Origin of the sequence: Sorangium sp. So ce145 (assembly GCF_051525985.1) — a bacterium.
Taxonomy (GTDB): Bacteria; Myxococcota_A; Polyangia; order Polyangiales; family Polyangiaceae; genus Sorangium; species Sorangium cellulosum_B.
On sequence record NZ_CP150315.1, the window covers coordinates 12,702,204 to 12,759,874 of the forward strand.

Here is a 57,671-nt window from a genome sequence, read left to right on the forward strand (position 1 = left end):
TCGGCTCGTCGCTGCGCGGATCCAAGCATCGAAGGACGAACGCTGGCATGCCATGCGACGTCGCATATCAGAGCGATTCCCTGACGTGCTACTCATGAACCGATCACTTCACCTGCCCGCCGGAGCCTGTGACGCGTGTTATTCGTTCACGGTCGATCTGCCGAACGCACCCGACCGTCGAACGCTTTGGTTTCACGTGAGCTTTCTGGCTCCGTACTATGTCGTATACAGCTATCGCATGACCGATTTTGTTAGGCCGCCTGCCGGCTTCGTGGTGCCGTATGGTATCAATTTTTCCATTCCACGAAGTGCTCTGGGGCCCGATCTCGTACTGAACCCGTATGATGAGAGGCTGCATAGCGCGACCGTCACCCGGCATGAGCTCACCTTCGATCTTGCGCCAGACGAGCGGCCTTACGCGACGTGGATCGCCCATGACATCGAGTCGACCTTCGGTTGCGAGCCCATGCCACCGGAGGTCGGTACCACTCTCGTGCCGGGCGTGGTGGTTGGCATGCGCGGTGCGACGTTGTACGATTGTCTTTTTACCATAGATAGTCAGTGGGTGGAACCGTCCCCGCCAGAGCGAGGAGCGGTTGTGACGCTTGAGCCGAGCAGCTTGACAGCTCGGTTTATTGGGGTGCTTACCGTGCTCCAGGCGCACTACCAGATCGGAATACTACTCGATTTGCCCAGGATGATTCAGCAGATGCCGGAGCCATATCGACAGTCGTTTGGGCTTTATTGGTCGGCATCTACAGACGGCTTCCTGCACAAGGACAAGATGCTGGAGGAGCTTGCGCGCATGCGCCCGCACGACGAGTCGCCGAAGACTCTCCGCGCCATGGCGGCCAAACGTGAGCTCGAAGCGCTGGTCGCTTCGTGGGACGGTGAAGGCGAGCCGCCGGCCGCCATGGTCGCTTGGGCCTCCAGCTTCCTGGCGAGCTGGCCCGTGGACTCGGTCGCCGATCTCCGCGCCGATCCTCCCATGACGTGACTGCGGCTATTGGGGAAAGCGAAGCGTCTCGTGGGCCTCGCCGCTCTCTCCCACCGTCATGCTGCCGTCGTGGTTCCAGCTGGTGCCGCCCTTGCCCGGCTGCCCGATCTCGATGGTGACGCCTTCCAGCGTGAGATGGTCCTCGTCGAGGTAGGCGACGCCGATCGAGTCGCCGCCGCGCCCGGGGCCGCCGTAGCCGCCGGGTCCTCCTTGGCCGCCCCGGCCTCCGAAACAGGCGCCGAGTTCATCGCCCAGCGTTCCGCCCGGTGCACCTCGGCCGCCTCGGCCGCCATCCTGAGGTTCCCCGCCGTCGCCGCCCTTGCCGCCATATTTCGCCGTGATCTTGGTGTCGCGCACGGTCACCCGGGCGTGAAGCGCGAGGACGCCGATGGACGGCTGACCGTTCGCTCCCCCGCGGCCTCCTCGGCCTCCGCAACCGCCGGCTCCTCCAGAGCCTCCTCCTGGGCCACCCTTTGAGGCCGCGCCGCACCGGCCGAGCCCGCCCCAGCGACCGCCGCCACCGCCGCCGCCCTGGCCCGGCGTGCCCCAGGTACCCTCGCCCCCCGTGTCGCCCTCCCATCCTGTCTCGGTGACGCGCCCGATGCCCTTGCCGGGCGCGCCCTGCGTCCCCGGAGCCCCCGAGCCCCCAGTGAATCCATCGGAGCAACTGCGGTTGTCCCGCTCCCCGAGACCGCCGCGCGAGGGCGAAGCGTAGGCGGGCTCCCCGTCGGCTCCATCCTCGGCGCTGTCGGGCAGCCCGTCCCCTCCCTTGGCGCCAACGCTCGTTAGCCCGCTCTCGCACTGGTTCACGGTCGCAGGCCCGCCGGCGACGACGGCCGCCAAGCACGCGTCCCCACCGAACATGCCATCCGGTCCGTCCGGTTGCCTGGTCGGCCACGGCTCGCCAGCACGGCCTCCATTCCCCTGGCTGGCGGAGATCTCGCTCCGCAGGATCTCCACTGCCGTGTTGGACTGAGCGAGCAAGCCGATCGGGCCCCACGAGGTGTAGTGGAGGTCGGCGAGCGTCGAGACCCCGTCCGCGGCCCCGCTGTCCTCAGGGCCCGCGGGCTCGACGATCCCCATGGGGCCGTCGAACCGATCGGCATTGAACAGGGTCCATGGGCGCAGGGGATCGCGCACCCATGTCTGGCAGTGGAAGCCCCCAAGGAGATCCACGCCGGAGGGCACCCTGAACTGACTCACGGTGAATCCCTCGTTGCAGAGGAACACGCGCCCTCGTCCGACGCGCGCGAGCTCGATGGCGCGCTCGATGGTGTACACCGGCTTCGCCTTCGTGCCGGGATTCCTGTCGTCGCCGCGACCGATGGGGCCGGCGAGGAACACGCCGCAGCCGTCGTCGAGGATGTCGGCGGCGACGTGCTCCACGCAGACCGACTCCGGGGGCGGCTCGTCCACGCACGAGGTACCTTCACAAGGCGTCACGCCAGGGTCGTTCACATCGGGCACGGTTCCGCAGCCGGTGGCCCACGGCGACAACAGAAGGACGAAGGTAGCAGCGGCGATCTTCCTCATGGGCGTCTCCTGACGTGTGCCGCCAGCACAGGGCGGCTCATTGAGGCGGCTCCTGGTCTGGCGCATCGAACGGGTACCAGAACTGTGCAGTCCCATTGTTCCCGTTGCCGAACGTGGTTTCCGTGGATGCATTGCCGCCGAGCCCCCCGGTGCCGGCTCGTCCGGGCAAGACCATTGACTTCTCCAAGATGGCCACCGAGGCGCCCACGGAAGCGATGCCGAACGAGTGGCCGCCGAGACCGCCGCCGGCGTCGCCCCCTCGACCGCCGTGGCCGCCATCGCCGCCGGCGCAACCTCGCGACGTGTCGATCAGAACCCAGTGTCCGCCGTGGCCACCGTCAGCGCCGGCCCCTCCCCACTGGCCCGTTCCGCCGACGCCGCCATTGCCGCCCTTGGCCCCGAGGACCGTGCTGGCATCGACCGTGAGGTTGCTCCCCTGCAAGGCCACGATCCCGATGCTCGCGCCGCCGTAGCCGCCCCCCTTGCCCCCCTTGCCGCCGCAGCCGCCGCTGCCGCCCGATCCGCCGGCCGCACCGCCCTGCGGCCGACCTGTCTGACACGCGTCCCTGGCGGGGTCGCGCCCCTTGCCGCCGCCACCCCCGCCGCCGCCCTGACCGACGCCGCCTGGCTTCCCGTTCTCCCCGCGGACGCCGATCCATCCGTCGACGCCCAGGAGACCAGGATCCACTGCTCCGGCAGCGCGCTCCGCAGGGGCGCCGTCTGCTCCCCGCTGCCCTTCCGTGCACGCCATGCTGGACGCACCGAGGCCACCCAGGCCGATGTTGTCCGGAGTCCCGACCGGTTCCGGCAGTCCTGACGTCCCGTCGCTACCCGTCTCGAGGCTTCCACGACCCCCCTCGCCACCCGTCGACTCGATCCCGTCGTCGCACACGGTCACGACCGGAGGGGCGCCCCGCGCGGCGTCCGCGGTGCAGGCGTCCGCGCCGTCGTTTCCCACCACGCCGGCATTCGCGCGGAAGCTCGGCGCGTCCTCGCCCGGCTCTCCGTCCTTGCCGTCGCCTGCGAGGATCACGCTCGACTTCACGATCGCCCTGGCCCCATGCTCCAGGAGCATCGCGATCGACGACTTGCCATCCCTCGCGGAGGCGTTGGCCGCCTCGACGCGCATGCCGAAGATCACCGACGTCGCATCCTCCTCCGCGCTGACCGCATCGTCGTCCCCCCCGAGGACCCGCACCGGGATCCCCACGGGCGGCGCGATGACGGTCAGCGCGTTCTGCTCGTCGAGCGGCCCTCCGTAGGACCAGTCGCCGCCGGCACACAGACGGCCGCCCCAGAGCTCGACACCCTGGGGGAGCGAGATGGCCTCCTCGAACAACCCGCCGCACGCGTACACGCGCCGGGTCGGCGCCTTGCCGTCGCGTCGAACGTGCGCGGCGAGGCCGATCGCGTGCTGCAACGTCCTCACCGGCGCGCCCTTCGTGCCGGGGCTGCTGTCGTCGCCCTGCTCGCTGACGAACACGCCGCACATATCGAGCGCCGTCGCCGTCCTCGGATCCCCATCACAAGGCGATGGCTCCGGCGGCGGAACCTCGCACCAGTAGCTGTCCGCACAGCTGTCGGAGTAGCAGCCGGTGTTCCCGGCGGCGCTCGCCAAGCCGAGCGCGATAGGCGCCAGCGAACGGAGGACCTCTCGACTGCGACCCATCGATCTAGAACGCATGACCTCGCCTCCCCCTCACCACGCTCCCTCGACGAGCACACCCGCTCGGTCGCTCGTCGTCACCGGCACGATGCGAAGGCCAGCGGCATTGGGCGCACCACCGAAAAAGGCAACCTCCGTGAAGAACGAGGCCGCCGTCGCCACGCCGAACACGGCGCTCGTCGCCAGCGACACCTTGCCGAGGGTCGCGAACAGATCCCGCTCGTTCACCTGGTCACGAATGCCGGCGCACGACGCCGGTGCATTGGCGTCCCGGCACGTATGGGACGTCCATCCCTGCGCGCGACGCGTGACGTCTCGCTCGCGCAGATCGCCATGGATGACGTGAGCGCGCAGGAGAAAGACCGCGCCGGCCGCTGCCGTCGCCGTCGTCACCACGATACCGCCTATCCGCGCCGTCCCCGGCCAGGCAGCCCACGGGCTGGGAGGCCGCGCCTGTGCGGCCGCCGGAGAGCTCGGGGCTCGCGGCGTTTCGCTCGGTGAACCCGGCGCGTCCTCTTTGGCGCTGCTCACCGACGCGCGCGGACAATGAAGCGAGATCTCGTGCTCCGCCTTCGCCACGGTGCGCAATGTCTGGAACGCATCTTCGCGGCCCGGTGCTTGGGCCCGCACCGTATGCAGGCCGGGCTCGACGAACAGCGTGTAGACGCGCGCGACGCGGCCGATGGGCTTGGTGTCGATGATCACCTCGGCGTCCGGCGGGTCGACGGAGACACGGATCTTCGCGACGTGCGGTGCTGCCTTGCGCTGCCCTTCCTCGAATCGCTTCTGCAGCGCGGCCGGCAGCGCCTCGCGCTGCTCGAGGCTCAAGGCGAGGTGTTCGGCCGCGTCGCGGTATTTGCCCAATGCGACCTCGCAGAGGCCGAGCTCCCCGGCAATCTCCGCGCGCTCACGCTCCGTGCTCGACGCCGGGTCCGCGGCGTCGAAGGCCGCCTTGTAGGCGGCGTGTGCCTCGGACCATTGCCCCGCCGCGCGCGCCCTCTGGCCACGGCGAACATGGTCCTTCACCGTCGCGTTCTCTCTCGATCTTGTCGTCGATGAGCCGCCCTGGGCGCGCGCTGCGCTCGTGAGGCATGTCGATGCCCCGAGCGCAAGGAGAATCGAGAGGAACTGTGGAGCGCAACGCATGTCACGACGGTAGTTGCGTCAACTGCTCGGCGTCAATGGCGGGTGAAATCGCCATGCGCCTGCGTTTGCCGTGAGAAATTTCAGCGCGAAACAGCAATGTTGCCATCTCGCCTGAGGGCCGAGCGCTGTGCGCGCGCGCAGGTGGCGTACCGGGGGACGTTGTCCTACCAAAATGACCCGGACCGTTCACTTTTCTGACCCCGGGAGGGCCGCTCAGACGTGCTACCGGCATGGGCAAGCCCGCGGGGACCTTCAGCAGCTTCGAGCTCTTCCGGCGCCTGGCGAGGCGCTTCGGCGTCCCGGCGCGCGATGCCGAGGACGTCGCGCAGGACGCGCTGCTGCGGGGGCTCGACGCGGAGGGACGGATCGAGGCAGGCGGGGACCCGGCGCCGTACCGCGTCGCGATCGCGGCCAACCAAGCGCGCGACCATGTTCGAAGCGCTCGCCGCCGGCGAGAGGTGCTGACGCCGTCGGGCGACCCCGAGCTCCACGACGAGCACCCCACGCCGGAAGAGCTGCTCAGGTGGCGCGAGCGGGAAGCCGTGTTGTGGGAGCTCATCGACGGTGTCGAGCCGAAGTACCGGGACATCTTGATCAAGCACGATCTCGAGGAGATCCCGCTGACCCAGATCGCCGTGGAGCTCGGCCTTCACCCTGACGCCGTGAAGACGCTGCACCGTCGAGCCCGCGAGCAGCTGGAGGAGGCGGCGCAACGCCGGAGGGCGAAGCAACGCTCCCGCGGATGGGACGAGACCCCCTGCGTCGTTCCGTTCGGGCTCACTCCACGCCGGGCATGGATTGGCTCCCTGCTCCGCTGGACTTGGAGGCTCCTGGCGCAGGGGGCGAGCGTCGTGCTCATGAGCGCCATGGTCGCTGCCGTGACCTCCTCGTCCACGCTGCAGGCGTGGGTTCGATCGGCTCTCGATGACGGTTGGCCCGCGCTGTCGGGGCAGGCCTTTGCGCCGCTCCCCGCGGAGCGCCGCGCCGGGCAGGCGGGGACGTCCTCCGCATCACCCGCAGCGCAGGCCGCTGCGCTCCCCGTGGAGCGCGGCGCCGGACAGGACGGCGCCGGTGCGACCACGACGCCTCCTCCGTCGGCAACGGCTGCTCCTCGTGCGTCGTCCTCGACGACCCACGCGAAGCAGGCGATCAGCGCGCGCGAGAGGAGCCTGATCCGCCAGGCCCGGACGGCCATCGAGGCTCACAGCCCAGAGGCGGACCTCGAGGCGCACCGGTTGCTCGAGGCCCATGCGGAGGAGTTCCCGCGCGGTCGGCTCGCCGCGGAGCGCGAAGAGATGCTCAGGCAGCTGCGCTGACGGCTCGGCTGTCCATCGACACCTAAGCCAGCGGCGGAGTCGGTGCTGTCGTCGGGCAGCACGAGGCCGAGCTCCGCCGTGCGTCGGACAGGAATGCTCACGGTTCAGGAGGGAACATGGAGGACATGCTGGGTGCGATGTGGCTCGTCTCGCCGCTCGGGCTCGCGATGATCGCGTGCGTCGCGATCGGCTTCGCGGTCACCGCGCGCGAAGCGCTGGGACGCGAGCGCGGGCTTCGCGAGGCGCGCGAGCACGCGCGTGATGACGAGGAGGCAGCCCTCACCGATGCGAGGGAGCAGGCTGCAGAGGAGCGGGACCGATACCGACGCCTGCTGGACTGTCACATCGACGCGGCGCTCGCAGAGCTGACACACGCCCGCTCACGCCCTGTCCCCTGGCCAGGAAGGGTGCTCGAGTCGTTCTGCGCGACGAGCCCTTCGTGGAGGAGAAAGCTCGCCGAGTGCACCGGGCTATCGCCGAGGGAGGTGGAGCGGCTGCTCAGGAGCGACCTTCCCATGACGCCCGGCCTGGCCCGGCAGCTGGAGGCGTTCACCGGGACGCCTGCCCGGTACTGGGAGCGCCTGTGGCGGCTGCACGACGACCATCGAGCGGATGCAGAGGAGACCGTGGTGATCCCGGTCGGCGAACCCGTCACCAGGCGCGAGAGCTCTGCGCGTCCGCCGTCGTCACCCGGGCCGACCTCGGTGCCGCCGCTTCCGCCGACGATGCCTCCTCGTGCGCTCGACGTTCCTCCGCCCGTGGTGCCGTCTCCCGAGCTTGCGACCAGGAGCCCGCGGGCGAAGCTCCCGCCGCCTCCGCTGCCGCGGCTTCGGTCGCCGCTCCCTGCCCGCGCCGCCGCAGGGGCGGAGCTCGCCCAGCGCGCCGCCACGCTGACGAGCTTTCCACTACAGCGTGACGAAGGGGCGGAGAGCACGGCCAACGGGTCCGATTGGGAGGAAGCAGAGCGCTCGCCGCTGAACACGACACTCCCCGGAGTAGGGAGCCATGGGTGAGCGCGGCCAAGCCTCGCATTCGAATAACGACGAACGTGCCGCCGCGCACGCCCGCTTGTTTTGTCCGATGCTGATGCGCACCGTCCTGCGCTGGCTGGCGTGGTTAGGGGTCCCACTCTGCCATCGTGGCGACGTCGCAGGCCAAATCTGGCTCATCGCCTGGCAGAGCTGGCCGAGCTTCGATCCGAAGCGCGGCAGGCCAGAACGCTGGTTGAATTCGATCGCCGTCCATGTCGCGTCGCACTACCACCGGTGTGCGCGGCGCCGGAAGGAGGAGCTCGTCGATCGGATCGATGTGCTCGATCCAGCGCCGGACGCCGCTGCTGTGATGGAATCGGACGAGATCAGGGCCGGCACCATCGATGCAGTGAACGAGCTCGATCCGGACCTGCGATTTGTTCTCGTGGCACACGATCTGGACGGGATCCCGATGGCCCAGGTGGCAGAAGACGCAGGACTACCTCTCTCTACGCTCTACAAGCGACGCACAAAGGCCATCGGTGCGCTCCGCGACATCATCGCGCTTCGGGGGGACCATGGCCGACGGGTCTCCGCCGGATGACGACAGGTTCCACCTCGGATGACGGCGAGCTCGCCGCTGGATGACGATGGGCTCCAGCCTCGATGACGACGGTCCCGGGCCGGATGACGATGGCTCGACGCCCGATGCCGAGGGGCAGCGGCCGGATGCCGATGGGCTCCGGGCGTATGCCGGCGGGCCCCAGTCCGGATGCCGATGTGTCCTGGTCGGATGCCGATGCCTCCCGGGCGGATGACGACGACGTCCACCTCGGATGACGATGGCCCCCTCCCGCAATGACGACGCCCTCCGCCGCGATGCCGACGGTTCCGCGCCGCGCGCCTGCGCGTCGCCCTCGCGCCTGGCGCCTCGCGCTGTCGCCATCCACGGGCGCGCCTCGGCCGGCGCTCGCAGGCGCCATGGGTCGAGAAGAGCCCCTCGACATCCCGGTTCCTGTGCACGTAGCCTGCGCTGATGGCCAAACCTATCTCTCCTCCCGAAGAGACCTATGACAACGACCCCACGCTCGAATCCCTGGCGGAGCGGCTCGGCAAGCCGGAGCCAGGCATCATCGAGGCATTGCTCGACGGCACGACCGAATCCCAGCTCGTCGAGCGAGGGCGGCAGATCGCCTCCTCGCGCGTCTTGACCGATCTGCGCCGCCTCTACGCGACGGCGCACGCGTGCTGGTCGAGCGCGTCGAAGGAGAAGCGGGAGAAGCTGCGCGGCTTCTCGCCGGAGCTGCTCGCGCTCGCGGTCGAGCAGGCGCTCGCGCTGGAGCGGCTGCTCGAGGCGCACGAGAGCGCCGGGCAGAAGAAGGACGCGGCGCGCGCCACGACGGACGCGGCGCTGCGGGAGCGGTTCTCGCGCTCGCTGCTCCTGCGCGACCAGGCCTACGAGGTCCTGCGCGGCGTCGCCGGCTCGGGCAAGGAGGCGCGCGAGCAGCTCGCGCAGGCGGTCGGCACCGCGGAAGATCCAGGCGCGCTCGCGCGCGGGCTCACCCAGCTCGCCGCGCTCGGCAAGCGCTACCTCGCCCAGAAGAAAGGTCCTCTCGCCGTGCGCGCCAAGCTGATGCGGCTCGACCAGGACTACGTCGAGCGCCTCGAAGAGACCGCGCAGGAGCTCACCCAGGCGGCGAAGACGGCGGCTGCGCGCCCCGCAGGCCAGAAAGTCACGAGCGGCGACCTCGACCGGGCCGACGGCATCAACCTGATCCTCCTCGAGCAGATCGTGCGGGTGTTCGAGCGCGCCAACGAGCAGGATCCGACCGTCCCGCGCCTCGTACCCATCGCGACGCGGCGGCTCTTCAGCCGGAGCACCAGGAAGAAGGCGGCCGAGGCGTCCGGCGGAGGAGGAGGCGCGGCCGGCAGCGGCAGCGCTGGAAGTGGCAGCACCGACGGAGCGCCGCCGGACGAGGAGGATCCGCTCGAAGGCGACGATGCGCCGGTTTGAGCCAGAAACGCCCTGATCGGAACCGAGCATGAGGGCTCAGGCTGCAACTTGGGCCCTCTTCTTATTCGTCACGCCCTCGCCGGCGCCTTGATGGACCATCGCCGCGCGACATCCTTCGCACCACGCCAGCGAACACCACTTCTCGCGGCGTCCGCCGGTGCCGCGCTGCGCGCCCAGCCGCCCGCGGGGATCGCCGCCGTCCAAATCTCGACATCCGCCTGGAATCCTCCTTGCTAAGCTCGCACGCGCGGCGAACGGAGGAACCCATGCGTCTGCGCCTTTCTCGTTCTCTTGTCGTGGCAGGGCTCTTGTCCACGGGCGTTTTCTCGTCAGCTCTCACGGCGTGTGGCCCGGGGGATCCATCCCCGGTGGCCGGGGCCCATGTCGGCGACCCTGATCAAGAGATCACGGTGACGGAGGTGCCACCGCCGGCCATCAGCGGGGGAACGCTGATCGTCGCCAGCGACGGTCGCACGGCGGTGGCGGCGGACGCCGACCGCGATCGCGTCTGGATCGTCGATCTCGAGGGCGGCGAGCCGGCGGCCGTCCTGCTGGAGCGGGGCGACGAGCCCGGGCGTCTCGTCGAGGACGCGAGCGGCCGGGTCCACGTGGCGCTCCGGCGCGCCGGCGCGGTGGTGACCCTCGATGTCGAGGCGCGGTCGGTCGTCGCGCGCAGAGACGTCTGCCGCGCGCCGCGCGGGGTCGCCTACGACGCCTCGCTCGACGCCATCCACGTCGCCTGCGCTGGCGGCGAGCTCGTGACGCTCCCGGCCTCCGGCGGCCCCGCCGTCCGGAAGCTCCGCCTCGCCCCCGACCTGCGCGACGTCGTTGTCGAGGGTGACCGGCTCCTGGTCAGCCGCTTCAGGTCCGCGGAGACGCTGGTCGTGGGCCCCGACGGCGCGGTGCTCTCGCGCCGCACGCTCCCCGTCTTCTACTCGAACGGGTTCGCCAACTCGGAGTATGCGCCGTCCGTGGCCTGGCGCATGGCGCCGCTCGCCGGCGGAGGTGCGCTGATGGTGCACCAGCGCGCGATGTCGTCGAAGGTCACCCTCAGCCCGGGCGGCTATTACCAGTCTGCCGACTGCGACGGGAACATCGTGCACGCCGCGGTCAGCAGGATCGACCCGGCGGACGTTCCTGACACATCGATCCCCTCGCTGCCCGCGGCCGCGATCCCGAATGTCTCGCTGCCTGTCGACATCGCGGTCGCGCCCGACGGCGCGCGGATGGCCATCGTGGCGGCCGGCAGACGCTCCGTCGTGAGCGCGACCGTCGACAACCTGGAGCGCGACGCCGAGATGAACGGCTGCAGCCCGGAGGTCACCGCGAACGCGCTGAGCGGGCAGCCCGTCGCCGTGGCCTTCGACGGCCAGGGCGAGATCGTCGTGCAGCTGCGGGAGCCGGCTGCCCTGGAGCTGGTCGGCCGGCGCACCATCGCGCTTCCGGGCGCGAGCGTGAAAGACACCGGCCACGAGATGTTCCACCGCCCGCCGAACGGCGTGAGCGCCGTGGCGTGCGCGTCGTGCCACCCCGAAGGGCACGAGGACGGGCGGACGTGGGACTTCGATCCCGTGGGCCTGCGGCGGACGCAGGCGCTGGGCGGCGGCATCCTGAAGACGGCGCCCCTCCACTGGAGCGGCGATCTGCAGGACCTCGCGGGCCTGATGGGGGAGGTGTTCGTCTCCCGCATGGGCGGCCAGCAGCCCGGCGCCCGGCGGCTCGACCTGATGGCCCGTTACATCGACAGCCTGCCCGCCTTCCCGGCGTCGCCGCCCGAGGACGACGCCGCCGTGGCGCGGGGCGAGGTGCTCTTCCATGACAAGCAGGTGGGCTGCGCGGAGTGCCACGGTGGCCCGATGCTCACCAACAACCGGAACGAGGACGTGGGCAAGGGCGAGCGGCTGCAGGTGCCCTCGCTCCTCGGCATCGCCGGGCGCGCTCCGTTCATGCACGACGGCTGCGCGGCGACGCTCCACGATCGCTTCGATCCGCTGTGCGGAGGTGACCGTCACGGCGACATCTCCGGCCTGACCGCCGCGCAGCTGGACGATCTGGTCGCCTACCTCGAGTCCCTCTGAGCCTCCGGCGCGCCGCGCTCCTCGCGCGGTACGACCGAGGCGTTCCTCGACATCCGGGGCCGATTGCCACGCTGCGAGCCCCCATCACCCGGCAACCAGCGGAGCGGGGAAACCGCGTGTGACGGGGCGCCCGGCGCGGGCGCGCCGCCAGCGGCTGGCGCCGCGCTCTCCGGCGGCACAGCGGTTGCTCGTCCATCGAGACAGGCGCAACCGACGCAACCGATGCAACCGACGTAACCGACATCGCGGCTCGATGGACCCGGGCCACACGCACGGTCTGTCTTTGTTGCACGTTTCCGCACGTTCCCACGTTCGCACGTTCTCGCGATTCTCACGCTCTCACGACGGGGCAAGCCGGCGTTTCCGACGGAGCTGCCGACCCGCGAGGTGGAGCAGGCGCAAGGAGGGCACCATGCCTAGAGGCGACAAATCCAGCTACACGACCAAGCAGAAGCGGCAGGCCGAGCACATCGAAGAGGGGTACGAGAAGCGCGGGGTCTCCGAGGAAGAGGCCGAGCGGCGGGCCTGGGCGACCGTCAACAAGATGACCGGCGGGGGGAAGAAGTCGGGATCGGGGGTGGGCAAGCCAGTGAACAAGGAGCCGGCGAAAAAGGGGGGCCGCAAGGGAGGCGCCGCGTCCAAGGCGCGGCCGGCCGCCGCGAGGAGCGCGGCGGCGAAGAAGGCGGCGGCGACCCGCAAGCGGAACGCCGCGGCGAGCGCCGGACGGACCACGGCGGCGAAGAAGGCGCCGGCGAGGGCGAAGAAGAGCGCCGCGTCCAGCGCTCGCTCGCGCAGCTCCTCGGCCCCGTCGACGAGCGGCCGCTCCCGCGCCGCGCAGGGCACGGCCCGCCGCGGCGGTGCGGGGGCCTCGCGCAAGACGACCTCGGGGGCGAAGACCGGAGCGCGGCGCGCCGCGAGCGGGGCCTCGCGCAAGACGACCTCGGGGGCGAAGACCGGAGCGCGGCGCGCCGCGAGCCGGTCCTGACGCCCCGGCGAGAAGAGGAGAGGGGGCGACCATGCACGAACTTCAGAGCAACGGAGCGACGAATGGCGAGGGCGGCCTGTTGGGCGACGAGTCCGGGCCGCAGGTAGAGAGCCGGAGAGGACGCGCGTTCCTCACGACCCTTGTCCGGGAGCTGTTCCAGACGGAGCGCTCGGCGATGATCCACCCGCGGATCGAGGCGGAGCGCCTCGGCGATGCGCCGCCGGCGCGCGCCATGCGGGCGGTCTCGAGCCACGCGGAGGCCACGCTGTCGGAGATCCGCCCGCTCCTCCGCGAGCGCGGGCTGCCCATCAGCGCGGGCGGCAGCATGGTGGGCGCGGCCTTCTCGGCCTTGCGCGATCACCTCGCCGATCACCTGCTCAGCACCGAGAGGTCCTACCGCGGCACGCTCCTCGGGATGCGGCACGGCGTCGACCTCGTCGAGCTGCTCCAGTACGTCGCGACCGTGGAGGGCGACACGCCCCTCGCCGCGTGGTGCGCGCGCTGGCTGTCGATGCGCAGGCCTCTGGTCGAGGCGGTCGCCGGCGAGCTCGCGTGGTTCGCGGCGCGCCCGATGCGCGCCACGCGGGCGGCGAAGGACGACGTCACCGCCCACGTCCTCCGGGGCCTCGTGAACGGCGTGGAGCTCGTGGCGCAGCGGCTCCGCCGCCTCCTCACGTTCGCCGGTTGACTCCCGCCGGCCGCGCGCGGAGACACCCCGGCGCTGGGCCGCGCGCGGCGTCGCGCGCGGCGTCGAAGCCGAGGAGGATGCGCAGTGGAGCAGGGGATTGCGACGTGGGGCACGCCGATCGAGCTCCTGGAGCGCCACGGGCCCGGCGTCTCGAGCGCGCTGTTCATCGCGGTCGTCGGGTGGACGGCCGCGGCCTGGGCCGCGCGGAGCGTGCGGTCGCTCGGCAAGAAATGGACGCAGGTCGACGCGACCCTCATCCCCCTGCTGGCCAGTGTAAGTCGACTCACCATCTTGACGGTCACCGCCATGGCCGTGCTCGAGCGCTTCGGCGTGGACACGAAGAGCCTGTTCGCCGTGCTCGGCGCCGCGGGTCTGACCGTCGGCCTCGCCCTCAAGGACACGCTGTCGGACGTGGCCGCCGGGCTGGTCTTGCTCGTGCTCCGTCCGTTCGATGTCGGCGACGCGATCGAGGTCGACGGGACCTCCGGGGTCGTCGACGCCATCGACGTGTTCCAGACCAGGCTGACGAGCTTCGATGGCGTCCCGATCACGCTGCCGAACTCCAAGGTCCGGTCCGCCAAGATCCAGAACTTCACCCGGGCGCAGCGCCGGCGCATGGACCTCACGATCGGCGTCAGCGCCACCGCCGACATCGCTCACGCAATCGCCACGTTGCGGGACGTCCTCTCGAGCGAGCCGCGCGTGCTGCCGGAGCCGGCGCCGTCGGTCGACGTCGTCGAGCTCGCGGAAGGGAAGGTCAACCTGCTCGTCCGCGCCTGGACCCTCCCCGCCGACTTCTTCCCGGCGCGGCTCGAGCTCACGCGCCACTTCAAGGAGCGGCTCGACGCCGAGGGGATCGTCGTCCCGATTCCCCAGCGCGAGCTGCATATCCCTCTTCGGGAGCCGGAGCGGCGCTCTGCCCCGTTCCTCTGAGGCGGCGCGCGCGTTCGAGCGGGCCCGGAGGCGACCCCGCCGCGCCGCTCTCGCCCCTGCCCTAGGTCAGGGCGTGCCCATCAGGAGATAATACCAGGTGCCCACCTCGATGGCGTTCGGGTGCGTCCCGCCCACCCGGGTCAGCGTGCGCGTGAAGATCTTCTTGTTGAACGCAAGGCCGTTGCTCGGCGCCTGCGTGTTCACGTACCAGGCGGCCGCCATCAGGGCCGATGTCTGGTTGTCCTTCTCGAACAGGACTCCCATCTTCACCTGGCTGTCGTCGGGGCTCGGCAACCGGTAAAGGTACCCCGTGCGGGTCCCCGGGACGGAGCGCGTCCCCTGCGTCCAGTCGCCCTGGGTCGGGTTCCGGGGGGCCGTGAACTGGTTGCTCGGGCTCACGACGTCCAGGAACGCGTCGAGCGCCGGCGCCGTGAAGCTCGGGATCACCTCGGACGTGAAGGTCAGCGTGTTCGAGAAGGTGAGCGTGCTCGCCCACCGCCAGTACTCCGTCTGCGCCTGGAAGGTGAGCTGGCCATTGGAAACACCGTTGCTCCCGAGGGCCACGATCCGGACGAGATCCGCGTTCGAGAAGATCCTGAGCCTCACGTCCGGCGGGATCTGGTCAGTCACACCGGAGCCCGGTTTGGCCTTCGCCGGGCTGCGCGTCGAGATGGAAGCGCCAGCGGCGGGCGCACCGAACGTTGAGTCTGCATCGTTGCTCATGGTTGCGCTCTCTCCTGGGATGACGATCACGACAGCATCGATCGCAGCGCGCAGGCCCTGCCCAGCCCGCGCTCCGGCGGCGGCGCGGTCGCGCGCGTGTTCACGACGCGCGACCCGCGCGGCCTCGCCCGGCGTCGACGAGAGGAAACCTGGATCCTCCCGGCCGCGGCGTCGATGACAGGCGGTCACGCGCGAGGGCCGGCGCGCTCCGTCCGCGGCCCGATGTTCAGTACCGGACCACCTCGACCGCCTCGGTGCCGAGCCGGATCTGCCGCGACGTCGTCCGGCGCTCGACGAGCGAGCCGGCGTCGAGCACGCCCGCGCGCGCGAGCTGCTGGCGGGCGCGGAAGACGTTGACGTTGAGGTGATGGAGGTCGAGCCGCAGCTTGCCGAGCAGGTCATCGACGTAGCGCCACCCGCGCTCGGCCGGGGGCAGCCCGGTCTCCCTGTCGCGCAGCCGGGAGCGCGCCAGCATGAGGAGCAGCTCGTGGTGGGCGCGTGCGGCGAGCTGGATGACCTTGTCCCCCTGCACCAGGGCGACGGCGATGTGCTCCTCGTCGTGGCTCACCTCGAAGCGCAGGACGGTGAGGCCGAGGAGCTTGGGGCTCGCCGCGCTCGACGCGGTCGTCGGCACGGCGGCGTCGAGCGCCTGCGGCGGGACGCGCAGGACCCAGGCGCCGCCGGCCTCGATGCGCTCCTGATCCACGGCCGGGCGCGTGCTCCCGTCGATCTCGATCTGCCAGACGCCGTGCTGATCCTCGAAGAGCGTCACCCGGGGGTCGGCGGCGTCCGGCAGCGCGAGCAGGCCCTCCTCCGCCGCGCGCACCTCGCCGGTGAGCTCGGCCCGCGCGCTCGTGACGGGCGCGCCGGCCTCCTCCACGATCCAGCGCTCGGCGTCGCCGCCGAACACGAGCTCCGTCCCCGCGTCGAGCGCGGCCCGCTCGGCGGACGTGAGCCGCCGGCCGCCGACGTGCGTGCCGTTCGTGCTGCCGAGGTCGCGGATCCACCAGCGCGCCCCGTCCCAGAACAGGACGGCGTGCTCGCCGGAGGCGCAGCGGTCCTGGAGGCGCACGGCGCAGTCGCGCGCCCGGCCGACCCGCGCGCGCGACGGGAGCGTCACGCGAACGCCGTGGGCTTCATGCTTCAAGACCGCCATGGATGCAGCGTAAGATGCTGCCGCCGACCACATCAACGGCGTCGAAGGCGAGGCCCCCATGAGCGATCCCGCGGCACTCCTCAGGAAGCTGGCGGGTGAGCTGCACCTGTCTCCCTCGGCATGCGCGGAGATCCAGCGGGCGCTCGCCGAGCACGCGGCGCGCAGCCTCACGGAAGAGCTGCCGGCGACCGTGGTCCGGGACGCGCCGGCGGCGCCGAGAGGCGCGCCGGGCCCCGGCGGGGAGGCGCCGGCGGCGGCGCCGGCCGGCGACGCGCCCGGGCTGACCGGGGACGCATCGGCGGCGGCCGAGCGCCGCCCGAGCGCCGCGCCTCCGGCGGTCCACGCGCCGGTCGCGGCGTGGCCCTGGGACCGTTACGACGATCTCGGGCTCATCGGCCGCGGGGGCATGGGCGAGGTGCGGCGCGTGCGCGATCGCGTGATGGGCCGCGTGCTCGCCATGAAGCTGCTGCGCGTCGAGGGGCAAGACGACGCGGACGGCCGGGCGCGCTTCCTCGACGAGGCGCGCCTCACGGCGTGCCTTCAGCACCCAGGGATCGTCCCCGTCCACGACTGCGGGATGCTCCCGAACGGCCAGCTCTGGTTCACGATGAAGGAGGTCCGCGGCCGCACGCTGAGCGCGCTGATCCGCGCGCTCCACGCCTCGGGCGAGGCGGGCCCCTCGCCCGAGGCGCTGCGCCGCGTGCTCGACGTCTTCGTCCGCGTCTGCGAGGCGGTCGCGTACGCGCACGGCCAGGGCGTCCTCCACCGCGATCTCAAGCCGGACAACGTCATGATCGGCGAGTTCGGCGAGGTCCTCGTGATGGACTGGGGCATCGCCCGCGCGACCGCGCGCGGCGCGCTGGCGGACGCGCTCCCGGACAGCGGCCACCACACGCACGTGGGCCTGGTCCTGGGGACGCCGGTCTACATGCCCCCGGAGCAGGCGCGCGGCGAGGCCGAGCAGCTCGGGCCCGCCAGCGACGTGTACGCCCTCGGGGCCGTCCTGTACGAGCTCCTCTGCGGCGAGCCCCCGTTCCGGGGGACGGCGCTGGCCGTCCTGGCGCAGGTGGTCCAGCGGCCGCCCGAGCGGCTCGCCGTCCGGTGCCCCGACCAGATCCCTCGGGATCTCATCGCGATCTGCGAGCGGGCGATGGCGCGCGATCCGCCTTCGCGTTACGCGAGCGCCGAGGTGCTCGCCGCGGAGATCCGCGGCTTCCTCGACGGCGCCCGCCGCCGCGAGCGGGCGCGCGCCCTGGTCGAGGAGTCGCGCGCGCTGGCGCCGCAGATCGAGGGCCTGCGCGCGCGCGCCCGGGCCCTCCGGGCCGAGGCGAAGGCGGTGCTCGGGCGCCTCGACTCGTTCGCGCCCGCCGCCGAGAAGGCGCAGGGGTGGGCGCTCGAGGACGAGGCGCGCGCGCTCGACCGCGCCGCCGCGCTGGACGAGGCGACGTGGCACCAGAAGCTCCGCGCCGCGCTCAACGAGGCCCCGGACTTCGACGAAGCGCACGCGGCGCTCGCCGACGCCCACCTGGCCGATCTGCGGGCCGCCGAGGAGGCCCGCGACGCCGAGGCCGCGGCGCGCGCCGAGGCGTTCCTCAGGGCGCACGCGCGCGAGCGGCACGCGGTCTTGCTCCGCGGCACCGGGGCCCTCTCGCTGCGGACCGATCCCGAGGGGGCGCAGGTCTGGCTGCTCCGCTATGTCGAGCAGGGGCGCCGGCTTCGCGCCGAGCCCCAGGGCCTCCTCGGTCACACGCCGCTCTGCGAGGTCCCCCTCGCGCGCGGCAGCTACCTGCTCTCGATCCGCGCGCCCGGGTACCGCGAGGCGTCGTACCCCGTGAAGATCGGCCGCGGCGAGCACTGGGACGGCGTGCGTCCGGGCGGCGCGGAGCCGTTCGTCGTGCCCCTCCTGCCCTCGGAGGCGCTCGGCGAAGAGGACGTCTACGTGCCGGCGGGCTTCTTCTCGGCCGGCGGAGACCCGCAGGCCGGCGACGGCTTGCCGGCGTCCCGGATCTGGGTCGACGGCTTCGTGGTGCGGCGGCACCCGGTGACGCAGGCCGAGTACCTCGCCTTCCTGAACGATCTGCTCGCGCGCGGGCGCGAGGCGGAGGCCGCGGCGGCGTGCCCGCGCGCGGCCCGCGCGATCGCCGGCGACGTGGACATCCCGCTGTTCGCGCGCGACGGGGACGGGCGCTTCGCGCTCGGCCCGCAGGCGCGCGCGGAGCAGGCGCGGCACCCGGTCGCCTCGGTGGACTGGCGCAGCGCCGTCGCCTACGCGTCCTGGTTGGAGGCGCGCACCGGCGCGCCGTGGCGCCTCGTCGGCGAGCTCGAGCGCGAGAAGGCCGCGCGCGGCGTCGACGGGCGCTTCTTCCCCTGGGGAGACGAGCCCGAGCCGACGTGGGCTTGCATGGTGGGCGGCCGCCCCGGCCCCGCGAGCCCGGCGCCGGTGGACGACCATCCGACGGACGAGGGCCCCCACGGCGCCCGGGGCCTCGCGGGCAACGTCCGCGACTGGTGCGCCGAGCTGTGGATGCCCGACGGCCCCACGGTGGTCGACCGCATCGCGCGCCTAAAGCCAGCGGACGCGGCGGCTCCGGGGCTCCGCTCGATCCGCGGGGGCGCGTGGAGCTCCGGGCCCCCCGCGGTGTGCCGCGCGGCAGGTCGCTTCGCCGCGCGCCCGGAGGATCGCTTCAGCGCCGTGGGCTTCCGTCTCGCCCGGCCGGTCGTCGCTGGCGGGTAGCCGGCGGTCGCCGGCGCGCAGGGGGATGCGGTCGTGCGCGGCGACCGGCCGTGTTTGGCTGCTGAGCCCGCATTGCAGCGCTGGCGCCGGGGCACGGCCTGGTATCAGACGGCGATAGACGGCGACAGACGGCGGATGTCGTGTTTGCACTCGAGCGCTAAGGTCGTGGGGCACCCTGTGTCCACGAGGTCCATGGAGAACACGGATTCGCGTCAAGAAACAGCGGAGCTCTCCGAAGCGGCCTCGCCCGCGGCGGCAGAGCCCGCTGCGGCGCCCCTGCAGCGCGGCGAGGCGGAGGCCGCGCGGCTCGATCAGGAGCGCCCTGCGCCGCACGATTCCTCCGCGGACCGCGCGCTGGTCGACGCCTTCTTCCAGGCCACGACCGCGGGGCTGGCGGTGATCGACCGCGATCTCCGCGTGGTGCGGCTCAACCAGGCGCTGGCGGACATCAACGGGATCCCCCTCGAGGGGCACCTCGGCAGGACGATCCCCGAGCTTCTCCCGGAGATGAGCGACGCGATCGTCGCCAATCTCCGGCGCGTCCTGGAGACGGGCGAGGCGTTCACCGCCGAGGTGACGGGGACGACGCGGGCGTCGGAGCGACCGCGCTCCTGGCTGGTCAATTACGCGCCTGTGCGGGCGAACGGCGGGCCCGTCATGGGCGTGGGGACGATCGTCCTCGACATCACCGAGCGCAAGCAGACGGAGGACAGGCTCCAGGAAGAAGGGGAGACGCTCGAGCTGCTCAATCGCGCTGGCAAGCAGCTCGCCGCCGAGCTGGATCTGGAGAAGCTCGTGCAGGCGGTGACCGACGCGGCCACCCGCCTGAGCGGCGCCCAGTTCGGCGCGTTCTTTTACAATGTCACGAACGCCGAGGGGAAGAGCTACATGCTCTACACCATCTCTGGCGTGCCCCGAGAGCGCTTCTCCGGGTTCGCGATGCCGCGCAACACGGACGTGTTCGCGCCGACCTTCAACGGAGAGGGCGTGGTGCGGCTCGATGATGTCACGAAGGACCCGCGCTACGGGAACAACGCCCCTTACCGCGGGATGCCGAAGGGCCACTTGCCTGTCGTCAGCTACCTTGCCGTGCCGGTGGTCTCCCGTTCGGGGCATGTCATCGGCGGGCTGTTCTTCGGGCACTCCGAGCGGGGTGTCTTCACCGAGCGGGCGGAGAAGCTGGTGGTCGGCCTCGCGGCTCAGGCCGCCATCGCGATGGATAACGCGCACCTGTTCCGGAAGGCGCAGCAGCTCATCCAGGCGCTCGAGCGGAGCAACAACGAGCTCGACCGCTTCGCCTACGTGGCGAGCCACGACCTGAAGGCGCCGCTCCGCGCCATCGCGAACCTCTCGCAGTGGATCGAGGACGATCTCGTGGACAAGGCGACGCCGGAGACGCGCCGGTACATGGATCTCCTCCGCTCGCGCGTGGTCCGGCTGGAGGCGCTCATCGACGGGATCCTGCGCTACTCGCGCGCTGGACGCCTCCGCGACAAGCCCGAGATCGTGGATGTCCAGAAGCTCCTCGAGGACGTCGTCGCCCTGCTCACGGTCCCTGCGGGCGCGTCGATCGAGGTCGCGATCGGCATGCCGACGCTCCTCGCCGAGCGGATCCCGCTGGAGCAGGTGTTCCTGAACCTGATCGGCAATGCGCTGAAGTATGCCGAGCGCCCCGACGCGCGCGTCGATGTGCGGGGGCGGGCGCTGGGCGATCTCTGGGAGTTCTCGGTGAAGGACAACGGGCCCGGGATCGACCCGCGATACCACGGGAAGGTATGGGAGATCTTCCAGACCCTGAATGCGCGCGACAACATCGAGGGGACGGGCATCGGGCTCGCGATCGTCCAGAAGATCGTGCTCAGCAAGGGGGGGCGCGCGTGGGTCGAGTCCGAGCAGGGCGCCGGCGCCACGTTCTTCTTCACCTGGCCTCGGATGGAGACGGACGGCGGGCTCGGCATGCGCTGAGGAGCGGGGGCTCTGGCGTGGGCGCGCGGCCCGAGGCGAGCGTGGCAATCCGCCACGCTCCGCGCCGCCTGACGGAGCCGGAGCGTCGCGGCCGCTCGCCGCGGGGCGGTGGCGCGCGATCTGCTTTCTCGCTGTCGGGTGGGCATGGGCCCTTGCCCCATGCCGGGAGAGCGACGGTGAAGCATCGATCCATGGCGGTCCTCCTGAACTGCTCCTCGCGGTCGAACCGCGCGGCGGCGCAGCGCGCGCGGCTCGGGGAGCTCCTGAAAGAGAGCGGCCTCGCCGCGGAGGTGCTGTGCGCCGAGAAGGGACAGCAGCTCGGGGAGCTCGCCCGCCGTGTGGCGCGGGGGCCTTGCGACCTCGTCGTGGCCGGCGGCGGCGACGGGACGGTGAACACCGTCGCTGCCGCGATCGCCGGCACGGACAAGACGATGGGCGTCCTTCCGCTCGGCACGGTGAACCATTTCGCGAAGCACCTCGGCGTTCCGCTGGCGCTCGAGGGCGCCGTGCGCACGCTCGTCGAGGGGCGGCGCGTCCGGGTCGATGTCGGCGAGGTCAACGGCCGGGTCTTCGTGAACAACTCGACGCTGGGGATCTATCCGGGCATCGTGCGCGCCCGCGAGGCGCTCCGGAAGCGGCGTGGGCTCAACAAGTGGATAGCCCTGGCGCTCTCGACCGTCTCCGGGATCCGGCGGCACGAGCGCGTCCGTCTCCGGCTCGTCCTGGATGGGCAGGAGGTCGAGCTGGAGACGCCGTTCGTGTTCGTCGCGAACAACGATTTCAAGCTTGGCGACATGGACATCGGCCGCCAGCGCCCGCCGTGCTCGGGTGAGCTCGGCGTCTGCGTGGCGCACGCGGAGAGCCGCCTCTCCACGCTCAAGCTCATCGCCAGCGCCGTCGTCGGGCGCATTCATCAATCGAACGATTTCAGTATCCTGCGAACGACGGAGCTCCGGGTGGAGGCGCCCCACCGCCGCCTCCACGTGGCCGCGGACGGTGAGGTCCTCAGGATGGCGCCGCCGCTGTGTTATCGCGTGCGGCCTGCAGCGCTGCGCGTCATCGTGCCGCTGTCGTCCGAGCTCCGCTCGGGCTCGCGGCGGCAGGAGGACCCATTTCGCCCGGTCGCGGCGCTGGAGGGGTGAGGCGCCGTGCGCACGCTCGTGCACCTGTCGGATCTGCACTTCGGCCGCGTCGACAAGGCCATCCTCCGCCCGCTGATCGACAGGATAGGGGGGCTCGATCCGCACGTGGTCGTGATCTCCGGCGATCTGACCCAGCGGGCGCGCGACGCCGAATTCGCCGAGGCGCGCGCCTTCCTCGACGCGCTGCCCTCGCCGCGGATCGTGGTGCCTGGCAACCACGATGTCCCGCTCTACAACCTGTTCGACCGGTTCTTCCGCCCGCTCGACAGGTACCGGAGCCACATCACGGACGACCTCTCGCCGTTCCACCTCGACGCGGAGATCGCCGTCCTGGGCATCAACACCGCGCGCTCGCTGACCATCAAGGACGGGCGCATCAACGCGCGGCAGGTCGAGGGGATCAAGGCGAGGATGTGCGATCTAGGGCCCGAGATCACGAAGATCGTGGTCACGCACCACCCGTTCGATCTGCCGGAGAACTCGCCGCATGCGATCGTCGGGCGCGCGAGGCAGGCGATGGCGGCGATCGCGGGCTGCGGCGTCGACGTCATCCTGTCCGGCCACCTGCACATGAGCCACACGGGGCACTCCGCGGAGCGCTTCGACGCGGGCGGCCACTCCTCGCTGATCGTCCAGGCCGGGACCGCGACCTCCACGCGCGGCCGGGGCGAGCAGAACGCCTTCAATGTGATCCGCGTCGATGGAAGGAAGATCCATATCGAGCGGTATTTCTGGCAGCCGGAAGACGGACTCTTCGGGATCGCGAGCACCGAGCATTTCGAGGAGACGTCGCGCGGCTGGGTGCGGGCGGCGTAGGCAAAAGAGAGTCTTCTCCGTGCGCCTTTGCGCGCGGCGGCCACGCCGCTCGCTTGACCTACCTGGCGCGGGCCGGGCGCTACTGGGGGCAGTCCGGGATCAAGAAGACGCTCCTTGTGCTCCCGAAGGGCTATCGCACCGGCAAGCCGATCCCTGTCGTGATGGGCATGCAGCGCGACGCCACGCGGCTGCGCGCGCTCGGCGCCGAGGTCTTCCACAAGCCCTACGCCGAGCAGCAACAGCACTCCTTCTCGCCGGACTTCGACACCGCGCTCCCGATCTGGATTCGCTACATCCTCGGCACGGGCCCGAGGCCCCGGTAGCCCGCGACCCGCCAGGTGCGTCCCGTTCGCGGTCGCGCACGAGAACTACGCGCGCTGCGATCCGACAGACACGTTGTGCGTGGTGCCGACTCGATCCGTGCGCTCACGATGCGAAATGGGCGATCTCTGGAGAATGCGCGCCGTCTCGTTCTTCGCGAGATGGGTGGAAATGAGCTTTCCAAGCTGATCGGGGCCGCCGTTCGTGCTGGGTGCGGGTTGCAGTGCGAGCGCGGGAGCGCTGCACGATCGATTGACAGCGCCCGGACCGCCAGCAAGATTCCTCTCGGACGGATGAACATCGGGAACGGTCGAGAACGCGTGATGGCGTCGCGCGCGCCGGCCGAGCGTTTGGTGGTCTGAGGGGAGGTCAAATCATGAGAACGCTCACGGTGGCCCGGCTGGTCATCTCCGCGCTCTTGCCGGCGGCCTGCGCGCAACCGACCGAGAACGGCGCGCGCGAGGAGAGCGGGGAGGAGCGGTCAGCGATCGTCGGCGCCGACGCCCGGGCGGACAACACGCGCACGGCGGTGGTGTCCCTCGACGGAGGCTGCAGCGGCACCATCGTTCGCCGGAGCGCCGATGGCGACAAGGTCTACGTGCTCACCGCCGCGCACTGCTGCTTGTCCCCTCCCAAGAAGGTTCTGATCGGCCCCGACTTCTTGGAGCCGTCGAGGACGCTTGATGTCGATGATGATTCGGCCAGGCTTCACCCCTGTTACAACGTGTTCAACCACGACTATGATGTCTGTGTCGTGACTGCCAGCGGCGCGGGCGATCTCGATGTCACGCCGATCCCACTTGCGTCGGCGCCGGATGATGTGACGGTCGGAAGCGCAGTGACCGTCGTGGGGTACGGCGGCACCCCGGCGCAGAACTCCATTCGCCGGAGGGTCGAAGCGCGCGTGAGCGAGGTCGAGCCGCTCACGATCGTGATCGATCAGACGAACGCACAAGGCGGCGTGTGCTACGGCGACAGCGGCGGTCCAGCGCTGATCCAGCAGAATGGCGTCGAGGTCGTGGCGGGCGTGAGCTCATTCGTCGCCAGATCCAATTTTTGCGACGCCTCGGGTGCGCTCGCGCGCGTGGCCTTTGCTGGCGTCCGCAACGAGTTCCTGGAGAAGGTGCTCGCGGGCGAGGCATCCACGCTCGAGCACCGCCTGATCATGCGCGGCGGCGTTACTCCCGGCCAGGTCCGCGATACGTACATCGCGAGCGACCAGCCCGATCAGAGCTTTGGCGAGCGCGTCGATCTCCTCGTGGGGACGCCGCGTGGCACCGATGCGGTCCGCCGCGCCCTGCTCCGCTTCGATCTCTCCTCGGTCCCCCGGCGGGCGACGCTCCTCACGGCTCGCGTCGGGCTGGGGGTGGCGAGCACGAGCGGGCCGGGAGCGATCTCCGTGCACCGCGTGCTGAGGGACTGGGACGAGAGCGAATCCTGGGCTTCCTTCGCAGGGGATTGGTTTGATCCCATTCCGGTCGCCGTCACCGGCAACGTGAAGGCCATTGTAAAGGAGGGTGGCCTCCTCTCGTTCGACGTGACCAGGCTCGTCCTGGATTGGCTTCGCGGCAAGACGGAGAATTACGGCATCCTGCTCCGCTCGGACGACCGCGAGCAGATCCGGCTCTTCGCCAGCGATCTCCCATCGAGTCTGCGACCGTGGATGCGACTCTGTTATCTGCCGAAGGCGCCTTGATCCCGCGTCGTCTGAGCTCGTCCCAGGCTCCGCGCCCGCGGCAGACGCCCGGAGAGGGGTTCTCCGCGCGGAGAACACCCTCTCCGGGCGCCGGGCGACCCGGCAAGCCCTCACGCCCACCGTGGCCGCCCGGATCCTGTCACTCCATCACGCCAGCCTGCCGAGCTCCCGGAACCGCCCGCGCAGGTCGTTGTAGAGCCCCCGGTACACCGCGTGGATCTCCCGGTACCGCGCCGAGCGCGCCGCGTCCGGCGCGACCCGGGACACGACATGGACGAACGCGTCCGCCGCCTCCTCGACCGACGAGAACAGCCCCGCGCCCGCCGCGCCGAGCAGCGCCGCGCCGTAGGCCGGGCCCTCGGTCGACGTCGTGATCGCCACCGGCGCCTCGAAGACGTCGGCCATCAGCTGGCGCCAGAACGGGCTCCGCGCGCCGCCGCCGGTCAGGCGGATCTCGTCGATCGAGACCGCCGCCGCGCCGTTCGTCTGCCCCACGCCGCGCATCAGATCCAGCGAGTCCGCGAGCCCGAACGTGATGCCCTCCAGCACCGCGCGCGAGAGATCGGCCTTCGTCGTGCGGGCGCTCAGCCCCACGAACGCGCCGCGCGCCGCCGCGTCGTTGTGCGGCGTGCGCTCGCCCATCAGGTACGGCAGGAAGACGACGCCGCCCGCGCCCGGGCGCGCCGTCGACGCCGTGTCCGAGATGATCTCGTACGGATCGACCTTGCGGAGCTCGGCCGCCATGCGCTCCCCGTCGCCGAGGACGTCGCGGTACCAGCGGAGCGCGCCGCCGGCGGCGAGCATCACCCCCATCAGGTAGAAGCGGCCCGGGACCGCGTGGCAGAAGCTGTGGAGCCGCATCTCGGGCTCCACGATCCACGAGTCGGTGTGCGCCAGGATCACGCCGCTCGTGCCGACCGACGCCATCGCCCGGCCGGGGCGCACGATGCCGAGCCCCACCGCGCCCGCCGCGTTGTCCGCGGCGCCCCGCACGACGGGGATGCCCGCCGGCAGCCCCGTCGCGGCCGCGACCTCGGCCGTCAGCTGGCCGAGCGGCGCGTTCGACGGCGCAGACCGCGGGAACACCGCGCGCGGGACGCCGACCGCCGAGAGGAGCTCGGCGCTGAACGAGCGATCCCCGGGCGAGAACGCCAGCGTGCCGCTCGCGTCGCTGTCGTCCGTCCCGAGCTCGCCCGTCAGCTTCAAGCCCACGAAATCCTTCGGCATGAGCACCGCGCGGACGCGGGCGAACGCCTCGGGCTCGTTCGCCCGCAGCCAGAGCAGCTTCGGCAGCGTGAACCCCTCGAGCGCGCGGTTGCCGACAAGGCGCGCCAGCCCCGCGTCGCCGACCTTCGGGTTCGCGCGGATGGCCTCACACTCGGCCGTGGTGCGCGTGTCGCACCACAGGATCGCAGGCCGGATGACCGCCTGCGCCTCGTCCAGCAAGACCGCCGAGTGCATCTGCCCCGTCAGCCCGATCGCGCGCACGTCGTCGCGGCGCGGGCCGAGGGCGCGGGCGAGCTCGCCGAGGGCGCTCAGCGCCGCCGCGGCGAAGTCCTCGGGATCCTGCTCGGCCCACCCCGCGTGCGGCGTGGAGAGCGGGTATTCGCGGTGCGCCGACGCGACCGCCGCGCCGCGCTCCGTTTCGACTGCGATGGCCTTGAGGCCGCTGGTCCCGACGTCGATTCCGATCACGATGGCCATGGAAAGCGTCCTTTTTGCAGTTTCGTCTACTTCGGTGATCTTCGTAACGACTCTTAACTAATCGAGAAAATCGTAAGCTTTGTAAGCGCGCAGGCCGCGCGGCTAGAACACGACCTGGAGCTTCATGGGCGCGGTGCCCCTCTTCATCATCTCGAGGCCGCGCGGGAGCTCCTCGACCGGCATCGCCTCGGAGAGGAGCTTCCTCACGTCGATCGCGCCCCGCTCCATCAGCTTGAATGCCCGGTCGTACGTCCGCCTGATCGCGAAGCTGCCGATGATCTCGAGATCGCGCCGGTAGATCTCGAACGGCGAGATCTCGACCTTGTCCTGCGGCCCACACACGCCGAACACGAGGTACCGGCCGCCGTTCTTGACGTACTGGACCGAGTCGCCGAGCACCCGGGCGATGCCCGTCGCGTCGATGACGACGTCGAAGCCGTAGGGCGCGATCTTCTTGAGCTTCGCCTGGAGCGCGTTGTCGGCGAGCACCACCTCGGTCGCGCCGTGCTGGCGGGCGAGGTCGAGCTTCGACTCGACGACGTCGACGACGGTGACCGCGGCGGCGCCGTTCGCGAGGCTCGCCTGGAGGTGGAGCTGGCCGATCGGGCCGGCGCCGAGGACGAGGACCTCCGAGCCGATCTCGATGCGCGCGCGATCCTGCCCGAAGACGACGCACGCGAGCGGCTCGCAGAAGGCGGCCTCGCTGAACGAGACGCGCTCGAAGCGATAACAGTTCTTCGCGGGGACCCGGACGAGCTCGGCGAAGCCGCCGTCGCGCGTCACGCCCACCGCGTTCCACTTCAGGCAGTGGTTCTGCCGGTTGATCATGCAGAAGTGGCACTCTTCGCAGGTCACCGTCGGGTCGACCATCACCCGATCGCCGGGCCGGAGGCCCTCGACCTCGTCGCCCACCGCCGCCACCTCGCCGGCGAGCTCGTGCCCGGGGATCAGCGGGAAGGTCGGGAAGAAATCGCCCTCCCAGATGTGCACGTCGGTGCCGCAGATGCCGCACGCCTTCGCGCGGACGAGGACGTCGCGCGGGCCGATCTGCGGCGGAGCGACGTCGTGGCGAACGGCGATCTTCTTCACGGCTTCGAGCACGGCAGCCTTCATGCGAGACCCTCCTTGGGAAGGTCGCATAAGCGGGCCAGCGCCGCGCGTCGAGGGTCGAGGGCCGCCGGCCGCGCCCGCGCCGCCTCGCGGCGCCGGGGACCACCCCGCGCGGCGTCGCACGACGTCGCGCAGGGCGGCCTGACGCGGGATGTCAGGACTTCGTGGCCGGCTTGGACGGGGAGATCGTGCGCCAGAGGAACGCGTAGACGTCCATCAGATCGCGCGGGGCGAGGCCGCGCTCGCGCAGGCGCCGCTCGAGCTCGCGCGCCAGCGCTTGCATCCGGGCATACCCCTCGGCGCTCGGCGCGCGATCGTAGGCGAGATCGAAGCCGAGCACGGCGGCCTGCTTCTCGTAGAAGGAGGGCTTCACGAAGACGTGCTCGCCCGGGTAGACGAGCGCGCCGAGGATCGTGACGAGCGGCCACGTGACGACCTTGGCCGCGGCGAGCACGCCGGCCAGCCGGTCGAAGCGCGCGGCGTAGTCGCCCGCGCCATAGAGGAGATCCACGACCGCCTCGGCGTAGGCGCGGTGGTGCTCGGCCGGCATCTTGTTGAAGGGGATGAGATCGCCGAGGGGGTGCAGGAGGCCCGTCGCGGCCTTGTGGACCTTGGTGATCCGCTCCATGAAATCGTTCAGGTTGCCCGCCGCGAGCAGCGCCTCGAGCTCGCCCTTGGCGAGGAGCGCGCGCGCGGTCTCGATGGCGCCCTGCTTGAAGGCCTTGCTCTTCTTCTTCCCCCCGCTCGCCGGGCCCTCGGCCCCCTCGCCCCCGGCGGCGCCTCGTTCCTCGGCGATGAACTGCGGACCCCCGAACCCACCCTCGAACTGCGACTCGAAGCTCGCGACCTGCTCGTCGAAGCTCGTGACCGGCGGCGCGACGACGCGGGCGCGCTGCTTCTTGGCGGCGGCCGACGGCCGGTCACGGAGACCGCGGATCCTGGCCTCGAGCGCGCTCGCCTCGTCGTCGCCGAGCTGCACCGGCTCGAGCTTCGACCAGAAAGCCTTGGCGATGGAGTGATTGAGGCCATCCTCGAAATCGTAGAAGCGCTTTTCGTCGCGCTCCTCGACGAGGTATCCGAGTCCCCATTGGGGACACCCCGGGTGCTTGACGATGATCGGGGCCGAGGGTTCCGTTGAACGAGAGGTCGCCATAGGCGGCGCAGCCTACTCGATCTTGGGACGACCGCATCCGCCCCGGAGCCCCTTCTGGACCCGTGTTCAGGTGCGCCGCGCGGGCCCATGCGGGCAGGCCGGCGCTTCGGGTCTCAGTTGACGTCGCGCGCCGCCGAGGCGAGCGCGAGCTGCTGGAGCGCGAGCGCCTCGGTCACGCGGCGCACCCGCGCGACGACGTCGAGGGTCTCCAGCACCGCCTGCCGCTCCCGCGCGTCGAGGATGAGGTGGTGGGCGCAGAGATCCGCGACGAGCGACGTGGCCGCGTCGCGCGGCAGCCGGAACTCGAAATTGCTGTCCCTATCGCGGACGAGCGCCGCGAACGAGGCCGCGGTGGAGATGAGCGCGGCGTGATCCTGGGCCGGGACCTCCCCGGGCTCGTCCTCGAGGACCGTCGCCGCGGCCGTGCGGTACGGCGGCACGAACGGGCGCTCCGCCAGGCGGACCCGGGCGCGGCCCCGCAGCATGATGTTGTAGCGGCCCCCGGGCAGCTCGGCGTGATCGATGATCTCGCCGGCGCCGGCCACCTGCGCGATGGCCGGGTGGCCGTGCGCGTCGAGCGCGCGGGGGTCCGTGATGAGGACGACGGAGAGGATGCGGTGCGTCCCGAGGGCGTCGCGCACGAGCGCCCGGTAGCGCGGCTCGAAGATGTGGAGCGGCAGCAGGGCGCCGGGGAAGAGCACCGTCTGCGGCAGCGGGAACAGCGGCAGCTCGGGCAATGCCGCACTGAGGTCGCCCGGGCGCGGAGGCGTCGTGTCCACGGGCCGCAGGGTAGCACGCGGGGGGGTTGGGTGTGGCGGCGCCACGCACATCCACATCGGGCTCGGCAGTCCGCCGTCCCCTTCGCGTCGCGCGTTCCGCGGAGGCGAGCGCGGCGCGCCGTCAGCCGAACATCTCGATGGCCGAGCCGGTGACGGCGTCGGGGGCGTCGAGCGCGGCGTACACGAGGAGCCGCGCCACCTCGTCGGCGCTCATCTGCGGGGGGAACCCGCTCCCGACGAGCATGTCGGTGTCGACCGAGCCGGGGAGCACGGCGACGGACTGGAGCCCCGTCCCGCGCAGCTCCTCGGCCAGGCTCTTCGAGAGGCCGATGAGGCCCCACTTGGACGCGGCGTACGAGGCGTTGCCCGGGCACGCGAGGGTCGAGGAGATGCTGCCGACGTGGACGAGGCGGCCGCGCCCCTGCTTCAGCATGGCCGGGAGGAACGCGCGCGAGATGAGGAAGGGGCCGCGGAGGTTGACCGCGATCACCTCGTCCCAGGCGGCGGGCGCGGTCTCGTGGACCTTCGCGCCGCGGCTCACGATGCCGGCGTTGTTCACGACGACGCGGGGCGCGCCGAGCCACGCCACCACCTCGGCGGAGGCGCGCGCCACCTGCTCCTCGGAGGCGACGTCGCAGGGGACCGGGAGCGCGGCGACGTCGAGGCGGCGGACCTCGTCGGTGACCTCGTCGAGGCGCGGGCTCGGCGGGCCGAGCAGCGCGATGGAGAGGCCGCGGCGCGCGAGCGCGAGCGCCGTCGCCCGGCCGATCCCGCGGCTCGGCCCGGTGACGACCGCGACGTCGGTCACGCCCTCCCCCCGGAGAGCGCGGCGAGGGCGAGATCGCGCTCGGGGCCTGGCTCGGCGAGCTCGCCGGCGGCGGCGACGGTCTCGATGAGTGCGCCCGCCTTGCGCTCGCCGCGGGCGATGAGGCACGTGTGCGTCAGCGTGAGCTTGCACAGCGCGCCGCGCGCGCCGAGCTCGCGGACCAGGAGCTCGACGAGCTGCCCGCCGATGCGCTCCTGCAGCGTCAGCCGCCGCGCGAGCGCGTCGAGGACGTGCGCGAGCGTCCCGATGCCGGCGACCCGCGCGCCCGGCAGGTAGACGATGATGCCCGTGCCGTGCCCCGGCAGCAGGTGGTGCGGGCACATCGTGGTCACGGCGAGGTCGCGGGCGACGACGAGGCCGCGCTCGAAGGGGCCTGTCTCCATGGCGCCCTCGCGGAGCACCGCGGCCGCGTCGATGGCCTCGCCCTCGATCAGGTCGTCGGCCCACGCGTCGGCGACCCGCTCGCCCGTGCCCGCGAGGTCCCCCTCGACGTCGCGCCCGAGGGCGCGGAGGAACTCCTCGATGGCCCACGCCGCTCTCTTCCGATCGATCACTGGGGGCCTCGTCAGTTGAGCAGCTGCCGGCGCCTCTCGGCGGTGATCGGCTTGCGCCCGGCGTAGCCGGCCTCGAGCCCGTGGTAGTGCTCCACGGCCGGCTCGCCGTAGCGCCAGCAGAGCCAGACGAGGGCGCCGTCGAGGCGCCCGTAGAAGTCGCAGAGGCCGATCCGCTGGTCCTTCACGACGACCCCGAGCTCCTCGATCTCCTGCCACCCGGACTCGTACGCGGCGATCTTCTCCGAGAGCTCGCGCTCCCGGGCCCGCGCCAGCTCGCTGCCGTTGCGCGCCATCTCGATGAGCTGATCGGGCGTCGCGGCCGGGCTCTGCACGGCCTGCACGAGCTCCTGCCAGCAGCGCTCGACGTCGCTCGCCAGGGCGAGCTGCCGGCCGATCATCGACGAGAGCCGCGGGACGAGCGCGTTCGCCTCTTCGATCGTCCAGATGCGGGAGGTGCTCACGGGACCTCACCTGAAGGGCGTCGCGACGACCCGGTCATGCAGGGCCGGTAAGCGGAGGAGAGTGCGGTGTCAAGGGCTTCTACGGAAGGAGCCGCCGCGCGCGCAGCATGCGGCGGGCGCGCGCTCGGTCGGGCGTGCGGGCGTGCGGCCGGTGCAGGCGCGCCCTCGCGAACGACAGCCAGCGTGGCCGCGATCACCTGCGTCGCGCCCTTCCTCTCCACTCGGCAATGTGTTGCGCGCGGCGTTCTGCAAGCGATAAGCTCGCGCGGCGATCCTGTCGGATTGCGAGGCCGCCGCATGCGACTCCGGACGATGTCGGGCATCAAGCTGTCGAATTGGCTCCTTGGCGGCTGGAGCGGGCTCGTCCTCCTCTACCTGTATCTGCCGATCCTGCTCCTCGTCGCCTACTCGTTCAACGACTCGCGGATGAGCGTGGTGTGGGAGGGGTTCACCTTCAAATGGTATCGGCAGCTCTTCGATGAGCTCGTCGCCCACCTGGGCGACGAGCGGCGGTCGCCGCTCATCGAGTCGCTGAGCAACAGCGTGATCATCGCCGCGATCACGACGGCGTTCTCGGTCGCCCTCGGCACGGCGGGCGCCTTCCTGCTCTACCGGTACAGGTTCCCCGCGCTCCGGTCGATCACGACGCTGATCTTCATTCCGATGATCATCCCGGAGATCATCATGGGGATCAGCCTGCTCATCTTCTTCAAGACGGTGGAGCTCGATCTCGGCTTCACGACGGTCATCATCTCGCACGTCACCTTCTGTTTCCCGTTCGTGCTGATCGCCGTCCAGGCGCGGCTCGCGGGGCTCGATCCGTCGCTCGAGGAGGCCGCCCTGGACCTCGGGGCGACGCCGCTCAAGGCGTTCTTCCTGATCATGGTGCCTTACCTTCTGCCCGCGATCATCTCCGGTGCGCTGATGTCGTTCACGCTGTCGATGGACGAGCTCATCGTCACCTACTTCACCCGCGGGCCCAAGTCCGAGACCTTGCCGATCAAGGTGTTCGGCATGGCGAAGGTCGGTCTGAACCCGATGCTGAACACGATCTCGACGGTGTTCATCGCAGCGACTGCGATGCTCGTCGTGGTCGCCGAGTCGCTGAAGGGCACCGCGAGGCGGCTCCCCGACGAGGGCTGAAGGGGAGCGGCGCGCGGCGCGAACGCGGGGGCCTGCGCCGGCGCAGGCGAGACAAGGAAAGGCCAATGAAACGCATCTCAGCGCTCTTGATACTGATGTTCGTCCCGCTCCTCTGCCTCCTCGGCTGCGGGAAGAAGGAGAGCCCGGCGCCGCAGCAGGCGGCCGCCTCGGGGAGCGCCCCGGCGCCCGAGCCGAAGCCCGGCGACGAGCTCAACCTCTTCGGGTGGTCCGAGTACGTCCCGCAGGAGGTCCTGGACGGTTTCACGAAGGAGACGGGGATCAAGGTCAACTACGAGACCTTCGCCTCGAACGAGGAGATGCTGTCGAAGCTCCTCGCGGGGAGCACCCGGTACGACCTCATCCAGCCGTCGGAGTACGCGGTAGAGGCGCTCATCCGGCAGAAGAAGCTGCAGCTGCTCGATCAAGCGCGCATCCCGAACCTGAAGAACATCGCGCCCGCGTTCAGGAACCAGCCGCACGACCCGGAGCTCAAGTACTCGGTCCCGTGGATGGGCACCGTCGTGGGCATCGTCGTCAACACCCAGAAGGTGAAGGAGCCCGTGAAGGGCTTCAAGGACGTGTTCCAGCCGAAGTACAAGGGGCGCATCGTGGCCCTGAACGACAACCGGGAGATGGTCTCCTGGGTCATGGTGACGATGGGGATGAACCCCAACGACGTCACGCCCGAGAACCTCGCGAAGGTCAAGCCGACCCTGGCGGAGTGGATCAAGCTCGTGAAGGTGTTCGACTCCGACAGCCCGAAGACGGCGCTGCTCAACGGCGACGTCGACATCGGCGTCGTCTGGAGCGGGGAGGCGGCCCTGCTCTACCAGGAGGACAAGGACAAGTTCCAGTTCGTCCTGCCGCAGGAGGGGACGCACAAGGCGATCGACAGCCTGGTGATCCCCGACAGCGCCCAGAACAAGATCGGCGCGGAGATGTTCATGAACTACATCCTCCGCCCCGAGGTCAGCAAGATCATCTCGGACAAGTTCCCCTACACGAACCCGAACGCGGAGGCGCGCAAGCTGCTCACGCCGGAGCAGCTCGCGAACCCGGCGAGCTACCCGCCGCTCGCGGGGATGGAGACGTTCCACGACATCGGCAAGGTGGCCGCGGACGTGGACAAGCTGGTGACCGACCTCAAGGCGTCGCAGTGAGCGGCGGGGCGTCATGAACACGGCCACCGGGCAGGTCGTCGAGCTCCAGGGCGCCCGGCGGAGGCCGGGCGTCCGCGGGTGGCTGCTGCTCGCCCCGCTCCTGCTCTGGCTCTTCGCCTTCGTCGTGGCGCCCACCGCGATCATGCTCGTCTACAGCTTCTGCGAGCGGGACGAGCTCGGGCAGGTGGTCTTCGAGCTCTCGCTGTCGAGCTACGCCCGGGTCTTCGACCCGACCTACCTCAAGATCCTGTTGAGCTCGATCAAGTACGCCGCCATCACCACGGTGATCTGCCTCGTCGCGGGCTATCCGGTGGCGTACTTCATCGGGCGGGCGAGGGAGGGCGTCCGGAACCGGCTGCTCATGCTGGTGATGGTGCCGTTCTGGACGAGCTTCCTCATCCGGACCTATGCGTGGATGTCGATCCTCAAGTCGGAGGGACTCCTCAACGGGCTCCTCCTCTACCTGCGGATCATCTCGACCCCCCTCGACATCATGTACACGCCGACGGCGGTGGTCATCGGCCTCGTCTACTCGTATTTGCCGTTCATGATCCTGCCCATCTACGGGAGCGTCGAGAAGCTCGACAACGCCCTGATCGAGGCGGCGTTCGATCTCGGCGCGGGGCCCGTGTCCGCGTTCTCGCACGTCATCGTCCCGCTCACCCGCCCGGGCATCCTCGCGGGCGTCCTGCTCGTGTTCATCCCGGCGCTCGGGATGTTCGCGATCACGGATCTCATGGGGGGATCGCGCGTGCCGATGATCGGCAACGTCATCCAGAACCAGTTCGGTCAGGCGCGCGACTGGCCCTTCGGCGCCGCGCTCGGCATGGCGCTCCTGCTCCTGTTCTCGCTCTTCTTCCTGCTCGGCCTGCGCAAGGAGCCGGAGGCCTGATGCGGCGCCGTCGCGCGGGGTGGCCCAGCGCCGCTCGTCTCCGCCTCGTTCGCCTCTTCCGCCTCCCCCGCGCGCTCTGCCGGCCCTCCGAGGTGAATCGATGGATGTGATGGTCGAGCTCCGCGCGGTCACCAAGCGATTCGGCGCCTTCCACGCCGTGAGCGAGGTCGACCTCCAGATCAGGGCGGGCGAGTTCATCACCCTCCTCGGCCCCTCGGGGTGCGGCAAGACGACGCTGCTCCGGATGATCTCGGGCTTCGAGACGCCGTCGAGCGGCGCCGTCTTGCTGGAGGGGAAGGACGTCACGCACGAGCCGCCGTACCGCCGGGACGTGAACCAGGTGTTCCAGAGCTACGCGCTGTTCCCTCACATGACGGTGCAGGAGAACATCGGCTTCGGGCTGCGGATGAAGAAGGTGCCCCGGGCGGAGATCGACGAGCGGGTCCGGGCCGCGGTCGCGATGGTGTCGCTCGGGGGCATGGAGCAGCGCAAGCCGTCGCAGCTGTCCGGCGGGCAGCGACAGCGGGTCGCGCTCGCGCGGGCCATCGTGTGCCGCCCGAAGGTCCTGCTGCTCGACGAGCCCCTCTCGGCGCTGGACGCGAAGCTCCGGCACGCCATGCAGGTGGAGCTCAAGGAGCTGCAGAAGAAGCTGGGGATCACCTTCGTGTTCGTGACCCACGACCAGGAAGAGGCGCTCACCATGAGCGACCGCATCGCCGTGATCAACAAGGGCCGGATCGAGCAGCTCGGCGACGCATCGCAGATCTACCACCGCCCCAAGACGACGTTCGTCGCGAGCTTCATCGGCCAGGCCAACATCCTCCGCGCGACCGTCCTCTCGCGGAGCGGCGAGCGGGCGCGGGTCCAGCTCGACGGGGGGCTCGAGCTCCTCGTCAACGCCGAGCACCTGGCGGGCGGGACCGGGAGCACCCTTGTCTCCATCCGGCCGGAGAAGATCGCGCTCCGCAAGGAGCCGCAGGGGGCGCCGGAGAACCGCTTCGAGGCGCGCGTCGAGGACGAGCTGTTCAAGGGCGCCACCGACCAGCTGCGCCTCCGGACCGACGCCGGCCTCGTGCTCACGGCGGTGGTCGCCAACGAGAGCTCCGGCCAGGCGGCGCTTCACGTCGGAGACCGGGTGTTCTGCCACCTCCACCCCGACGACATCGTGATCGTCCACGAGGGGTGATCCTCGCCGGTCGGCCGTCGCGCCCGTGTGGCGCCGGGGCGTCGTGAACCGCCGTTCTCAGCCGGACGCGGCCGCGTGGAAGTCGGCCTCGAACAAGGCGTACTCTGCGGGGCATGCTGCTTGCCAATCGGCCTCGCATGCCCCGACGGTCGCTTGCGGTCGCTCTTTCTTCATCGGTCCTTCTCTCGCTCTCCGGCGACGCCCTCGCCACGGGGGCGTGGCTGCCCGGCGCCGGACAGGCGTCGGTCGAGCAGCGCGTCGCCGTCGCGGCCGGGCCGGAGCGCACGACGCTCTGGACGAGCCTGCGGTTCCAGGGCGCGAGCGGGCCGGTGGCCCTCGTCGTTCCGGTGCCGCCGCTCGCCGCGCTCGACACGAGCTCGGACGCGTGGTTCGAGGCGCTCGAGGCGGCGACGGCGCCCCGGGTGCTCCCGCCCCAGGGCGTCGACCCGTACTGCCCGGGGGAGGCGGGCGCGCCGAGCCCCTTCGAGACGGTCGGGCGGCTCGCCCACGAGGCCACGCTCGAGCCGGTCGAGGTGACGGTGCTCGAGGACGCCGACGCCGTCGCGCGCTGGGCGGCGTCGGCCGGTCTCGCGCTGTCCTCCGAGGCGGCCGCGCAGCTCGGGGGTCTGCGAGGGATGCGGTTCGTGGCGGCCCGCTTCGACGCTCCCGGCGGCGCGGCGGTCACGAGGACGCTGCGCATCGCCACGGGCGGCGGCGAGCCGATCTTGCCGCTGTCGCTGGCCGGGGCGGGCGCAGGCGACGTGCAGGTGACGGCGTGGCTGCTCGGCGACGGCCGGGGCGCGCTCTCGGGCGCGGCGCCGGTGACGCTCCCGCCGGCCTCGCTGAGCTGGGACGCGAGCGCGCAGCGCAGCGATTATGCGGAGCTCCGCGCCGGGGCCCTCGGCGAGGCGGGGCTCCACGGGTGGCTCGTCGAGGGCGCGGGCCACGAGGCGCTGAGCCGCCGCATCTCCCTCGGCAGCGACAGCGTGGACAGCGTGATCGAGGCCTATTTTGCGCGCGCGAGCGCGTACGGCGACATCGGCGATGCGCCGGGCACGTGCGCCGCGGTCGCCGCGGCCGCGCTGGAGTCGAGCCTCAAGGTCGCCGCGAGCTGCCCGCGCGCCGCGCACGGCGTGGTCGACGGCGCGCTGGACTGCGCGGAGTCGCCCCGGAGGGACGAGACCGATCCCGACCTCCTGCGCTGCGGTCCGGCCGCCGACGACCTCGCGGTGGGGCTCTCCGGGCTCGCGCCGTCGTCCGTGTGGCTGACCCGCGTCTCGCTCCGGCTCGCGGCCGGGCAGCCCGGCGCGGACTGGCCGCTGACCTTCGGGGAGGGCTCCGCGATCTCGCCGGTCGTGAGGGCCGGGCGTGTCCTCGTGGACGAGTGCTCCGGCGAGGCCGGCGCGGGCGGCTCGTCGGGCGTGGGCGGGCCCGACGGCCTGGGCGGCGGGCCGGGCAGCGGCGGATTTGGCCCGGCCAGCGGCTCGTCCGGCGCCGGGAACCCGCCGCCGGACGATGACGACACCTACGACGAGCCGGCCGCCGACGTGGGCTGCGGCTGCTCCGGCACCGCCGATACGGTCGTCGTGGATGACACCGATCCGCAGGACGTCGAGGACGACGAGTACTACGCGGAGGACGACGGCTGCAGCGGGGACACGAGCGAGCCGGCGCCCGAGGACGAGTACTACGCGGAGGACGACGGCTGCAGCGGGGACACGAGCGAGTCCGAGGACGAGTACTACGCGGAGGAGGACGACGGCTGCAGCGGGGACACGAGCGAGTCCGAGGACGAGTACTACGCGGAGGAGGACGACGGCTGCAGCGGGGATACCGACGACTCCGCCGAGTCGGAGGACTGCTCGATGGCGGGCGAGCGGAAGTCGAGCGCCCGGAAGAAGCGCGGGCCGAAGCTGTCGGTGATGGCGCTCGGGATGTTTGCGCTGATCGCGCCCCTCCGCCGCGCGAGCCGGCCGCGGAAGGGCGGCGGGCGCGGCGGGCGGTAGGCCGCGCGGCGGCGCTCCGGGAGGGGGGGCGCACCGGGGGGCGGTTCCCGTGGCATACTCCCGGACGAGGTCATGACGTGAACGCGCCCGCCCGCCGGCTCTCCTTCACCTACGCCGAGTACCTCGAGCAGGAGCGGGCGAGCCCGACGAAGCACGAGTTCCTCGGCGGCGAGATCTTCGACATGGCCGGCGGCACGCCGGAGCACGCGCGGCTCGCGGCGCGGGTGACGGTGGCGCTCGGCGCGCAGCTCGGCCGGCGCCCCTGCGAGGTGTTCTCGTCCGACCTCCGCGTGCGCGTGCGCGCCACGGGCCTCGCCACCTACCCCGACGTGAGCGTCGTCTGCGGCCCGATCGCGCGCGATCCCGAGGACAAGGACGCCGTGGTCAACCCGCTGGTGCTGGTCGAGGTGCTGTCGGACTCCTCGGAGGCCTACGATCGGGGAGAGAAATTCGCGCACTACCGCCGGATCCCCTCGCTGAGGGAGTACGTCCTGGTCTCCCAGGCGCACCGGAGGATCGAGGTCTTCCGGCGCAACGAGGACGGCACGTGGACGCTCTACGAGGCCGGGCCCGGCGAGCGCGCGCGGCTCGCGTCGATCGACGCCCTGCTCGATGTGGACGAGGTGTACCGGGGCGCGCTCGAGGCCTCCGCGGCGGTCTGAGCGGCCGTCGTTCCACGGAGAGCCGATGCGCGACGTCCGGATGCGGGGTTTTCGCGAGCACACGGCGGTCGAGCGCGCGCTCGAGGTCCTGGAGCGGCGGATCCAGCGGCTCGCCGACGAGCTGGTCCCGATCGCCGAGGCGGTCGGGCGGGTGGCGGTGGAGCCCGTGCGCGCGCGGATCAGCGTGCCGCACTTCGTCCGCGCGGCGATGGACGGTTACGCGCTGCTCGGCGAGGCGACCGCCGGCGCGGCTGCGCTCGCGCCGGTGGAGCTCGCGCTCGTGGGCGCGTCGTTCCCCGGGCGCCCGCACGCGGGCGCGATCCGCCGGGGCGAGGCCGTGCGCATCACGACCGGCGCGCCGGTGCCGGAGGGGGCGGACGCGGTGCTCATGGCGGAGCGCGCGGAGGAGGGCGCGGGCCGCGACGGGGCGGCGGTCGTGCGGGCGCGCGAGCCGGTGCCGTCCGGCAAGCACGTCGCGGCGATCGGCGAGGACGTGCTGGAGGGCGCGGAGGTCGTGCCGGCGGGGCGCCGGCTGCGCCCGCAGGACGTCGGCGTGCTCGCCTCGACCGGGGTCGCCGAGGTGCGCGTGGTGCGCAGGCCGTCGGTGCGGATCCTGATCACGGGCGACGAGCTCTTGCCGCCGGGGAGCGCGCCGAGCGGTGCGTGCATCGTCGACACGAACAGCCTGGTGCTCTCGGCGCTCGCGCGCCGTGACGGCGCGGAGGACGTCGCCGTCGCGTACGTCCCCGACCGGCGCGAGGCGGTGCGCAGCGCCCTCGAGGCCGCGGGCGGGGACGTGGTGCTTGTCTCCGGCGGGTCGTCGGTCGGCTCGGAGGACCATGCGCCGCTCGTGCTCGCGGAGCTGGGTGAGGTGGTGGTCCACGGCGTCGCGATGCGCCCCGCGAAGCCCGCCGGGTTCGGCTTCTTGCCCGGGGGGCGGGCGGTGTTCCTGCTGCCGGGCAACCCGGTGTCGTGCCTCTGCGCCTACGAGTTCTTCGCCGGCCCGTCGATCCGCGCCCTCGGCGGCCTGCCGCGCGCGTGGCCGCACCGGCGGCGGCGGTGCGTGGTGGCGAGCGAGATCGTCTCTCAGCCCGGGCGCGTCGATTACGTGAGGGTGCGTGTCGAGGGAGATCGGGTGTTTCCGATCGCGACGAGCGGCGCGTCCATCCTGTCGTCGACGACGCGCGCGGACGGCGTGGTCATCGTGCAGGCCGAGGAAGCGGTGATCGGCGAGGGCGCCGAGGTCGAGGTGCTGCTCTACGACGCGTGAGGCGGGGGAGGGGCGCCGCGCTTGAAGCACGTTTCGGGGGCATCCGGTGGCGCCGCGGCACGCGTGGTAAGGTGTGCCGCATGCAGATCGCTTCTCGGATCGTCGTCACGTTGATCGGAGTCCTTCACATCTACATCCTCATCCTGGAGATGTTCTTGTGGCGCTCGGAACGAGCGTACAAAGCGTTCGGTACAACCCCCGAGGTCGCCGCGATCACCGCGCCGCTGGCGGCCAACCAGGGGCTCTACAACGGATTCCTCGCCGCGGGCCTGCTCTGGGGCGTCATCCATCCGAACAGGGCCTTTGCATGGCAAATCCAGACCTTCTTCCTCCTCTGCGTGGCCGTCGCCGGTGTCTACGGCGCCGCGACGGCAAAGCGATCCATCCTGTTCGTGCAGACCGTCCCGTCGGCCATCGGCCTCACCTTGGTCCTGCTCGCAAACCAGGCGGGTGGCTGAAGCGAAGCGGCTCGGTCGGCGGCGTCCGCGCGGCGGCGCGCCGCGGGACCCAACCTGGGACGCGGCGCGTCCGTTTCAAATTTCCGCGGTCCCGGACCGTGAAACCGCTTCGCTTCCAAAGGACGGGTCGGCGCTCGAGGCGCACCGAAGGACGAACTCCGCCGATGATGAAAGAATCCATCGACAGCGGTCTTCTCCGCGCGCCATCCCGGGCCGAATCCTGGATGCCAGGCACCCAAGATGCGATAGGGTAGGCCTCGGCGCTGAGCGCTTTGCGGGCGACGTTCGTCCTGTCGGCATCGCACGGCCGGCCCCCCCAATTCCGCTCTTGTGTTCTGATCGCGACCGGGCGCGACGAGGTAATGACCATGACCCAGATGAACCGCACACTCCGAGGCACTGCCAGATTCCTGCTCCTCCCATTGCTCGCCATGCTCGCTGCGTCGGGTTGTGGCGAGTCCTCTTCGCCCGGCGCGACCGGTGATACCGACAACACCGGAGGGACCGGTCCGGGGACCGGAGGCGGCGCCGCGAGCAGCACGACCGCGGGGACCGGAGGCGGCGCCGCGAGCAGCACGACCGCGGGGACCGGGGGCGACGCCGCGAGCAGCACGACCGCGGGGACCGGGGGCGGCGCCACGAGCAGCACGACCGCGGGGACCGGATCGGACAGCAGCGGGGCAGGCACCGGCGGCGCGCCGAACTCACGTCCGACGTTTCACATCTTCATGCTCATGGGCCAGTCGAACATGGCTGGCGTCGCGGCCAAGCAGGCCAGTGACCAGAACTCCGACCAGCGGCTCAAGGTCCTCGGCGGGTGCAACCAGCCGGCCGGACAGTGGAACTTGGCCAATCCGCCGCTCAGCGATTGCCCTGGTGAATCGCGAATTAACCTGTCGACGTCGGTCGACCCAGGCATCTGGTTCGGCAAGACCCTGCTCGGAAAGCTGCGTGAGGGGGATACGATCGGGTTGATCGGTACTGCTGAGAGCGGTGAGTCGATCAACACGTTCATCTCAGGTGGCTCACATCACCAGACGATCTTGAACAAGATCGCCAAGGCGAAGACGGCCGAGAATGCGCGCTTCGCGGGCATCATCTTCCACCAGGGTGAGACCGACACCGGCCAGAGCTCATGGCCCGGCAAGGTCGTTCAGCTCTATAACGAGATGAAGGCAGCCTGGGGTGTCGACTACGACGTTCCCTTCATCCTCGGGGAGCTGCCTGCGGGCGGATGTTGCAGCGTGCATAACAACCTCGTGCACCAGGCGGCCGACATGCTGCCTGATGGATACTGGATCTCCCAGGAGGGGACCAAGGTCATGGATCAGTACCACTTCGATCATGCGTCCGTCGTCCTCATGGGCACGCGTTATGGTGAGAAGATGATCGAAGCCTTGAAGTGGTAACCTGAGGCCTCCTCTCCTCCCGCCGGAGCGGGCGCGGGCCGCCGCCGGCCTGGGGCGCCGCGCCTCCCGGGCGTCAGAACCCGCCCTCCAGGCCGAAGTTCGGGACGGTGACAGGCCCGAACGTCGTCGGCTTGCACGACGAGAACGCATCGCACCTCCCCGGCAAGGTCTCCTTCGATAACGTGGTGTTGAGCACGTCGAGGACGACCGCCAGCCAGCCCGACTTCCCGATCGACCAGCGCTTCTCCAGGCGGACATCCAGGCGGAAGAACGGCGGCAGCCGCTCCCACCGCGCCGCTCCGCCGGCGAGAGATCCGGAGCCTCCGGGGACGCCGCTGATCGGCGGGAGCGTCGCGCCGTCGATCCTCTGGGGGAGCCCGGAGTAGAACACGACGCGCCCGCCAGCCCTGTATCCGCGACCGAGGTCGTAGGTCAGCGCGACGTTCGCCACGTGGGTCCTGTCGAACGAGCTCACTTGCCGGCTTCGGCCGATGCTGCGCGTGGAGCGCGACAGCGTGTACGACGCGAACCCGCCGACGCGCCGCGTGAGCCGCCGGTGGGCCGACAGCTCCACGCCGGTCGCGGCGCCGAGCGCGCGGAGCGTGAAGGCGTCCTCGGCCGACTCGAGGCCCAGCGCGCCGAGCGCGTCGGTCATGTTGAAGAACGCGTTGTGGAACACCGAGACCGTGGCCGTGATGTCCTCCGGCAGCGCGAGCTCGACGCCGGCGCTCGACTGGAAGCTCCGCTGGAGGCCGTCCTGGAGGCGCGGGCGGACGCCGGGGATCGGGACGACGAAGCTCGGCAGCTGGGAGGCGACGCCGTGCGCCTGCACGAACGTCACCCCGCGCCCGAGCGAGAGCCGCGCCGAGAGCCGCGGATCGACGGCGAGCGCGACCGTGCCGTCCGAGTGGTAGAGATCGAGCCGGAGCCCGGGGGTGATGCGCAGGCGCGGGGTGATCGCGATGTCGGACTCGATGTAGCCGCCCACCGTGAGGTCGACGCGGCTGCGGCCAAAGAGGAAATCGTCGGCGGGGGAGTCGTCGTCATCGTCCGGCGCGACGCCGCCCGGAGGGGCGTCGGCGCCGATCCCGAGATCGAGCTCGTTGTCGTCGACCACGGCGTCGATGCCGGCGCGGATCATCGTCTCGTCGCGCAGCCGGTGAGCGAGCGAGAGGCGCGCGCCGAGGCTCCGCGTCAGCGCTTTCTGGCCGTCCTCGATCCCCGTCTCGTCGTGGCCGAGCGTCAGCGCGCCGCGCAGCGCGCTGCCCTGGCCATAGGCCTGGTCGTACCGGAGATCGAGCCGGTGAAATGTCGTGTCGAAGAGGGTCGTCTCCTCGCCGTCTTCCTCGCTCGCGAGGAAGTCGTGGGCGCCGAACGCGAAGAGGCTCACCCGGCCTTCCGGGGCGACCTCGTAGGACAGCCGGGCCTGGTAATCCCAGTAATCGAGCGCGACCTCGGGGGCGGCGAGCGAGAGGAGCAACGCCGTGTACGAGTAGCGGCCGCCCAGGAGCGCGGCCCCTCGGTTTCCGGCGAAGGGGCCCTCGACGAGCCCGCCCACGTCGACGAGCCGCAGCATGCCCTCACCGTGCCAGTACGGGAGCGGCGGCGTCGTCTCGCCCGCGACGATGCCGCCGGCGTACCGACCGTGACGCGCGGGGTAGCCGCCAGGGTAGAGGTCGACGCGATCGACGATGCCGGGATGGACCACGGAGGGCCCGAGCCCGAGGTGATAGAGGTAGGGGACGCGGATGCCGTCGAGGAAATAGCCGACGTTGCCCGGCGGTGAGCCGCGAACGTAGAAGAACGGCAGCCCCGAGACGATGGGGGTCACCCCGGGGAGCACCTCGAGGGCGCGGAAGGGGTCGCCGAACGCGCCGGGGATGATCCTGACCTCGCCGCGGCTCAAGCTGGAGACGCCGGGCGCCGGCTGCTCGCCGCGCACGGTGACCTCGATCGCACGCGGCGCGCTCGGCGCCGGCCCGGCTGCCGTGGCCGGGCGCTCCGGCGCGGGCGCGGAGGCGCCGGGCGGCGCGGCTGCGGAGGCGTCGGGCGGCGCGGGCGACGCGGCTTCGGTGAAGCGGACCTCGACGCGGATCCTGGCGGCGACCGGCGCGCCGCTCCTGGTGGCCGGCGCAAAGCGGAACGACGTTGCGGCGGCCACGGCGGCCGATGCGAACGGCTCCACGCCATCCTCGGCGACCGCGGAGCGGACGGTCCCGTCCGCGTTGACCGTGAGGACGAGGCGGACCGTCGCGTCACCATGCGCCCCAGCTGGGTAGTCGGCGCTGAGCGGCGTGAGCGGCGCTGGTGGGACGAGCGCCGCCGGCGGCGCATCGGGAGGCGGCGCCGCCGGCGGCGCATCGGGGGGCGGCGCCGCCGGCGGCGCATCGGGGGGCGGCGCCGCGGGCGGCGCATCGCCGGACGGCTTCGCCGGCGGCGCATCGCCGGACGGCTCCGCAGGCGGCTTTGCATGGGGCAGCGGCGTGTCGGGCGCGGCGGCGGCGAGGCACGGCGCGAGCGCGCTCGCGAGCAGCGCCGCGGCTGCCGTGGATCGCCGGAGGGAGCGCATCGCTGCGCCGCGGAGGGGCGGCTCGGCGACGACCAGCGCGGAGCGCTGCGCCGAAGAGCGTGGCGACCAAGGGATCGAAACGATGGAATTTTTCATGTGAGCGGCGCTCGTGCCGGCGTCCTGACGGGCTTCCCGGGGAACCGGTCGATCGGATCGCTCTCGTAGGATCGAGCTTCCCGGAGGTCGACCGCCAGCTCCAGCCATGATCTACGCCGAACGACCGCTCACTTCCCCCTCACCGGCTCGAACACCACGCCGAGCTGCCAGGTCTCCCTGGGGAGCGCCCCCTTCGGACCGCTCTGGTCGGCGGGCGATGACAGCGCAATGCGATTGCTGGAGAGCTATCTGCCGCGAATCCTTCAACGATCACCGCTTGCCTCGCTTGGTACCGCCGCGGCACGGCGAGTATCCTCGCGCAAACGCATGACCCTCCGACGTATCTTCTCCATCCTGCCCGTCCTTGCGCCGGTCGTCTGGCTGACGAGCTGCGGCGATGGCGAGCGCCCCTCGACGCCCGCGTCGTCGACCTCGTCAGGCTCAGGCGGCGCGGACCCGGGCGGCGGCGGCGCGGTCGCGACGACCTCCGAGGCCACCGGCGCGGGGGGCGGCACGACGACCAGCGGCGCGACGGTCGGCAGCACGACCGTCAGCAGCACGACGACCGGCGGCGGAGGGGCGGAGCCCGTCGCGCCGGGGATCGTCAAGCTCGGCGAGGGAAAGCTCGCGGAGTCGGGGCTCACCGTGGTGTCCTACGGCGGCTACCTGAACGGCGAGTCGTTCCAGCAGGACGGGATCGTGTCGTTCGGCGGCTTCCAGTACACCGCCTTCTGGAACACCAACCGCAACGTCGTCCTCGCGCGGCGGCGGCTGCCGGTGAGCGCCGGCGGAGCGGCTGGCGCCTGGGAGAAGTTCGACTTCAAGGATTATCGGCTGAGCGCCGACGACGCCCACAACACGATCTCTCTCGGGATCGCGCCAGGCGACGGCACGCTGCACCTCGCGTTCGATCACCACGGCAGCAACCTGCACTACCGCCGCTCGGTCACGGGTCTCCTGACGGACCCGGAAGGCGCGGCCTGGGCCGCCTCGAGCTTCGGCGCCGTCTCGAGCGCGCTCGTCGGATCGACCCGCGTGTCCCTCGTGACGTACCCGCGGTTCGTCACCGAGCCCGGCGGGGACAGGATGCTCCTGAGCGCCCGGATCGGCGAGAGCGGCAGCGGCGACGAGCACCTGTGGGAGTACGACGCCACGACGCACGCCTGGACCGCGCTCGGCGAGTACATCGAGGGCACCGACGCCAGCATGAACGCCTACCTGCACGGCCTGTCGTACACGCGCGGCGGCTCGCGCCTGCACGCGGCGTGGTGCTGGCGGGACACGCCCGACGCGACGACCAACCACGATCTCCTGTACGTCTACAGCGACGATCACGGGCGCACCTGGAAGAACAACGCAGGCGCGACGGTCGCGACGACCGGCGCCTCCTTCGTCTCGCTGCGCACGGAGGGCCTGTCCGTGTGGCCCATCGGCCAGAACCGAGGGCTCATCAACCAGGAACACATGACGGTCGACGCGAGCGGCCGCGTCCATGTGCTGCTCTCGCACCTCCCCGACGCCGAGACCGACAATTCGAACTTCACCAGCGCCCGGACGCGCAGCGAGTTCTTCCATTATCTCCGCGACACCGACGGGACCTGGGCGCGCCACGGCATCGGCTTGAAGGTGGTCCAGAACTTCCGGGGCAAGCTCGCGATCTCCTCCACCGAGAACGTCTATGCGATCCTCCCCGATCTCCGCATCGCCGGCGCCTCCCCGAGCGACGGTTACGCGACCTGGACGCTCCTCGACGCCGCCGACTCGGGCCGGTTCTTCTCCGATCCTCTGATCGACGCGGCCCGACTCGAGACCTCGGACGAGCTCACCGTGTACTACCCACAGCGGAGCTCCGTGGACATCTGGGGCCTGGAGTACGCGCTCCGCTGAGCCGCGCGAAGGCGCTCCTCGGTCCCCGAGCGCGCCCTTCACGGCCCCGTTTCCCAGGGCGAGCGCGCGAGCTCGCTCGCCGCGCCGTCCCCGTTGGCCGCCAGATCTCCCCTGATCGACGGATCTTCCGGTTGTTCCACCGGGCGACGCGCGTGACGCTCGCGGGGCGCGCTCCGCGTCCGTATCGGACGAGCCGCGACCGGCGCTGAGCGGTCCAGTCAGAGCGGCAGTCCGTGCTCCATGGGGACGCGCGTCGCGCTCGCTCTCGCGCAGGCACGCTCGGTGCTCGCCCTGAGGCGCGGTCTCGCCGGTGGCGAGGGCGCGCACTGCCGCGAACGCCGCGGCGGCAAGGGACACTCGCGCAGCGAGCCCCGGCGCGCTCCGGCCAGGAGGAGCGTTACTCATGAACCCGGACGCGTTCGTCAAGCGCCGATTCGCATTCATCCTGGGAGGAATGGTCGCGGTCTCCGCGTATTTTCAGGCCTCCGGGGTATCTCAGCTCATCGCTCACCAGATCACGCGGGACGGCGAGGCCTCCGCCCCCCTCGTCACAGATCCTGTCGAGGCGCCGCTCTCCGAGGAGGATCCCCCGCCGAGCGCGGCGCCGATCCTGGAGCGCAATCCGTTCGACTCGACGACAGGGCCGCTCGTACCCCCGCCGAGCGCCGCGCCCGCCGCCCCGGCGGATCTCTCGCAGCTCGACCCCTACCTCGCTCCACCCTGCGATACGGGCCGCGTCGTGCTGATCGCCATGTCCGAGGACCCCGAATGGTCGTTCGCCGCCGTCGAGAGCGACGGCGGACACACGGCGCTCGGGCGGCGAGGCGGAGAGATCGGCGGCCGCAAGGTCGAGGACATCGCCTGGGATCGGGTGTGGATGACCTCGACCTCGGGGGGCGCGCGCTGCCAGATGCAGCTCGGCAAGAAGGGCGGAGAGGGCGGCAAGAAGGAGCCCGAGCCGCAGGCGGCAGCGCCGGCTCCGTCCCGCGCGACGTACCGCCCGAGCAGCAGGAGCGATGTCCCGCCCGAGATCGCCTCGCGGATGCAGCGGGTGAGCGACACGGAGATCGACATCGACCGCTCGGCGGCCGAGAAGATCTTCGCGCAGCCCGAGCTCGTGACGCAGACCTCGGCGGCGATACCGGAGATGCGGGACAACAAGGTGATCGGGCTGAAGATGATGGTCAAGCCAGGCTCGGTGCTCGAGTCGTTCGGGGTGCAGAGCGGCGATATCGTGAAATCGATCAACGGCATCGACCTGACGGACCCACAGAAGGCCATGCTGGCCTACTCGCGCATGCGCTCCGACAAGAGCCTTTCCGTCGTCGTCGAGCGCGACGGCCGCCCGACGAGGCTCAGGGTCAACATCCGCTGAGACGAGGAGGCGGGCCCGACCGGCAGCCGCCCTCGCGCAGGTGTGACGCCGGGCGCCCCCGGCCTTGTCGCACCTGCGGGCGGCGGCCGGGCGGCGGCGGCCGGGCGGCGGCCGACGCGGAGGTCGGACTCCGGCGCACGGGCGACCCCTGCCGAACAATCTACGATCGCCGCTGTCTCTCCGGCTGGAGCGCCCGGCGGCGGCCGGCGCGGTCGCTCCGGAGCGGAGCGACAGAACAGATGCGGCGCTCACCCGTCAGACCGAGCACCCGCTCTGTCCGCGGGAGGGGAAAGACCATGAACGAACTCGGAATCGTGTGGGTGAAGCGAGCGCTCCTCGGCGGCGCGCTCGTGCTGGGGCTCTCGGGGGCGGGGATCGCGTGCAATGCCCAGAAAGCCTCCGAGGCGTCGGCGCCTCCGGAGGCGTCCCCGGCCTCGATGCCGCTGGGGAACGCCGCCGAGGCGAAGCGCGAGACCCTGGCGGAGGCCGCCGAGCCCCTGAAGGCGGCGCGTGAGCTCGCCGCCCCCACGCGCGACATGGCGGGCGGGAAGGGGCGCGCGGGCGCCGGCGGCCTTTTGGCCCCCGCCCCGGCGGCCACCGCGGCGCCGGGCGAGGGCGCGGCCCGCGCCGCGGCGCCCGAGGCCGCGGGCCTCGACCCGAACGGCCGCTTCGCCACCACGTACCGCCCCGGCGGCGGCCACCTCGCCGCGTTCGAGTCCGCGGTCGCGCGCGGCATCGTCCCTCCCGACGGGCGCGAGCTCGTCAGCGACGTCGGCGCCCGCTACGCCCCGTCGATCGACGTCCCGAAGGGCTCGGCGCTCGCCCTGCGCACGGACCTCGAGCGCACGCGGGTCCCGCCCGGCGGCGGCCCGGTGCACGTGCGCGTCGCGCTCCGCTCGACGGCGCAGGCGCCCGCGGCGCGGCCGCACCTGTCGGTGCACCTCGTGCTCGACGTGAGCGGATCCATGCAGGGCGAGCCCATGGCGCGGGCGCGCGACGCGGCCCGGGCGCTCGTCGACAGGCTCGACGCGAACGACGACTTCTCCCTCGTCACCTTCTCGAGCGGCGCCGACGTCAGGATCGACGATGGGCCCGTCGGGCCGCGGCGGGCGGCGATCAAGGCCACGATCGACGGCATCCGCGAGGGCGGCGGCACCAACATCGGCCAGGGCCTCGCGCTCGGCTACGCGCAGGCCGCCCGGCCGGGCATCCCCGAGGGCGCGGTGAAGGTCGTGCTGCTGCTCTCCGACGGGCGCGCGAACGCCGGGATCACGAGCTCGGAGCGGCTCTCGCGGCTCGCGCTGGACGCCTTCCAGGGCGGCGTCCAGACGAGCACGTTCGGGCTCGGCGCCGACTACGACGGCGCGCTGATGAGCGCCATCGCGAGCGACGGCGCGGGCGGGTACTACTACCTGCGCGATCCGGATCAGATCGCCCCGGCCCTCGCGACGGAGCTCGACAGGCGGCTCGATCCGGTCGCGACCGCGGTCGAGCTGCGGGTGCGGCTGAAGCCGGACGTGAAGCTGCTCCAGGTCTACGGGTCGCGCCGGCTGAACGACGTGGAGGCGGCGCGCGTGCGGACGATCGAGGTCGCGGCGGACGCGCAGTCCGCGAAGCGCGACGGCATCGAGCGGGACCGGCAGGACGACGCCGAGGGCGGGATGCGGTTCTTCATCCCGGCGTTCTCGCGCGACGACAGCCACGCGATGCTCTTCAAGCTGGGCCTCCCGGCGGGCGCCGACACGCGGGCCATCGCGGCGATCGAGCTCAAGTACAAGGACCGCGTCGCCAAGAAGAACGTCGTGGACGAGGCGCCGCTCCGGGTCGCGTACGCGACCGGCGACGCGGACAGCGCGGCGAGCGTCGACCCGTCGGTCGCCCGCACGATCCAGGGCTTCGCCGCCGGCGAGACGCTGGCCGAGGCCGCCCGCCAGATCGCGCTCGGCGATCGCGCCCGCGCCGCCGCGCTGCTCTCCGAGCGGGAGGGGATCCTGCATGCCGCGGCCGAGGCGCTCGGGGAGCCGCTCTTCCTGAAGGACGCGGCCCGCCTCGCGCGCCTCCGCGGCCACGCGGGGGCCGCGGGCGGCCTGGGGGATCCGCTCGTGCTGGCGATGCTGCTCGAGACGGCCTCGCGGACACACCTTCACTGAGGGCGGGGCTCGGGGCACGATGGCGCAGCGGCGATCCACCGGCGGGGCCGAGGGGCGGACATGACCCAGACATTCACACTCCGGCGCGATGTGGCGGCGCAGCACGTCGACGTCGCGCCGGGCGGCGAGATCGTCCTCCGCGGCAAGCTGGTCTGCTCGACCGACGCCTCGGTCATCGACGCGGCGACGACGACCTGGCCCGCGGGCGCGCCGGGCGGCGCGTCGGTCGACAGCGGCGGGCTCGTCGACCTCGAGCAGGGCGGCTTTCACATGACGAGCCGCGACCCCGCGACCCACGAGGTCCACGCCATCGCGACCGGGGATCCGGCCCCCGCGTGCGCGCTCGCGGGCGTGGAAGCCCCGTGCCTCCCGCTCCGGCTCCTGCCGCTCGCGCGCTCGCGGCTCCAGACGGCGCAGGAGCTGGGCAGCTGCCTTCACGGGGGCATCACGGTCGAGGTGCCGGACGCCGTGCTCCCGCCCGTCGCGCCCGCGGCCGTTCCTTACGTGCAGGGCGCGGCCGTGCTGCTCGGCGCCTCCGTGCTCGCGTCGATCGGGTGGGTCGTGCAGCGCCGGCGCGCCCGATCGCCGTTCGGCCGCCTGCTCGATCTTGCGAAGCGCACCCGGGCCAAGCTGAGGGCCGCTGACCCGGTCGTGGCCGCGCCGCTCGTGCCGGCCGTGGAGGCCGCGCTGGGCGCGCTGAAGCGGCGGCGTGTGGACGCCGCCTCGACGGAGGGCAAGCGGGTCGCGGAGGTGCTGCGGCGGGTGGAGCTGCGCCTCGACGCGTCGGCCGTGGAGGCGCGCGCCGGCAGGGAGCAGCAGGCGGCGGACGAGCTCGTCCGCGAGATCGAGAGCGCGCTCGAGGCGGTCGACGAGGTGGACGGCGCGCGGCGCGGGGGGGCCTGAGGTCGACCAGCCCCCGCCGGAGGTCTGCGCGACGCGGCTGTCGCGCGGCGTCCACCTCGCCTCCATCCGCGCGATGTACCGGCGGCTGGCCGCCTCCGGCGAGAGCGGCGAGCGGCGCGCCCAGCGTGCGCCGATAAAGCACGCCAGGCCGACGCTCACCGCCACGGCCCCCAACCCGATCTGGACGTGGGACATCACCGCGCTGCGCGGGCCGCTGCCTGGGGTCTTCTACGGCCTGTACGTCGTCCTCGACCTGCTCAGTCGCACGACCGTTGGCTGGAGCCGGAACGCGTCTCTCTGCGCGATCCACTCATAGGATTCTCGTCCGGCCCGTCTCAATCCTGTTGGCATTTTCCGCCCCCTCTGTGCCAACGTTGGGTGAGAAACACGAGCAATGAAACCGCACAAAATGGCGTTGTGTCGCGGTCGCTCCCTGGCGTATAAATCTAGTCGAAGGACCACATGATCTTCCAGAGAGAGCATGGGTGTCCGGGCAAGGTTTCGGACTCTGCGAATGGTACTGCGTGATCCTGTGTGATCAACTGCGAATGTCGTTGTCTCCCCTGGTCTCGATGCGCGACAGAGAGTCCCTGACAGGCGAGTCGCTTCGTGTGCATCTTCGGGAAACATTGGAAACACCTATGAAAAATTCAAAGCAGAATCAGTTCTCTCGTTGGTTCATACTGGCGTTCGCGTCAGTCGCGCTGGCAGCCTGTGGCGGTGATGACGATGCCACAGGGCCCTCGAGCAGCTCATCGTCTTCTAGCAGCTCTTCCTCCTCCAGCTCCAGCTCTAGCTCGTCTTCGAGCACCTCCAGCTCTAGCTCTTCCTCCTCCAGCTCCAGCTCCAGCTCATCTTCGAGCACCTCCAGCTCGTCTTCGAGCAGCTCCAGCTCGTCTGGTGGCGATCTCGCATTGGTGGTCGCCATCAACTCCGGTAGTAATTCGAGCGCAACGGTTGACGGCGTGGAGTACCAGGCGGACAAATACTCTAGCGGTGGTACGACCAACAGCACGCAAGACGCTGTAGTTGGTGGGCAGCTCTATCAAACAGAGCGGTATGGCTCATTCAAGTATGAAATCCCGGTTACCGCCAATGGCAACTATACCGTGAAGTTGCATTTTGCGGAGATTGATAAGAACAGCGCTGGTTCGCGCAGCTTTGACGTTGCGATCGAAGGCAACACCGTTGTCAGTGATCTGGATATTTATGCCGAAGTTGGTCATGACGTGGGCCACACGGAGACCTTCGCGGATATCGCGGTGAATGACGGCAGCGTCACGATCGAGCTGATCAAGGGTGTGGATAACCCCACCATCGCGGGGTTCGCTATTTTCTCCAATGATGGAGAGCTGGATACAACAACGGTCACGCCCCTCCCCGATTTCTCCAAGTACTCGGCCTACACTCAGAGGTACACGGAGAAGACTGTGATCAATTCGAATCACGCGACGGGTCACGTCGGTGATTTCTTCTTCACCCACTGGAAGGATGGCGGCTCGACATCGTTGACCGTGGACCCGAACGGCGAGTTCAGCGTGACCTGGCAGGGCGGTGGCTATAACTATGTCGGTGGTCCAGGGTGGCATTACGGAGATGAGAAGAGGGTGATCGGCTACCGCCTCAATAACGACAGCGGCGCGAGCTATATCGCCTTGTACGGCTGGGGGTACGACAAGACCATGCCCACCTCGAACGCGGCGCACCTGGTGGAGTATTACATCCTGCAACGATGGAGTTATGACCCCAGCCAGGGCGCCACCGCTGGCAAGACCTTCACGAGCGATGGGGTTCAGTATTCCACGTACCGCTCGACGCGGAACCAGCAGCCCTCCATCAATGGTCGCTCCACGTTCTACCAGTACTGGAGCAAGCCTGCTCAGCCGCAGGCCCTCGGGCAGGACCACAAGATCATCTTCGCCGATCACGTGAAGGCATGGGCCGACAACGGCTGGATCGTCCCGAACATGAACAACCTGGATGCGAGCGACGATCCCACCTATCAGGTCCTGGCCGTCGAGGTGTTCAACCCCGGTAGCAATGGAACTGCAGCTGGTCGCGTCTGGAACGCGACGCCCTGATCCAAAGATGATGTGGCGCTCCTGAGCGTTTCGTGGGTGTACGGCGCGAGCGCCCGTCGAATGCCTCGATGGCGCCGTGCTCGACGCCATCGAGGCGCTCCGCTTCGCTCCGACCCGCTTCGCGGGCGCCCTTTCGGACGGCCTCGACGGCGTCTGCGCGCGGCGCCAAGGTGTTCACGCTCCCGTTAGATGATGGGTGGGGGCCGCTTCTCGCTCACGCAGGATGATGGCTCGCTCACGCGCACGATGGCCATCGCCCCCATCCGGTGCCCGGAGCCTCCGCAGGAGGCTCCGTCCGCCCATCGCCCGCGCGACGTGGCCGCCGGGGCACGCAGGGTGCGTCAAGGGCGGCGCAGCCGCCGAGCCCTGCGAGGGCACCCTTGACGCGTCCCAGCACCCCCGCACGCTCAGGACGCGATGAGCCGACCACCACGCCCGTGACCGGGGCCCGCTCACCGTCGCGATGATCATCCGCCAGCCCGAGCGAGGAAGCATCAAGAGGAAGCATCAACCAGCTTGATTCTCAACGGGTACGAGCGGAATGGACACGCTCCGGCAGCGCCGGTATGACTGGACCATGAGAGCCGCCCGACGGGAAAGGTACGGTTCAGCGGAAGTCATCCGGCTCGAAGACGTGGCAGTGCCCACGCCGGCCGATGACGAGATCCTGGTGCGGGTCCACGCAGCCACGGTGAGCCGCACCGACTGTGCGTTGCTCGCGGCCTCCCCGTTCATCATGCGGTTCATGACTGGCCTTCGCAGGCCCAGGAACAAGGCGCTCGGCACCGACTTCGCGGGACGGGTGGAAGCGCTCGGCTCGCGCGTACGCAGCTTTGCGGTCGGCGACGAGGTCTGGGGAATGAACGATCTGGGGGTCGGGTCTCATGCGGAGTACCTCGTCGTTTCCGCAGAGGACTCGGTCGCGCGCATGCCCGCCGGCCTGAGCTTCGAGGAGGCTGCAGCCTGCATCGAGGGCGCCTGGTATGCTTACAGCATCACCCAGCGAGCGGGCCTCGAGAAGGATCGGCGGGTGCTGATCAACGGGGCTACCGGGGCGATCGGATCCGCGCTTCTGCAGATCTGCGTCCACCTGGGCGCCACCGTGACCGCGGTGGGGAACACCAGGAACCTGGAGCTGTTGAGGTCGCTCGGGGCCAGCAGGGTCATCAACTACGAGCAATCGGACTTTACCCGGGACGACGAGGTCTATGACCACGTATTCGACGCGGTCGGAAAGAGCACGTTCGGCGCCTGCAAGCGCTTGTTGACGCCCAGGGGCGTGTATGTTTCCTCGGAACCCGGACCTGGCTGGCAGAATCCATTCCTGGCGCTCGCCACGCCCGTGCTCGGCGGACAGCGGGTCGTGTTCCCGATACCCGTCGATCGGAAGGCGTTCCTGGAGGTGCTGGGCCGGCTCGTCGCCGAGCGCCATTTCCGGCCCGTCATCGACCGTACCGTTACCCTCGATGCGGTCCAGGAGGCCTATGCCTACGTCGCGTCCGGGCAGAAGACGGGCAACGTGGTGCTGAAGCTCACGGAGTGAGGGGTTTGTTCTACCCCCATGCAACCCAACAGGGCGCAGGAGCCGACGGGCGCTGGACGCCGCGGCGCTCTACAATCGTTGGGCGGACGGAGTGACACGCGATGAGCGCCATCTCGGGTGGGTGCTGGCGGGCCGGGAGCAAAAGCGCGGGCGGCCTGTCTGCCCACGATGAGCAGGCCGCGTTCAGCGGATCGGGCCGGCGACCCTCGGCGGCGAGGCGGGGGCCGCGTCCGCGGCGGGCTCGAGCGGCGCGCAGCCGTCGGCGGCGAAGGGGCCGATCGCCGGCTCGCCCTTGACGAACGCCGAGACGCGGCGCATCCGCTCGGCGAAGGCCGCCTCGGTCTCCGCCCGCCGCGGGTCGGCCGCGAGCGGGACGGTCCCGAGGCCCTCGCTGCGCACCGGGCAGATCTCGGCGAGGGGCGGCGCGCCTCGCCGCAGGCGCAGGCGCGCGATCATCGCGAGCTCGGCCGCGGGGCCGGTCCTCTTCACCTTCATGATGAAGTTGCCGAGGCTGTAGAAGATGGGCCGGCCGCGGCGGAGCTCGATGCCCTGGAGCACGTGCGGGTGGTGGCCGAGGAAGGCGTCGGCGCCCGCGTCGATGGCGGCGCCGGCGAGCGCGCGCGCCTGGGGCAGCGGGGTGTCCAGGTACTCGGTGCCGCCGTGGTAGCTCACGACGACCGCGTCCACGCCGGGCTGCTTGCGCGCGGCGCGCACCGCGGCGGCGAGCCCGTCCCGCTCCGCGCCCGCGACGAACTCCCGCGCCGGGTGCTGCCAGAGCGAGCCCTGGTTCCAGATGCCGGTCACGGCGAGCAGCGCCACGCGGAAGCCGCGGCGCTCGATGATGGCCGGCGCGTACGCCTCGAGCCGCGTCCGGCCGGCGCCCACGTAGGCGACGCCCGCGCGCTCGAGGTGGCCGAGCGTCTCGAGGAACGCGCCCTTGCCGTAGTCCCACATGTGGTTGTTCGCGAGCGACACGACGCCGATGCCGGCGCGCGCGAGCGCGTCCGCGCCGGCCGGCGGGCCCGTGAACACGAGCGGCTGGCGCGGGTGCTGGGTCTCTCCGCCCTGGTCGCTGAGCTGGTTCTCGAGGTTGACGAAGCGCACGTCGGCGGACGCGAACAGCGCCGCGACGGAGGCGAACGGATCGTACGCCGGATCGCGGAGCAGCTCCTGGCCGAGCGCCTTGCCGAGGCAGACGTCGCCGCCGGCGAGGAGCGTGATCGTGTCAGCCGGCGCGGCGGTGGCGTCAGCCGGCGCGGCGGTGGCGGCCGGCGCGGCGGTCGACGCGACGGTGGCGGCCGGCGCGGCGGTGGCGTCAGCCGGCGCGGCGGTGGCGGCCGGCGCGGCGGTGGCGGCCGGCGCGGCGGTGGCGGCCGGCGCGGCGCGGGCTTCCCGGGTCGCTTCCGCGACGTCGCGGGGCGCGGCCGGCACGACGGCGGGCGGAGGCGCGAGCCCGGAGCCCACGTTGGCGGGCCGCTCGCAGCCGATCTGCGCGGCCGCTGCGCACATCGCGAGGAAGAAAGGGGCAGGGCGCATCTCGAGCGGCGTCTCGGCGCGCATTATCCACGGGCCCGCGGCCGCGCCCAAGTATCCGGTGGTACGCCCGCCGACGTTCGTGCCACCATCGCCGCGCGTTGAGCAGGCCCAGAAGAGCCGCGGCGTCGATCGGCGGCCGCGCTCTCTCGACGGACGTCCGGCCCGCTCCAGCGCGATCTACTCGGGATTGGACGCGCGCTCGTGCGCGGGTTGCTTGGAAGGCCTTATCTCCATGGTGAATCGAAGACGTGAGACTCCCTCGGGCTCGACGCTGCTCTCTTCGCGCGGCGCGACGCCGTCGAGCACGCGCATCGTGCCGGGCCCCGCGCCGCGCGACGAGGCGCGCGACGAGGAGCGCAAGGACGGCTGGGGCTTTGCCGACACCCGGTTCGTCGTCAAGCCGAGCGGCAGCGTCGTGCTGACCGGCACGCGGTACAGCATCAGCAACGTCGAGCTGCCGTCGCTGCTCCCGTGGATGTCGGCCACGCTCGCCGCGCCGCTCTCCTACGAGAACCGCAACGAGCCGCACTACCCGCCCCGGATCCCCGACGCCAAGGTCGCGAGCGAGCTGCTCGCCGCGCTCCGCGGCTTCCTTTCGGACGATCAGATCTCGCAGGATCCGCTCGTGCGCCTCCGCCGCGGCCACGGCCACACCGGCGCCGAGATCTGGGCGATCCGCTACGAGCGCCTCGAGCGCGTCCCGGATCTCGTGGTGTTCCCCGCGTCGCACGACGACGTCGTGCGCCTCACCGAGGTCGCCAAGCAACACGGCGCGTGCCTCGTCCCGTTCGGCGGCGGCACCAACGTCACGGACGCCCTGCGCCTGTCGATCCACGAGGAGCGGACCGTGATCGCGGTCGACATGCGGCGCATGAACAGGATCCTCTGGCTCGATCCCGTGAACCGCATGGCCTGCATCGAAGCGGGCGCGACCGGGCGGCACATCGTCGCGGAGCTCGAGAAGCACGGGCTCACCATGGGGCACGAGCCCGACAGCCTCGAGTTCTCGACCCTCGGGGGGTGGATCGCGACGAACGCGAGCGGGATGAAGAAGAACCGGTATGGCAACATCGAGGATCTCGTCCTCGACATGCAGGTCGTGACCGCGCGCGGCGTGGTCGAGCGGCCGCACGTGGCCCCGCGCGAGAGCGTCGGCGCCAACCCGAAGAACTGCATGTTCGGCAGCGAGGGCAACTATGGAATCGTCACCAGCGCTGTCGTCAAGCTGTTCCCCCTGCCCGAGGTCCAGCGCTACGGCAGCGTCATCTTCCCCGACCTCGCGCGCGGGCTCGCGTTCCTCTACGACCTGCAGGCCGCCGGCGCGCTGCCCGCGAGCGTGCGCGTCATGGACAACACGCAGTTCCATTTCGGTCAGGCGCTCAAGCCGAAGAAGTCCGGGCTGCTCGCCCGGGTGAAGAGCCAGGCGGAGAAGCTCGTGGTGACCCGGATCAAGGGCTTCGATCCGCACCAGCTCGCCGTCGCCACCCTCGTGTTCGAGGGGACGAAAGAGGAAGTCGACTTCCAGGAGAAGACGCTCTACCGCATCGCGGCGCAGCACGGCGGGATGAAGGCGGGCGCGGCGAACGGCGAGCGTGGCTATCAGCTCACCTTCGGCATCGCGTACATCCGCGATCTCACGTTCGAGCACTGGGCGATCGCGGAGAGCTTCGAGACGAGCGTCCCGTGGAGCCGGGCGCTCGAGCTCTACGACCGGGTGCGCCAGCGCATCCTGCGCGAGCACGAGCAGCGGCGCCTGCCTGGCAAGCCGTTCTTCACGGGGCGTATCACCCAGGTCTACCCCACGGGCGTCTGTATCTATTTCTATCTCGGCTTCTACGCGAAGGGCGTCGACGACCCCGTGCGCCATTACGCCGAGAT

General features: G+C 71.1%; 46 protein-coding genes and 1 pseudogene (2 of these 47 cut by a window edge). 32 read left to right on the forward strand and 15 right to left on the reverse strand.

Annotated elements, in window-relative coordinates:
• Positions 1-997 carry the 3' portion of a hypothetical protein gene (locus WMF34_RS47335; protein ID WP_437991947.1) on the forward strand. It extends 125 nt beyond the left edge of the window, so only the last 997 of its 1,122 coding nucleotides appear in the window; its start codon lies beyond the left edge, outside the window; its stop codon occupies positions 995-997.
• Positions 998-1,003: 6 nt separating this feature from the next.
• On the opposite strand, the gene WMF34_RS47340 is transcribed toward WMF34_RS47335, so the two are convergent.
• From WMF34_RS47340 to WMF34_RS47350, 3 genes are read right to left on the reverse strand one after another with little or no spacing between them, the layout of a single operon-like run.
• The gene (locus WMF34_RS47340) at positions 1,004-2,530 is read right to left on the reverse strand and encodes a hypothetical protein (protein WP_437991948.1); all 1,527 of its coding nucleotides are present in this window, start codon (positions 2,528-2,530) and stop codon (positions 1,004-1,006) included.
• Between the two features lie 37 nt (positions 2,531-2,567).
• Entirely contained in the window at positions 2,568-4,199 is a 1,632-nt protein-coding gene (locus WMF34_RS47345; RefSeq protein ID WP_437991949.1) for a hypothetical protein, read from the reverse strand.
• 30 nt (positions 4,200-4,229) lie between these two features.
• Positions 4,230-5,222, reverse strand: a complete 993-nt coding sequence (locus tag WMF34_RS47350) for a hypothetical protein (protein WP_437991950.1) — start codon at positions 5,220-5,222, stop codon at positions 4,230-4,232.
• Positions 5,223-5,572: 350 nt separating this feature from the next.
• Here WMF34_RS47350 and WMF34_RS47355 point away from each other — a divergent pair, with 350 nt between their 5' ends.
• The 8 genes and pseudogenes from WMF34_RS47355 (at position 5,573) to WMF34_RS47390 (ending at position 14,327) form a co-directional block, all read left to right on the forward strand.
• Positions 5,573-6,658 carry an RNA polymerase sigma factor gene (locus tag WMF34_RS47355; RefSeq protein ID WP_437991951.1) on the forward strand — a complete coding sequence of 362 codons (1,086 nt, stop codon included), beginning with the start codon at positions 5,573-5,575 and terminating at the stop codon, positions 6,656-6,658.
• 116 nt (positions 6,659-6,774) lie between these two features.
• A complete protein-coding gene (locus tag WMF34_RS47360) occupies positions 6,775-7,671 on the forward strand; it encodes a helix-turn-helix transcriptional regulator (RefSeq protein WP_437991952.1) in 897 nt (298 codons plus the stop codon).
• Positions 7,664-8,233, forward strand: a complete 570-nt coding sequence (locus WMF34_RS47365) for an RNA polymerase sigma factor (RefSeq protein ID WP_437991953.1) — start codon at positions 7,664-7,666, stop codon at positions 8,231-8,233. The genes WMF34_RS47360 and WMF34_RS47365 overlap by 8 nt, the downstream gene beginning before the upstream one ends.
• Before the next feature lie 432 nt (positions 8,234-8,665).
• Positions 8,666-9,643, forward strand: coding sequence for a hypothetical protein (locus WMF34_RS47370; RefSeq protein WP_437991954.1), 978 nt, complete (start codon positions 8,666-8,668; stop codon positions 9,641-9,643).
• A 410-nt stretch (positions 9,644-10,053) separates the two neighbouring features.
• The gene (locus tag WMF34_RS47375; protein WP_437991955.1) at positions 10,054-11,721 is read left to right on the forward strand and encodes a cytochrome-c peroxidase; all 1,668 of its coding nucleotides are present in this window, start codon (positions 10,054-10,056) and stop codon (positions 11,719-11,721) included.
• A 412-nt stretch (positions 11,722-12,133) separates the two neighbouring features.
• Positions 12,134-12,436, forward strand: a pseudogene (locus tag WMF34_RS47380) (hypothetical protein); the annotation flags it as partial.
• A gap of 301 nt (positions 12,437-12,737) precedes the next feature.
• Positions 12,738-13,394 carry a hypothetical protein gene (locus WMF34_RS47385; protein WP_012241894.1) on the forward strand — a complete coding sequence of 219 codons (657 nt, stop codon included), beginning with the start codon at positions 12,738-12,740 and terminating at the stop codon, positions 13,392-13,394.
• An 84-nt stretch (positions 13,395-13,478) separates the two neighbouring features.
• Positions 13,479-14,327 (forward strand): mechanosensitive ion channel family protein, encoded by an 849-nt coding sequence (locus tag WMF34_RS47390; RefSeq protein ID WP_437991956.1) that lies wholly within the window; start codon positions 13,479-13,481, stop codon positions 14,325-14,327.
• Between the two features lie 66 nt (positions 14,328-14,393).
• On the opposite strand, the gene WMF34_RS47395 is transcribed toward WMF34_RS47390, so the two are convergent.
• Positions 14,394-14,957, reverse strand: coding sequence for a hypothetical protein (locus WMF34_RS47395; protein WP_437991957.1), 564 nt, complete (start codon positions 14,955-14,957; stop codon positions 14,394-14,396).
• Between the two features lie 319 nt (positions 14,958-15,276).
• Positions 15,277-16,206, reverse strand: a complete 930-nt coding sequence (locus tag WMF34_RS47400; protein ID WP_437991958.1) for an FHA domain-containing protein — start codon at positions 16,204-16,206, stop codon at positions 15,277-15,279.
• Positions 16,207-16,264: 58 nt separating this feature from the next.
• On the opposite strand from WMF34_RS47400, the gene WMF34_RS47405 reads away from it, so the two are divergent.
• The 6 genes from WMF34_RS47405 (at position 16,265) to WMF34_RS47430 (ending at position 24,880) form a co-directional block, all read left to right on the forward strand.
• A complete protein-coding gene (locus tag WMF34_RS47405; RefSeq protein ID WP_437991959.1) occupies positions 16,265-18,940 on the forward strand; it encodes a protein kinase domain-containing protein in 2,676 nt (891 codons plus the stop codon).
• Between the two features lie 192 nt (positions 18,941-19,132).
• Positions 19,133-20,905, forward strand: coding sequence for a sensor histidine kinase (locus tag WMF34_RS47410; protein ID WP_437991960.1), 1,773 nt, complete (start codon positions 19,133-19,135; stop codon positions 20,903-20,905).
• 191 nt (positions 20,906-21,096) lie between these two features.
• Entirely contained in the window at positions 21,097-22,047 is a 951-nt protein-coding gene (locus WMF34_RS47415; protein ID WP_437991961.1) for a diacylglycerol/lipid kinase family protein, read from the forward strand.
• Positions 22,048-22,053: 6 nt separating this feature from the next.
• Positions 22,054-22,863 (forward strand): metallophosphoesterase family protein, encoded by an 810-nt coding sequence (locus tag WMF34_RS47420; RefSeq protein ID WP_437991962.1) that lies wholly within the window; start codon positions 22,054-22,056, stop codon positions 22,861-22,863.
• 53 nt (positions 22,864-22,916) lie between these two features.
• On the forward strand, positions 22,917-23,186 hold the full coding sequence (locus WMF34_RS47425; RefSeq protein WP_437991963.1) for a hypothetical protein: 270 nt from the start codon (positions 22,917-22,919) through the stop codon (positions 23,184-23,186).
• A gap of 374 nt (positions 23,187-23,560) precedes the next feature.
• Positions 23,561-24,880 carry a DNRLRE domain-containing protein gene (locus WMF34_RS47430; RefSeq protein WP_437991964.1) on the forward strand — a complete coding sequence of 440 codons (1,320 nt, stop codon included), beginning with the start codon at positions 23,561-23,563 and terminating at the stop codon, positions 24,878-24,880.
• Between the two features lie 147 nt (positions 24,881-25,027).
• Here the strand turns inward: WMF34_RS47430 and xylB are convergent, their stop codons facing one another.
• From xylB to WMF34_RS47465, 7 genes are all read right to left on the reverse strand, one after another.
• A complete protein-coding gene (gene xylB / locus WMF34_RS47435; protein WP_012241904.1) occupies positions 25,028-26,584 on the reverse strand; it encodes a xylulokinase in 1,557 nt (518 codons plus the stop codon).
• Between the two features lie 102 nt (positions 26,585-26,686).
• Positions 26,687-27,697: a zinc-dependent alcohol dehydrogenase family protein gene (locus WMF34_RS47440; protein ID WP_012241905.1), complete on the reverse strand. Its 1,011-nt coding sequence runs from the start codon at positions 27,695-27,697 to the stop codon at positions 26,687-26,689.
• A gap of 151 nt (positions 27,698-27,848) precedes the next feature.
• Positions 27,849-28,847: a hypothetical protein gene (locus WMF34_RS47445; RefSeq protein WP_437991965.1), complete on the reverse strand. Its 999-nt coding sequence runs from the start codon at positions 28,845-28,847 to the stop codon at positions 27,849-27,851.
• A 113-nt stretch (positions 28,848-28,960) separates the two neighbouring features.
• Positions 28,961-29,626, reverse strand: coding sequence for an LON peptidase substrate-binding domain-containing protein (locus WMF34_RS47450; protein ID WP_437991966.1), 666 nt, complete (start codon positions 29,624-29,626; stop codon positions 28,961-28,963).
• A 121-nt stretch (positions 29,627-29,747) separates the two neighbouring features.
• Positions 29,748-30,434, reverse strand: a complete 687-nt coding sequence (locus tag WMF34_RS47455) for an SDR family NAD(P)-dependent oxidoreductase (protein ID WP_012241908.1) — start codon at positions 30,432-30,434, stop codon at positions 29,748-29,750.
• Positions 30,431-31,006: a GTP cyclohydrolase I gene (gene folE, locus WMF34_RS47460; protein ID WP_012241909.1), complete on the reverse strand. Its 576-nt coding sequence runs from the start codon at positions 31,004-31,006 to the stop codon at positions 30,431-30,433. Before folE ends, WMF34_RS47455 begins: the two co-directional genes overlap by 4 nt.
• 11 nt (positions 31,007-31,017) lie before the next feature.
• Entirely contained in the window at positions 31,018-31,467 is a 450-nt protein-coding gene (locus WMF34_RS47465) for a DUF2203 domain-containing protein (RefSeq protein ID WP_012241910.1), read from the reverse strand.
• 297 nt (positions 31,468-31,764) lie between these two features.
• Between WMF34_RS47465 and WMF34_RS47470 the strand changes: the two genes are divergently transcribed.
• The 9 genes from WMF34_RS47470 to WMF34_RS47510 all read left to right on the forward strand — a co-directional run bounded on the left by WMF34_RS47470 (position 31,765) and on the right by WMF34_RS47510 (position 41,653).
• The gene (locus WMF34_RS47470; RefSeq protein WP_012241911.1) at positions 31,765-32,610 is read left to right on the forward strand and encodes an ABC transporter permease; all 846 of its coding nucleotides are present in this window, start codon (positions 31,765-31,767) and stop codon (positions 32,608-32,610) included.
• A 65-nt stretch (positions 32,611-32,675) separates the two neighbouring features.
• Positions 32,676-33,770 carry a polyamine ABC transporter substrate-binding protein gene (locus WMF34_RS47475; RefSeq protein ID WP_437991967.1) on the forward strand — a complete coding sequence of 365 codons (1,095 nt, stop codon included), beginning with the start codon at positions 32,676-32,678 and terminating at the stop codon, positions 33,768-33,770.
• Between the two features lie 13 nt (positions 33,771-33,783).
• Positions 33,784-34,662, forward strand: coding sequence for an ABC transporter permease (locus WMF34_RS47480; protein ID WP_012241913.1), 879 nt, complete (start codon positions 33,784-33,786; stop codon positions 34,660-34,662).
• 100 nt (positions 34,663-34,762) lie between these two features.
• The gene (locus tag WMF34_RS47485) at positions 34,763-35,848 is read left to right on the forward strand and encodes an ABC transporter ATP-binding protein (protein WP_012241914.1); all 1,086 of its coding nucleotides are present in this window, start codon (positions 34,763-34,765) and stop codon (positions 35,846-35,848) included.
• Between the two features lie 137 nt (positions 35,849-35,985).
• On the forward strand, positions 35,986-37,854 hold the full coding sequence (locus tag WMF34_RS47490) for a DUF2330 domain-containing protein (RefSeq protein ID WP_044967527.1): 1,869 nt from the start codon (positions 35,986-35,988) through the stop codon (positions 37,852-37,854).
• Between the two features lie 77 nt (positions 37,855-37,931).
• Positions 37,932-38,516 (forward strand): Uma2 family endonuclease, encoded by a 585-nt coding sequence (locus WMF34_RS47495; protein ID WP_012241916.1) that lies wholly within the window; start codon positions 37,932-37,934, stop codon positions 38,514-38,516.
• A gap of 25 nt (positions 38,517-38,541) precedes the next feature.
• Positions 38,542-39,786 carry a molybdopterin molybdotransferase MoeA gene (locus WMF34_RS47500; protein WP_437991968.1) on the forward strand — a complete coding sequence of 415 codons (1,245 nt, stop codon included), beginning with the start codon at positions 38,542-38,544 and terminating at the stop codon, positions 39,784-39,786.
• 80 nt (positions 39,787-39,866) lie between these two features.
• Positions 39,867-40,244, forward strand: a complete 378-nt coding sequence (locus WMF34_RS47505) for a DUF1304 domain-containing protein (protein WP_437991969.1) — start codon at positions 39,867-39,869, stop codon at positions 40,242-40,244.
• Positions 40,245-40,612: 368 nt separating this feature from the next.
• Complete coding sequence (locus WMF34_RS47510) at positions 40,613-41,653, forward strand: sialate O-acetylesterase (protein ID WP_012241919.1); 1,041 nt, start codon at positions 40,613-40,615, stop codon at positions 41,651-41,653.
• A 73-nt stretch (positions 41,654-41,726) separates the two neighbouring features.
• Here WMF34_RS47510 and WMF34_RS47515 read toward each other — a convergent pair whose 3' ends face one another.
• Positions 41,727-44,222 carry a TonB-dependent receptor domain-containing protein gene (locus WMF34_RS47515; RefSeq protein ID WP_437991970.1) on the reverse strand — a complete coding sequence of 832 codons (2,496 nt, stop codon included), beginning with the start codon at positions 44,220-44,222 and terminating at the stop codon, positions 41,727-41,729.
• Positions 44,223-44,645: 423 nt separating this feature from the next.
• Between WMF34_RS47515 and WMF34_RS47520 the strand changes: the two genes are divergently transcribed.
• The 5 genes from WMF34_RS47520 (at position 44,646) to WMF34_RS47540 (ending at position 50,949) form a co-directional block, all read left to right on the forward strand.
• On the forward strand, positions 44,646-46,205 hold the full coding sequence (locus WMF34_RS47520) for a BNR repeat-containing protein (RefSeq protein ID WP_437991971.1): 1,560 nt from the start codon (positions 44,646-44,648) through the stop codon (positions 46,203-46,205).
• Between the two features lie 403 nt (positions 46,206-46,608).
• Positions 46,609-47,580 (forward strand): type II secretion system protein GspC, encoded by a 972-nt coding sequence (gene gspC, locus WMF34_RS47525; protein WP_437991972.1) that lies wholly within the window; start codon positions 46,609-46,611, stop codon positions 47,578-47,580.
• A gap of 296 nt (positions 47,581-47,876) precedes the next feature.
• Positions 47,877-49,730: a vWA domain-containing protein gene (locus tag WMF34_RS47530; RefSeq protein WP_437991973.1), complete on the forward strand. Its 1,854-nt coding sequence runs from the start codon at positions 47,877-47,879 to the stop codon at positions 49,728-49,730.
• Positions 49,731-49,790: 60 nt separating this feature from the next.
• A complete protein-coding gene (locus WMF34_RS47535) occupies positions 49,791-50,633 on the forward strand; it encodes a hypothetical protein (protein ID WP_437991974.1) in 843 nt (280 codons plus the stop codon).
• Between the two features lie 73 nt (positions 50,634-50,706).
• On the forward strand, positions 50,707-50,949 hold the full coding sequence (locus WMF34_RS47540) for a hypothetical protein (protein WP_437991975.1): 243 nt from the start codon (positions 50,707-50,709) through the stop codon (positions 50,947-50,949).
• A gap of 345 nt (positions 50,950-51,294) precedes the next feature.
• Here WMF34_RS47540 and WMF34_RS47545 read toward each other — a convergent pair whose 3' ends face one another.
• Positions 51,295-51,561 carry a hypothetical protein gene (locus WMF34_RS47545; protein WP_044967532.1) on the reverse strand — a complete coding sequence of 89 codons (267 nt, stop codon included), beginning with the start codon at positions 51,559-51,561 and terminating at the stop codon, positions 51,295-51,297.
• Between WMF34_RS47545 and WMF34_RS47550 the strand changes: the two genes are divergently transcribed.
• Together WMF34_RS47550 and WMF34_RS47555 are read left to right on the forward strand one after the other, a co-directional pair.
• Positions 51,551-52,714: a glycoside hydrolase family 11 protein gene (locus WMF34_RS47550; RefSeq protein ID WP_437991976.1), complete on the forward strand. Its 1,164-nt coding sequence runs from the start codon at positions 51,551-51,553 to the stop codon at positions 52,712-52,714. The genes WMF34_RS47545 and WMF34_RS47550 overlap by 11 nt on opposite strands.
• 577 nt (positions 52,715-53,291) lie before the next feature.
• On the forward strand, positions 53,292-54,257 hold the full coding sequence (locus tag WMF34_RS47555; RefSeq protein ID WP_437994716.1) for an NAD(P)-dependent alcohol dehydrogenase: 966 nt from the start codon (positions 53,292-53,294) through the stop codon (positions 54,255-54,257).
• 183 nt (positions 54,258-54,440) lie between these two features.
• Here WMF34_RS47555 and WMF34_RS47560 read toward each other — a convergent pair whose 3' ends face one another.
• Positions 54,441-55,793 carry a CapA family protein gene (locus tag WMF34_RS47560; RefSeq protein WP_437991977.1) on the reverse strand — a complete coding sequence of 451 codons (1,353 nt, stop codon included), beginning with the start codon at positions 55,791-55,793 and terminating at the stop codon, positions 54,441-54,443.
• A gap of 232 nt (positions 55,794-56,025) precedes the next feature.
• Between WMF34_RS47560 and WMF34_RS47565 the strand changes: the two genes are divergently transcribed.
• Positions 56,026-57,671: the 5' portion of an FAD-binding oxidoreductase gene (locus WMF34_RS47565; RefSeq protein ID WP_437991978.1), read on the forward strand. Its footprint extends 241 nt past the window's final position; only the first 1,646 of its 1,887 coding nucleotides appear in the window; its start codon is at positions 56,026-56,028; the stop codon falls past the right edge of the window.

Excerpts from the sequence above, each read along its gene's own strand:
- WMF34_RS47340 (WP_437991948.1), bottom strand. The coding sequence starts at position 2,530 with ATGAGGAAGATCGCCGCTGCTACCTTCGTCCTTCTGTTGTCGCCGTGG.
- WMF34_RS47345 (WP_437991949.1), bottom strand. The coding sequence starts at position 4,199 with ATGGGTCGCAGTCGAGAGGTCCTCCGTTCGCTGGCGCCTATCGCGCTC.
- WMF34_RS47355 (WP_437991951.1), top strand. The coding sequence starts at position 5,573 with ATGGGCAAGCCCGCGGGGACCTTCAGCAGCTTCGAGCTCTTCCGGCGC.
- WMF34_RS47360 (WP_437991952.1), top strand. The coding sequence starts at position 6,775 with ATGGAGGACATGCTGGGTGCGATGTGGCTCGTCTCGCCGCTCGGGCTC.
- WMF34_RS47365 (WP_437991953.1), top strand. The coding sequence starts at position 7,664 with ATGGGTGAGCGCGGCCAAGCCTCGCATTCGAATAACGACGAACGTGCC.
- WMF34_RS47370 (WP_437991954.1), top strand. The coding sequence starts at position 8,666 with ATGGCCAAACCTATCTCTCCTCCCGAAGAGACCTATGACAACGACCCC.
- WMF34_RS47385 (WP_012241894.1), top strand. The coding sequence starts at position 12,738 with ATGCACGAACTTCAGAGCAACGGAGCGACGAATGGCGAGGGCGGCCTG.
- WMF34_RS47400 (WP_437991958.1), bottom strand. The coding sequence starts at position 16,206 with ATGGCGGTCTTGAAGCATGAAGCCCACGGCGTTCGCGTGACGCTCCCG.
- WMF34_RS47405 (WP_437991959.1), top strand. The coding sequence starts at position 16,265 with ATGAGCGATCCCGCGGCACTCCTCAGGAAGCTGGCGGGTGAGCTGCAC.
- WMF34_RS47410 (WP_437991960.1), top strand. The coding sequence starts at position 19,133 with ATGGAGAACACGGATTCGCGTCAAGAAACAGCGGAGCTCTCCGAAGCG.
- WMF34_RS47415 (WP_437991961.1), top strand. The coding sequence starts at position 21,097 with ATGGCGGTCCTCCTGAACTGCTCCTCGCGGTCGAACCGCGCGGCGGCG.
- WMF34_RS47430 (WP_437991964.1), top strand. The coding sequence starts at position 23,561 with ATGAGAACGCTCACGGTGGCCCGGCTGGTCATCTCCGCGCTCTTGCCG.
- xylB (WP_012241904.1), bottom strand. The coding sequence starts at position 26,584 with ATGGCCATCGTGATCGGAATCGACGTCGGGACCAGCGGCCTCAAGGCC.
- WMF34_RS47440 (WP_012241905.1), bottom strand. The coding sequence starts at position 27,697 with ATGAAGGCTGCCGTGCTCGAAGCCGTGAAGAAGATCGCCGTTCGCCAC.
- WMF34_RS47445 (WP_437991965.1), bottom strand. The coding sequence starts at position 28,847 with ATGGCGACCTCTCGTTCAACGGAACCCTCGGCCCCGATCATCGTCAAG.
- WMF34_RS47470 (WP_012241911.1), top strand. The coding sequence starts at position 31,765 with ATGCGACTCCGGACGATGTCGGGCATCAAGCTGTCGAATTGGCTCCTT.
- WMF34_RS47475 (WP_437991967.1), top strand. The coding sequence starts at position 32,676 with ATGAAACGCATCTCAGCGCTCTTGATACTGATGTTCGTCCCGCTCCTC.
- WMF34_RS47480 (WP_012241913.1), top strand. The coding sequence starts at position 33,784 with ATGAACACGGCCACCGGGCAGGTCGTCGAGCTCCAGGGCGCCCGGCGG.
- WMF34_RS47485 (WP_012241914.1), top strand. The coding sequence starts at position 34,763 with ATGGATGTGATGGTCGAGCTCCGCGCGGTCACCAAGCGATTCGGCGCC.
- WMF34_RS47490 (WP_044967527.1), top strand. The coding sequence starts at position 35,986 with ATGCCCCGACGGTCGCTTGCGGTCGCTCTTTCTTCATCGGTCCTTCTC.
- WMF34_RS47500 (WP_437991968.1), top strand. The coding sequence starts at position 38,542 with ATGCGCGACGTCCGGATGCGGGGTTTTCGCGAGCACACGGCGGTCGAG.
- WMF34_RS47505 (WP_437991969.1), top strand. The coding sequence starts at position 39,867 with ATGCAGATCGCTTCTCGGATCGTCGTCACGTTGATCGGAGTCCTTCAC.
- WMF34_RS47510 (WP_012241919.1), top strand. The coding sequence starts at position 40,613 with ATGACCCAGATGAACCGCACACTCCGAGGCACTGCCAGATTCCTGCTC.
- WMF34_RS47515 (WP_437991970.1), bottom strand. The coding sequence starts at position 44,222 with ATGCGCTCCCTCCGGCGATCCACGGCAGCCGCGGCGCTGCTCGCGAGC.
- WMF34_RS47520 (WP_437991971.1), top strand. The coding sequence starts at position 44,646 with ATGACCCTCCGACGTATCTTCTCCATCCTGCCCGTCCTTGCGCCGGTC.
- gspC (WP_437991972.1), top strand. The coding sequence starts at position 46,609 with ATGAACCCGGACGCGTTCGTCAAGCGCCGATTCGCATTCATCCTGGGA.
- WMF34_RS47530 (WP_437991973.1), top strand. The coding sequence starts at position 47,877 with ATGAACGAACTCGGAATCGTGTGGGTGAAGCGAGCGCTCCTCGGCGGC.
- WMF34_RS47535 (WP_437991974.1), top strand. The coding sequence starts at position 49,791 with ATGACCCAGACATTCACACTCCGGCGCGATGTGGCGGCGCAGCACGTC.
- WMF34_RS47540 (WP_437991975.1), top strand. The coding sequence starts at position 50,707 with ATGTACCGGCGGCTGGCCGCCTCCGGCGAGAGCGGCGAGCGGCGCGCC.
- WMF34_RS47545 (WP_044967532.1), bottom strand. The coding sequence starts at position 51,561 with ATGGCGACCACCAATGCGAGATCGCCACCAGACGAGCTGGAGCTGCTC.
- WMF34_RS47555 (WP_437994716.1), top strand. The coding sequence starts at position 53,292 with ATGAGAGCCGCCCGACGGGAAAGGTACGGTTCAGCGGAAGTCATCCGG.
- WMF34_RS47560 (WP_437991977.1), bottom strand. The coding sequence starts at position 55,793 with ATGCGCCCTGCCCCTTTCTTCCTCGCGATGTGCGCAGCGGCCGCGCAG.